At 53.8% G+C, this 57,671-nt stretch carries 38 protein-coding genes (2 of these 38 cut by a window edge); 7 read left to right on the forward strand and 31 right to left on the reverse strand.

From position 1 onward, the window contains the following. From J4772_RS03880 to J4772_RS03990, 23 genes are all read right to left on the reverse strand, one after another. Positions 1-94 carry the start of a LacI family DNA-binding transcriptional regulator gene (locus J4772_RS03880; protein WP_209074208.1) on the reverse strand. It extends 941 nt beyond the left edge of the window, so only the first 94 of its 1,035 coding nucleotides appear in the window; its start codon is at positions 92-94; its stop codon lies off the left edge, out of view. Between the two features lie 248 nt (positions 95-342). After that, entirely contained in the window at positions 343-1,809 is a 1,467-nt protein-coding gene (locus J4772_RS03885) for a glycoside hydrolase family protein (protein ID WP_209074209.1), read from the reverse strand. Positions 1,810-2,011: 202 nt separating this feature from the next. Then, positions 2,012-3,406, reverse strand: a complete 1,395-nt coding sequence (locus J4772_RS03890; RefSeq protein ID WP_209074210.1) for an MDR family MFS transporter — start codon at positions 3,404-3,406, stop codon at positions 2,012-2,014. A gap of 335 nt (positions 3,407-3,741) precedes the next feature. After that, on the reverse strand, positions 3,742-6,066 hold the full coding sequence (locus J4772_RS03895) for an AraC family transcriptional regulator (RefSeq protein ID WP_209074211.1): 2,325 nt from the start codon (positions 6,064-6,066) through the stop codon (positions 3,742-3,744). Between the two features lie 21 nt (positions 6,067-6,087). Beyond that, positions 6,088-6,966: a carbohydrate ABC transporter permease gene (locus tag J4772_RS03900; RefSeq protein ID WP_116060254.1), complete on the reverse strand. Its 879-nt coding sequence runs from the start codon at positions 6,964-6,966 to the stop codon at positions 6,088-6,090. Between the two features lie 14 nt (positions 6,967-6,980). Beyond that, the gene (locus J4772_RS03905; protein ID WP_116060297.1) at positions 6,981-7,886 is read right to left on the reverse strand and encodes an ABC transporter permease; all 906 of its coding nucleotides are present in this window, start codon (positions 7,884-7,886) and stop codon (positions 6,981-6,983) included. Between the two features lie 326 nt (positions 7,887-8,212). After that, positions 8,213-13,786, reverse strand: a complete 5,574-nt coding sequence (locus J4772_RS03910) for a polysaccharide lyase family 8 super-sandwich domain-containing protein (protein ID WP_209074212.1) — start codon at positions 13,784-13,786, stop codon at positions 8,213-8,215. A gap of 271 nt (positions 13,787-14,057) precedes the next feature. Next, positions 14,058-15,701, reverse strand: a complete 1,644-nt coding sequence (locus tag J4772_RS03915; protein WP_209074213.1) for a type 2 periplasmic-binding domain-containing protein — start codon at positions 15,699-15,701, stop codon at positions 14,058-14,060. Between the two features lie 321 nt (positions 15,702-16,022). Continuing rightward, positions 16,023-16,307, reverse strand: coding sequence for a late competence development ComFB family protein (locus J4772_RS03920; RefSeq protein ID WP_116060251.1), 285 nt, complete (start codon positions 16,305-16,307; stop codon positions 16,023-16,025). 698 nt (positions 16,308-17,005) lie between these two features. Beyond that, a complete protein-coding gene (locus tag J4772_RS03925) occupies positions 17,006-21,964 on the reverse strand; it encodes a DUF4838 domain-containing protein (protein ID WP_209074214.1) in 4,959 nt (1,652 codons plus the stop codon). A 369-nt stretch (positions 21,965-22,333) separates the two neighbouring features. Beyond that, entirely contained in the window at positions 22,334-24,373 is a 2,040-nt protein-coding gene (locus tag J4772_RS03930) for a hypothetical protein (protein ID WP_209074215.1), read from the reverse strand. Between the two features lie 27 nt (positions 24,374-24,400). Then, positions 24,401-25,285 (reverse strand): carbohydrate ABC transporter permease, encoded by an 885-nt coding sequence (locus tag J4772_RS03935; RefSeq protein WP_209074216.1) that lies wholly within the window; start codon positions 25,283-25,285, stop codon positions 24,401-24,403. Positions 25,286-25,302: 17 nt separating this feature from the next. Then, positions 25,303-26,202: an ABC transporter permease gene (locus J4772_RS03940; protein ID WP_209074217.1), complete on the reverse strand. Its 900-nt coding sequence runs from the start codon at positions 26,200-26,202 to the stop codon at positions 25,303-25,305. Positions 26,203-26,215: 13 nt separating this feature from the next. Then, complete coding sequence (locus tag J4772_RS03945; RefSeq protein WP_116060241.1) at positions 26,216-26,593, reverse strand: sensory rhodopsin transducer; 378 nt, start codon at positions 26,591-26,593, stop codon at positions 26,216-26,218. Positions 26,594-26,605: 12 nt separating this feature from the next. Beyond that, positions 26,606-27,802 carry a M24 family metallopeptidase gene (locus J4772_RS03950; protein WP_209074218.1) on the reverse strand — a complete coding sequence of 399 codons (1,197 nt, stop codon included), beginning with the start codon at positions 27,800-27,802 and terminating at the stop codon, positions 26,606-26,608. A 34-nt stretch (positions 27,803-27,836) separates the two neighbouring features. Next, positions 27,837-28,883: a phosphotriesterase family protein gene (locus tag J4772_RS03955; protein ID WP_209074219.1), complete on the reverse strand. Its 1,047-nt coding sequence runs from the start codon at positions 28,881-28,883 to the stop codon at positions 27,837-27,839. A 102-nt stretch (positions 28,884-28,985) separates the two neighbouring features. Beyond that, positions 28,986-30,674: an extracellular solute-binding protein gene (locus J4772_RS03960; protein ID WP_209074220.1), complete on the reverse strand. Its 1,689-nt coding sequence runs from the start codon at positions 30,672-30,674 to the stop codon at positions 28,986-28,988. A 103-nt stretch (positions 30,675-30,777) separates the two neighbouring features. Then, positions 30,778-32,469 (reverse strand): response regulator, encoded by a 1,692-nt coding sequence (locus tag J4772_RS03965; protein WP_209074221.1) that lies wholly within the window; start codon positions 32,467-32,469, stop codon positions 30,778-30,780. Next, positions 32,466-34,214, reverse strand: a complete 1,749-nt coding sequence (locus J4772_RS03970; protein ID WP_209074222.1) for a sensor histidine kinase — start codon at positions 34,212-34,214, stop codon at positions 32,466-32,468. The genes J4772_RS03965 and J4772_RS03970 overlap by 4 nt, the downstream gene beginning before the upstream one ends. A 110-nt stretch (positions 34,215-34,324) precedes the next feature. Continuing rightward, positions 34,325-34,651 (reverse strand): cysteine-rich CWC family protein, encoded by a 327-nt coding sequence (locus J4772_RS03975; protein ID WP_371822817.1) that lies wholly within the window; start codon positions 34,649-34,651, stop codon positions 34,325-34,327. Positions 34,652-34,801: 150 nt separating this feature from the next. Continuing rightward, positions 34,802-35,686: a sugar phosphate isomerase/epimerase family protein gene (locus J4772_RS03980; RefSeq protein ID WP_209074223.1), complete on the reverse strand. Its 885-nt coding sequence runs from the start codon at positions 35,684-35,686 to the stop codon at positions 34,802-34,804. 16 nt (positions 35,687-35,702) lie between these two features. Then, positions 35,703-36,563, reverse strand: a complete 861-nt coding sequence (locus tag J4772_RS03985; RefSeq protein WP_209074224.1) for a sugar phosphate isomerase/epimerase family protein — start codon at positions 36,561-36,563, stop codon at positions 35,703-35,705. Next, positions 36,560-37,621 (reverse strand): Gfo/Idh/MocA family protein, encoded by a 1,062-nt coding sequence (locus J4772_RS03990; protein ID WP_209074225.1) that lies wholly within the window; start codon positions 37,619-37,621, stop codon positions 36,560-36,562. Before J4772_RS03990 ends, J4772_RS03985 begins: the two co-directional genes overlap by 4 nt. Positions 37,622-37,742: 121 nt before the next feature. Between J4772_RS03990 and J4772_RS03995 the strand changes: the two genes are divergently transcribed. Further along, on the forward strand, positions 37,743-38,621 hold the full coding sequence (locus J4772_RS03995; RefSeq protein WP_116060231.1) for an AraC family transcriptional regulator: 879 nt from the start codon (positions 37,743-37,745) through the stop codon (positions 38,619-38,621). 57 nt (positions 38,622-38,678) lie between these two features. On the opposite strand, the gene J4772_RS04000 is transcribed toward J4772_RS03995, so the two are convergent. Continuing rightward, positions 38,679-39,791, reverse strand: coding sequence for a response regulator (locus tag J4772_RS04000; RefSeq protein ID WP_209074226.1), 1,113 nt, complete (start codon positions 39,789-39,791; stop codon positions 38,679-38,681). Next, positions 39,763-42,831, reverse strand: coding sequence for an ATP-binding protein (locus tag J4772_RS04005; protein ID WP_209074227.1), 3,069 nt, complete (start codon positions 42,829-42,831; stop codon positions 39,763-39,765). Before J4772_RS04005 ends, J4772_RS04000 begins: the two co-directional genes overlap by 29 nt. Positions 42,832-42,978: 147 nt before the next feature. Here J4772_RS04005 and J4772_RS04010 point away from each other — a divergent pair, with 147 nt between their 5' ends. Together J4772_RS04010 and J4772_RS04015 are read left to right on the forward strand one after the other, a co-directional pair. After that, a complete protein-coding gene (locus J4772_RS04010; RefSeq protein ID WP_209074228.1) occupies positions 42,979-43,635 on the forward strand; it encodes a futalosine hydrolase in 657 nt (218 codons plus the stop codon). Further along, on the forward strand, positions 43,632-44,486 hold the full coding sequence (locus tag J4772_RS04015) for a 1,4-dihydroxy-6-naphtoate synthase (RefSeq protein ID WP_209074229.1): 855 nt from the start codon (positions 43,632-43,634) through the stop codon (positions 44,484-44,486). Before J4772_RS04010 ends, J4772_RS04015 begins: the two co-directional genes overlap by 4 nt. Positions 44,487-44,748: 262 nt before the next feature. Here the strand turns inward: J4772_RS04015 and fliD are convergent, their stop codons facing one another. Beyond that, on the reverse strand, positions 44,749-45,981 hold the full coding sequence (fliD, locus tag J4772_RS04020) for a flagellar filament capping protein FliD (protein WP_209074230.1): 1,233 nt from the start codon (positions 45,979-45,981) through the stop codon (positions 44,749-44,751). Between the two features lie 286 nt (positions 45,982-46,267). On the opposite strand from fliD, the gene J4772_RS04025 reads away from it, so the two are divergent. Together J4772_RS04025 and odhB are read left to right on the forward strand one after the other, a co-directional pair. Further along, positions 46,268-49,162: a 2-oxoglutarate dehydrogenase E1 component gene (locus tag J4772_RS04025; protein ID WP_209074231.1), complete on the forward strand. Its 2,895-nt coding sequence runs from the start codon at positions 46,268-46,270 to the stop codon at positions 49,160-49,162. Between the two features lie 5 nt (positions 49,163-49,167). After that, complete coding sequence (gene odhB, locus J4772_RS04030) at positions 49,168-50,418, forward strand: 2-oxoglutarate dehydrogenase complex dihydrolipoyllysine-residue succinyltransferase (protein WP_209074232.1); 1,251 nt, start codon at positions 49,168-49,170, stop codon at positions 50,416-50,418. 308 nt (positions 50,419-50,726) lie between these two features. On the opposite strand, the gene J4772_RS36880 is transcribed toward odhB, so the two are convergent. The 4 genes from J4772_RS36880 to J4772_RS04050 all read right to left on the reverse strand — a co-directional run bounded on the left by J4772_RS36880 (position 50,727) and on the right by J4772_RS04050 (position 53,932). Next, positions 50,727-50,993, reverse strand: a complete 267-nt coding sequence (locus J4772_RS36880; protein ID WP_371822818.1) for a hypothetical protein — start codon at positions 50,991-50,993, stop codon at positions 50,727-50,729. A gap of 166 nt (positions 50,994-51,159) precedes the next feature. Then, positions 51,160-52,365 (reverse strand): twin-arginine translocation signal domain-containing protein, encoded by a 1,206-nt coding sequence (locus tag J4772_RS04040; RefSeq protein WP_209074234.1) that lies wholly within the window; start codon positions 52,363-52,365, stop codon positions 51,160-51,162. Further along, on the reverse strand, positions 52,362-52,955 hold the full coding sequence (locus tag J4772_RS04045; RefSeq protein WP_116060222.1) for a TetR/AcrR family transcriptional regulator: 594 nt from the start codon (positions 52,953-52,955) through the stop codon (positions 52,362-52,364). Before J4772_RS04045 ends, J4772_RS04040 begins: the two co-directional genes overlap by 4 nt. Positions 52,956-53,047: 92 nt before the next feature. Beyond that, the gene (locus J4772_RS04050; RefSeq protein WP_209074235.1) at positions 53,048-53,932 is read right to left on the reverse strand and encodes an AraC family transcriptional regulator; all 885 of its coding nucleotides are present in this window, start codon (positions 53,930-53,932) and stop codon (positions 53,048-53,050) included. A 206-nt stretch (positions 53,933-54,138) separates the two neighbouring features. On the opposite strand from J4772_RS04050, the gene J4772_RS04055 reads away from it, so the two are divergent. Both J4772_RS04055 and fdhD read left to right on the forward strand, forming a co-directional pair. Then, complete coding sequence (locus J4772_RS04055) at positions 54,139-56,502, forward strand: FdhF/YdeP family oxidoreductase (RefSeq protein WP_209074236.1); 2,364 nt, start codon at positions 54,139-54,141, stop codon at positions 56,500-56,502. Then, positions 56,499-57,341, forward strand: coding sequence for a formate dehydrogenase accessory sulfurtransferase FdhD (gene fdhD / locus J4772_RS04060; protein WP_209074237.1), 843 nt, complete (start codon positions 56,499-56,501; stop codon positions 57,339-57,341). The genes J4772_RS04055 and fdhD overlap by 4 nt, the downstream gene beginning before the upstream one ends. Positions 57,342-57,540: 199 nt before the next feature. On the opposite strand, the gene J4772_RS04065 is transcribed toward fdhD, so the two are convergent. Continuing rightward, positions 57,541-57,671, reverse strand: the end of a protein-coding gene (locus tag J4772_RS04065) for a zinc-dependent alcohol dehydrogenase (RefSeq protein ID WP_209074238.1). 859 nt of this gene lie beyond the right edge of the window; the window shows 131 of its 990 coding nt (coding positions 860-990); the start codon falls outside the window, past its right edge — the gene reads right to left on this strand; it ends in the stop codon at positions 57,541-57,543.

Here is a 57,671-nt window from a genome sequence, read left to right on the forward strand (position 1 = left end):
GAATCGTTAACGTCTTGTCGTCGTTGATGACGCGCGAGACTAACGTTTTCGATACGCCGGCGGCTTTGGCGACGTCCGCCATCGTCACTCTCATGTGCGTCCCCTCCGTCTGTTTCCTCGGCAGCCGCTTGCGACGCAGTCGCGGCAGTAGCCGCGTTTACTTGCGTTTACCGGCGTCCTAAGGCCATTATATAAGCGTCGAAAGCGTAAATACTATCACTTTTTAGTGAACCGTTTTACCGAAATCGACGCTCAAATAAAATCTGAGTCGTGAACCTAAGAACAGGGGATGACCTAGTCAGCTTTTATGACTTGGGTCATCCCCTGTGACGTTAACTAGCGCTACGGCCGAGTACCTCCGTACGGCAGAGAAGCCTCGACACGGTCGTATTCTTCGTCGGTCAGCGTGAAATAAGCGCTACCGTCATTGTTGTTATAGGCCAGGAAGCTTGCCCAGCTCGTATACCCGTAACGGGTAAACCCGTTCACCCATTCAATGCCGGAGGAGCCTGGCCGCTTGATATTCAAGCCCTCCAGATAGTACTTGTATCCGGGAACCGGGTCCAGCAAATTCGCGGGAACTGTGACATAATCCCCCGCTCTGCTGCCGTTGATCGCTTCGTACGTCCCCCAGTTCACATAGGCGCACTTTTGCGTTCCGCACATCCGGTAGAGGCTGCCGCTGGAAGAGGTTTTAACGTTCATGCCTTCCATGAAGGCAAGCGTTCCCGGCAAATCGGCGATGTGAGCCGAGCGGACTCTCAGATCCCAGGTCGAAGCCGTATTCTTGAAATCCTCGGACGGCAGATGGATTTGACCTTCCATATAGTAGATGTGGAACGTATCGCCTGGAATGTTTCCTTGTCCGTCCGTCAGGAAGTTGGCGAACGTGCGAGTAGCGCGCGGCGCTCCGACCGTGATCGAATTGGAGGCGGACGCCGCGTCCCACATCGTCGCCGGTTGGCTGCCGGTCCACGACACGCCGTCGTCCGAGGTGAGGAGATGCACGTCGTAGGTAAAAGCGGAATCCGGCGGCGGATTCGTTCGACCGACCTGATTGTTCAGCGTATAGACCATCACGTACTTATTCAGCAGAGGGCTGAATTTGACATCGGCGCCTCCGCCTTTGAGCACCTTGGCATGGTTTTCGGAGGCTCCCCAGTTGATGCCGTCGCTGGATACGGCGCGGGCAACGTCATTGCGTCCGAGCGAATCGGGGTGCGCCACGAACGTATAATACATCTCGAACTGTCCGTTCCGATAGAGCACCTGCGGCTGTCCTACGCCGTATACGCCCGAGCAGTAGGTCGAGACCGGCTGGCGGACGACGGGCTGCGGATCGCTATTGCTCGGATATTTGTTCCATGTCTTGCCGTCGGTCGAGGTCGCCATAAAGATGGCGTTGTCGTAGCCTTCCGGCGTACAGGTCTGATACGGGCTGCGCGGCGCTTCGTAGAACATGTAGTAGGTGCCGCCTACGATGACGACCGAAGGATCCGCCACGTGGATGCTTTCCCAGGCGTTCTCGGCCGGCATCAGCACCCTTTGCAGGTCGTACCAATGCAGCCCGTCCAAGCTTTCCGCGTAATAGACCGAATCGTGGGGATCCTGCCGCGTCCACCACATTTGATACTTGTCTCCGTTGCGAATAACGGCCGCGCCCCAGTCGTATTTGTCGTCGTTGACAATTCCGGAGAGCGCGACATCTCCATAATCGTAAGTTTGATTCGCCGACAACGCGAATGCGGGCGATGCCGCTCCCCATAAACAGGCCAAACCGAGCAAAATACTTGCGATTTTCTTCTTCATGCTCATCCTCCCTGAAGTCAAAGTAGCCAAGCTTAGATGTAAGCGCTTTATCACCTACATGCTTAATCATAAAGGACCGCAGAGGAGAATTTCACCGTTAATTTAGTAAACCGGTACACTTAAGCAGTAAAAAAAGCCATCCGGAAGGACGGCTTAACAGTTTGAACCGAGTATTTGCGGCGATCAGGGACAAAGGACGGCTCTAGACGGCCTCTGCCGCCTTGACCTTGCTCGCTTTGGGCAGCAGGCCCGCGATGAAGATTTTGACCAACGCGATCGCTACCAGCAGAATGAAAATCGCGTGCATGCCGGCCGCCATCTGCGATGGAACCTCCTCGACCACGATTCGGTTGAACAGCATGCCGAATACGGCTACCGCCACCGTCTGGCCAAGCGTCCCCATGAAGGAGTTGGTGGATGTGGCGACTCCGCGCATGTTGTCGGCGGCGGAATTTTGAATCGTCACGATTGCCGGAGTATTAATACAGCCCATCCCGAAGCCGATCAGTACTAGCAAACCGATGACGTTCCAATAGGACGAGCCCTCGTGCAGCGTAAACAGCCACAATGCCCCGCACGCAACCATAATCGTTCCGAGCAGCATAAATCTCCGCGCCCCGAACCGGAACATGTACCTGCCCGAGAGATTCGACGCGAACGGCCAGGCGAGCGACATCGGCATCAGCATAAGTCCCGACAACGTGGCGCTTAGCCCCATGACATTCTGAATCCACAACGGAATGTAGATCGTAACTCCCGCGACGATACAAAATCCGAAGAACCCGAGCACATACGGAATCGTTAACCGCCGCTCTCGGAACAGCGACAGAGGGAGCATCGGCTCCTTTGCGAACGTTTCAATGTACAGGAAGATGACTAAGAAGACGGCCGCTACAGCGAAAAGCACAACGATCGCGACGGAATCCCAGGCATACGTCTCCCCGCCCGTCAGCAAAGCAAGCAGCAAACTGGAGATGCTGATCGTAAACGTCAGCGCCCCGAGATAGTCGATGCTGCTCCTGGACACTTTCTTGAATTTCTCGTGCATGAAGCCGAGCACTAAGACAAACGAAATGATGCTGATCGGAATATTCATGTAGAAAATCCAGCGCCACGAAATCGTATCCACGAAATAGCCGCCTACGAACGGACCGACCAGTCCGGCGATCGACCACATCGAGGACAATACGCCCTGCACCTTGCCTCGCTGTTCTCCCGTGTACATATCTCCGATAATCGTAAAAATAACCGGGGTCAGCGCGCCCGCTCCGATTCCCTGAATCGCCCTGAACCAGATCAGTTGCGTCATCGTCTCCGCCGCTCCGCACAGCACGGAGCCGATCAGGAACAATGACAATCCGATCGTAAAAATCGACTTTCTGCCGAACAGATCGGCCAGCTTGCCGAAGATCGGCGTCGTGACGCAGGTCGTCAGCGTATAGATGGAAAAAATCCAACCGATCAAGCTCAGCCCTTGCAAATCTTTAACGATGCTTGTAGTCGCAGTCGTCACGACCGTCGAGTCCAATGCTCCGATAAACAGCGCGGACAGCAGTCCGATCGTAACGACGGTTCGGTTCGTTTGTTTCTGAGACATCTAGCTTATCCTTCTCTCTCTCTAAAAAATGCTTGCTTCGATATTCTACGATCATAGGCTTGCGTCCATTCTTTGTCAACGCCAAGAGGCTGTCCCATAAGCAGGTCAAGTTGCTCTTACAGATGATCCATACTAAAAAGGGGTATGTATCTCCTTCCGATGCAATACGCTCCTGAAACCCGAACGGGTAAACCCGTTAATCGATGGTTTCAGGAGCGTATGAGGCATCTACAGGAGACACATCCCCCTTACTTTTATTTATCGGTCATCTTGAGCAACGCTGCTTATGGGACAGCCTCTTCCGGCGCAAGGCCCGGCCAGATCGAGCCGTCACGTCAGCCTCGGCTCTGCCGGTATTGCCCCGGCGTGATGCCTTCGTACTTCTTGAATACGCGCAGCAGCGATTGGCTGCTGGCGAAGCCGCACTGCTCGGCGATATTCTGAATCGCATCGTCCGTAGACGTAAGCTGGTCTTTCACTTTATCGATTCGCCGCTTGTTGACGAAATCGATCAGATTTTCCCCCGTCTGCTCCTTGAAGAACCGGGACAGATAGGTCGGATTGATGTCGAACGCAAGGGCGATGCTGGTCAGGCTCAGGTTCATATCGCTCAGGTTGTCCAACACATGCTCCACGATCTGGCTCTTCAAGTCGGTGTTGTGACTCTTCTTCTTCTGTTGCAAATAGTCGCATACCGTTTTCAGGAACGTCAAAATTTCGACTTCCATCTCGGCGAACGTCTCGCATTGCGTAATCTGCTTGATCAGATCCGTTTTCTCGACCATAATCTCCGTCGTGCCGAGCTGGAACTGCTCCACCGCTTTCAGCATCGTGCCCGCCAACTCGAACATGAGCAGCTTGCCCATCTGCGGCGACAGCGTCCCGTCCGAGAAGTTCGCCATCAGAATGCGCTGCAGCACCTCCGCCGCCTGCTCGTAATCGCCCGCAGCCATCTGATTGATGAGCTGGCGTTCCTTATCCAGCGGATAGTACAGCTCGTGCTTGGGCCGCTTGACGGATTCGTACGCGATAATCTGATTGGAGCCGAGCACCAGCTTGTATTCGAGCGATTCCTCGGCCTCCTCGAAGCACTTCGGAATCGAAGACCAGAACGTATGCACATCGCTGACCCCGATCGAGAAGCGGACGAAAAACCGTTCCTGGATAAAGCTTTTGGCTTCCGCGGCAATCTGCAGCAGTTCCTTCTTCGCTTCCTTCTCTTTGCCGGGCAGGTTGACCAGGCAGGCGATCTTCCCATTCGTCTCGGTAAAATAAGCGCGATAACCGGACGACAGCATTTCCCCGAAGATGTTCGTCACGATCAAATAGACGAACTGCGTTTTCTTCTCCAGGTCAAGCTTCTCATTGTCCCTAAACAGCGGCGCATAATCCTCGACCTGCATAAGCAGCACAGCGAAGCGGTCCGTCTCGAAGCGCAAATCGTGCGACTCAATCGCTTGCGACAGCGCGGATTCCGTGTCCACACGGCCACTCAGCAGACGATTCAAAAATTGATTGCGCAGCACAAGCCGTTGCTCCAGCATGCGCTTGTTCGCTTCGTCCTGAATCGCCGCGCTTTCGGTCATGAACGATTGCAGCACGGCGAATTCGTTCGGCATGCTTTTCATATTCGTCTTAACCTTGCTCGACACGAAATCCATCATATTCTGAATCGGGGCGTAATTCCTTCTCGTCAGCCAGAAAGCCGTCAGACCGCCCAGGACGACGCACAGCAGCATCGCGAGGTAAATCAGATTTTTCAACAGCGTGACTTTGGCCAGGTACACCTTCTCCGGCAGTACCGAAATGTAGGTCCAGTTCGTCTCGTTGGAGCGGACGTAGGAAATTGCCGCGTTGCTGCCCTCTATATGCTCAACCATAAAACCGCGAGTATCGGCCATTCGCGCCAAAGGAAGCTCCCTTAGCTCGCTCTCCGTTCCGGTCGTCATGATCGGGCGCCCCTCGCTGTCGAGCACGTACACAGACCCTTGACTCGCCAGCTCGATGTGAGAGACGGCCTCTTTGATCCTGCTCTGGTTAAGCAGGACGACAAGCGTAGCCCGGGATTGATGCAGCTCCTGCAGCGGCAGCGACTGCACGTAGACGAGCGAGTTCGTTCCCGGCTGCATATTTTCGTTCAGCGCCATGAATGTGCCGGGCTGTTCCTCTTTCACCCACGCCAGCCAATTCTCGTAACTAATTCCCGACGATTTGTGCAGCACGGAGAACAAATCGTCGGCAGGCATATAGGTCGTCGTCGTAATTCCGGAGTTATGATTTTTAAGAAAAATATAGAAATCGGTCATATCGCCGTTAGTGGTATACGGCTTGAGGTTCGCGATGATGTCCATCGTGCTGAACCTGGCCTCCGTCGTATCCAGCGTATCCCGGTTCAAATAGGCCGCGATTTTCGGATCGAACGACAGCTGCGTTCCGAAGCGGCGAATGTCGGCGGTCTGATTGTCGATAAACTGCCGCACCTGATCCAGAAGCGCATCGTTGGACTTGCGCACTTCCGTTACCAGCATATCCTGCGAACGCAGCAGCACGACCAAGGTTATGAGTATTGGAATAAATAAAACAAACAGATACGAATACAGCCAAAACTTATAAACCTTGCGCTTCATAGCCGTCTTCACCGCCGAAATAGAAAATTTCATCCGCATCCGCGACCTCGCCGCTTACTCCTTCACAGCTCCGATCATGACGCCTTTGGCGAAAAATCGCTGCAGAAACGGGTAAATCAGCAAAATCGGAACCGTAGCCACCATAATTGTAGCATATTTGATACTTTCTCTTACGCCCTCTTGGTCGGCCATCGCATCGCCAAGCTGCATCGAATTCGTATCGTTCAGGACAAGGATTTCGCGCAAAATGAGCTGCAGCGGGAACAAATCCCGACTGCGGAGGAACAGCATGGCGTTAAACCACGAGTTCCAGTGCGCGACGCCGTAGTACAATATCATAACCGCTACGACGGGCATGGACAACGGAATGACGATCCGGAACAAAATGCCGAACTCTCCCGAGCCGTCGATCTTCGCCGATTCAATGAGACTTTCCGGAAGCGCCTCGAAGGACGTTCGCATGATGATCAGATTCCACGTGCTGATGGCGACGGGGACAATAAGCGCTAGCAAGCTGTTGCCCATGTGCAGCCAATTATTGACCAGCAAGTAAGTCGGAATGAGGCCGCCGCTGAAATACATCGTGAAGATGATCGCGATCATGATCGGCTTGCGCAGCAGGAAATTCCGCGATAGACCGTATGCGCCCAGCGCCGTGAAGAAGAGATTGGCAAGCGTGCCGAAAATCAGAATAATGAACGTATTGCGGTATCCGCTAAAAATGTTCGGATTGTCGAGCACCCGCTCGTAAGCGGCCAAGCTGAAGCCGAACGGCTTAAGCAGCAAGCCTTGGTGCGCAAGCAGCCGGTTCGAGTCGCTAAAGGATGCCATGATGACATGGTAAAAAGGGTACAGCGTAAGCACGACGAGCAGCAGCATAAGTATCCCGTTGACCAGGTTGAACACGCGATCGGATACGGTCAGTTTCATCATCTATCGAACCCTCCTTACCATAGCCGGTTCCCGGAAATACGGCGGGAAAACCAGTTGGCGCTGATGAGCAATACAAAGTTGATAATCGCCTGGAACAAGCCGACGGCGGAAGTGAAGCTGTAGTTCTGTCCCTCGGCGATCCCTTTCCGGTAAACGAAGGAGGAGATAATATCAGCAGTCTCATAGGTGTTCGGGTTATAGAGCAGGATGACTTTCTCGAAGCCGATATCCATCAAGCCCCCGATACGCAATATGAGCAAAATCATAATAATCGGAATAAGGCTCGGCAGCGTAATGCTCCACATTTGCCGGAAACGCCCCGCTCCGTCCACTCTGGCCGCTTCGTACAAGTCGGGGTTGATTCCGCTGATCGCCGCCAGGAAGATGATCGACGACCATCCCAGCTCCTGCCAGATGCCGGATGCGACATAGATGCTGCGGAAATTGGCGGCGTCGCCGAGCAGCGTAGTGCGCTCGCCTCCGAAAAACTCGATAATCGTGCTAATGAAGCCGTCGCGGTTCGTAAAGTCGAGAATCAAGCCGCAAATCACGACAAGCGACACGAAGTGCGGCAAATACGTGACCGTCTGAACGACGCTCTTGAACAGCTTCCTGCGAATTTCGTTTAGTAGAATCGCCAGCAGAATCGGCGCCGGAAATCCGAAGACAAGCTGGTAGACGCTAAGCAGCAGCGTATTGCGCAGCACCCGCCAGAAATAGACGCTATCGAAGAAATCCGCGAAATTTTTGAAGCCGATCCATGGACTGCCCAGGATTCCTTTCGGAATGCTGTAGTCCTTAAAAGCGATGATCGACCCGTACATGGGCAAATACTTGAAAATGAAATAGTACAGCACGACCGGCAGCACCATCAGATAAATGGCTTTGTTTTGCACCAGGTCCTTTTTGAGCTTCTGCATCATAGGCGCTCTCCCGCCTCCCGAAAAATCATAAATTTAACTTCCTTTCGCTTGCTTGGTGAAGGGTCGATGCCGGCCATCGACCTAATCCTGTGCTCCATACTAGCGGGACGGGGAACGCGTGTATATTGCGAACTCTTTAGGACGTATTCAAATCTAGACAAATCCCGATAAATCGCGGATTGCAATTTTTTACGCGATTCATTTTTCTTTGGAATGGACCGAAAAAGCCTTGCTGGGCGGGCATTGTGCCGAGTCCGGCAGAGAATGCTCTATGCGAAAAATAGCGACCCCCGGCCGAAGCCGGAAGCCGCTATTGCCTCTGGTCAGTCGTTGGAATTGTCCAGCGACAGCATTAATCTGTAGATGAGCATGGCGCCTTCCGCGCGCGTGCCGTTGTCGAGCGGGCGGAATTGCGTCGGCGTCCGTCCCTCTCCGAGCCCGAGCCGATTAGCTTTGAGGATTGCTTCCTGCGCCCAAGCCGGAGCCGAGCCGATGTCGGCAAACTGTGCCGAAGACGCATCGTCCAACGAGGATTTGCCTGCTTTGTACTCGTAAGCGCGAACGACCATCGCCGCCATCTCCTGACGGGTAATCGCAGCGTTCGGCGCAAACTTCGAGCCGGCCCCCTGGACGATTTCGGCCTGAATCGCCAACGCAACGTCATGCGCGTACCATGCGTTCGGACTCACATCCGAGAAGCCGATCGCTCCCGCTTCCTGAAGACCAAGCAGACGAACGAGCAGCGCCGTAAATTCGGACCGCGTAATCGATCTGTTCGGCTGGAACGAATCGAGCGATACGCCGGTAATCAATTGTCTGGCTGCGAGCTGTTTGACTTGCTCGGCAGCCCAGTGCGCGTCCGGCAAATCCGCGAACTTTTTCTCGTAAGCGAGAACCGCGTACCGGCCCGGCTCGCGCACAGCGACCGCAAGCTTGCCTTCGCTGTGTACGGCGCCGACATAGCGAAGCTTGCCGTCGTCTTCGATCCGATAAATTCCGATCAAGCTTCCGTCGACATTTGCAGGCAGCAAGAGAGAGATCGGCTCGTCAAATTCGTTCACTGCGACCGTTCCGCCGCCTGCTCGCATCACATTCACCGAGAAGCCGAGCGTCCCTCCCGTCGTCTGAATAGAGGCACCTGTACGCTTTCGTTCTGCCGCGAGCAGCGTATTCAGTTCGCTGTCCGGCAGCGCTCCCGAGCGCAATACAATGCTGCCTCCCTGCGCAGAACCGTCTCCCGCCAGTTTCTGCCACGATTTGAGCAGTTCCGCCGGAACAACGATGCCGATACCGTTCGCAGCTATCGCCAGATCGTTGTCTGCGAGCAGCTCGCCGGCATCGCCAGGCAAGACGAGCTCAGCGATCGGCTTGTCGAAGCTTAGTTTCACTTGTCCGTTAACCGCATTTTGGCTTTGCAGCTGATTGCCGGTAATTTCTACTCGTGCAGGCGACGGGTTGTTGCCGTTTCCATTGCCGTTTCCATTACCATTTCCGCTGCCATTGCCATTACCATTGCTGTTGCCGTTTCCGTTTCCATTGCCATTGCTGTTGCCGTTTCCGTTTCCATTGCCATTTCCGTTGCCGTTTCCATTGCCGTTGCCATTGCCATTGCCGTTGCCGTTTCCATTGCCGTTGCCATTTCCGTTCCCCGGCTCTTGTTCTTTCTTCTTGACCGTTAGCGTATACGAAGCCGTCTTGCCCGCGTACGTCGCCGAAATGAGCGCCGTTCCCTTAGCCAAGGCTTGGATTGCTCCGTCCGCTTCTATCGATGCGATTGTTTCGTCGCCGCTCGCGTATTGGATGCCTTCCGTCAGCACAACCTCGGAGTTATCGTCGAACAGAGCCTTCGCCACCGCTTGGCCGGTCTCTCCCTCTACGAGCTCAGTCGGGCCGTTCAGACTTATGCCGATCAACTCCGCCTCGGGCACGACAACCTCCAGCGTGAACGTCTTCTCCTTGCCTTGATAAGAAACCGTAATCGCCGTCTCGCCTTTGCGATGAGCGCGAATCGTGCCGTCCGCATCGACGGTGGCGACCGCTTCGTCGCTGCTCGTATATTGAACGCCTTCCGTTACAAGCAGACGGGTCTGATCGCTGTACAGCGTCTCGGTGCGGATCGTCCCCGAAGCTCCCGCCAGCAGCGACTCGGGAGCCGCGACGTCAAGGCTCTCCAGCGTCGGCGCCTGCGGCTTTAAGGCAATTTCCAAGTAGGACTTGTAGATGCCGTTCTCGCTCTCTTTGCTTCTAATAATTCCGGACAAATCCGTCGTCACCTGTTTCACCAATACGCTGACGACACGATCCGGCTCTGATGAAGATTCGATCAGTTCCGTCACATCGAACGATCTCCACTGAAGCTGATCCGAGAACAAGACCTTATCGAGCCTCGCTCCCTCTGCCGGTTTCGTATTCCACGTAACTGCATTCTCCGTCCAGCCGTTCCCTACCCGGAAAACGCCGATTTCCGACGTTCCCTTGCGGCTATCGTTAACGTTGCCGTATACGAACAGCTTAGCTGACGCAATCTCCTCGTCCGCTTCCCATTCGCTCAGATTGAATTTCAGCAATATTTCGCGTAAGTAGTTGCCGCTTCCATTTTTAAACTGCAGACTTTGAACCGATCCGTAATTCACTGCAGCGTTCGACCCGGCATTCACATAGGCGTCCTCAATTACCGGAATGACGATCGGCTGCTCGAACTCGGCCTTGCGATTCGGATCGAAGCGCAATTTAATCGTATGGGTTTGTCCCATGGCGCCCTGTGTATTAACCTCCAAACGCAGATAAGGCATCGTCTGCAGCACCCGAACGCTCGCATCTGCCTTCATCGTCTCCCCGGCGACTTTGTCCAGATCGACAATGATTTTGCCGGCCTTCCAGGTCGGATCGGATACCGCCACAGTCAGTTCCGTCCCCTGCTCGCGCATTTGGATGGAAGCCGGACGATCCGTTCTCACTCCCCCAGCCGTCGCTCCTTCCCAGAAGTTGTAGGAGGTAATGCCAAGCTTCTTCTCCTTGACGACATGCGCCTGGTTGGTCTGACTGACGATCTCGATGTCGGGATTCATACTGTAGCTCTCCGTCGTCGCCGCGTCTTGATTGGGCAGCAGCACGTAAGCATAGGAGCCGTTTTGCGGCGCCGTACCGTGCCCGAAAGCCAGACTCAAGTAGTTTCTTGTTACCGGATCGGCGCTTTCGCCCGAGTTGATCGCCTGCCATGTGCCCGTTCTTGCTTCCCGCAAAGTGGAAATCGACGGACTGTACGGGAAATAGTAGCCGATTCGCTCACCAGGCACGTTGCCTTCCAGATTTGCCCAACGAACATCGTTCAGCGTCGTCTGCCAGCCAAGCTGATTCGGCTGCGCCTCGCCGTTGACGATCAGCGCATTGCTGCCGGCCTCGTTGATTTGGCGATTTTCCACAATCGTCTCCACGTTCCGCGAGTCCGGGCTTGTAATTCCCGAACCTAGCGCTACGATCTCGTCGTCGAACATGAACCACGATTTCTTCGCGGTCAGATTGCTGCCGGTGCTTTTGCTCAGAGCCATATCCATGCCTGCAGAGCCGTACAGACCGTCCAAAGAAGAACCTCCTACCCAATCCCGGCCGTTGTAGTAGGACGTCCAAGCGGTTGGAGACTTGGCGTAGCCGTCCGTCGTCGTACCCGGCAAGCGGAAGCTGTTCACCGTCGGCCAATACTCATTGCTGTATTGTTTCAGATCGTCGGTATACAGGCTCGTCATTCCAATGCCCGTGTACCACCCCTTCGCATTTTCGCCGTTGCCGAATTCAAAAGCCGAGACGCGATCGGAGAACAGGCTGATGCCGAAGCCGTAGCCGTCTCGCAGATGCACGATTCGATCCATGGCGGAAAATTGATGATGCTTCACCAGAGGTCCTCTTGCCGTTACCGCAGGATCGTTCACGATGCTCTTGAGCACGTTAATATCGTACAGCGACAACCCTTTGTAATAGGACTCGAAGCTGGTGTCCGCGAGTATCCATTCTTTGATCTTGCTCTTCATGCTGGCGGCGTAAGCGTCGGGCGCGCCCTGCGTCAGCCTTCCGATCGTGCGAATGATGCCCCGGCCGGACAGATGGTCGGAATCGCGCGAACGCGAAATGCTCCGTCCTTTGACCGAATCCATAATCGCGCCTTTATAGATCAAAGGCTCGAATACCTCCTCCGCCCACCGATACGCATTGTCCGCATTCGGGTCTGTGATCTCCCACGGCGAGCGGCTGTACAAGTAAAACAGATCGGATATACGACCCAATAGAACGGAGCCGTAGCCACCGGTATAGGCGAGATCGCTATGCTGGATCAAGGAACCGTCGCGATAGATTCCGTCTCCCGATACGGCATATTGGAACTCGCCCGTGATGGAGCTTCTGGCCAAGTCGATTTTGCCGGCATTTTCCCCCAACACCCCGGACAGCGTGACGACCAACGCCTTGTCCAGCAAGTTGGCGCCGGTCTCGGTAACGCCGTTCAGCCGCTTGCGAGGGTCGGGCACAAAACGATCGATCGACTGCAAGTATTGCTTGAATCTATCCTCGGGCAGTTCGTCATATAACAGCACCAAAATGTTGGCGAGCGCCTGCGGAGCGCCAATCTCCCAATCCCACCAGTTGTCGCTGACCGACTTGCCCGGATTGTATTGGTACTTATGCATCCAATCCAGCGCTTTGAACGCATCGTTCAGCAGCTCGGCATTGCCGTAGAACGCCGAATGAGGGTTCTTGTAAGCCGAAGCCATGTCGACAATTCGGCCGTAAGCGCTTGAGATATTGGCGGACTTCGTATTCGTCTTTGTAATAACGCCCGTGAACAAGGAAGTCGGATCGGCCTCCTTGCTTAGCAGGTCCCAGCTCCCCGTCTGCTCGGCATTGGCGACTTTGGCATTGAGCAGTTCGATGGCCAATTGGATGTCGGGATCTTCAACGAGCACCTGCTGCCCGCCCAGCAGCAGATCGCGCCATTTCGCGCGTAAAGCGGCGTATCCGTCCAATAGCTCGGGCGATTCGATCGACACCGTGCTTTGCGCCGCGAGCAGGCCGTCCGTAGTTGCGACGCGGATAACGGCCGTTCCCGTCTCATGCGCCGTAACCGTGCCCTGCTGGTCCACGGAGGCTACGCCTGGATTTAAAGAGCTCCACGTCAGCTCGTAGCCCGTGCTGTCTTCAGGCAGCACGCGGGGGGTCAGCGTGTAGCTCTCGTCCTTGCGCAGCTTGAACGTCGCCGGCTCCAAGCTCAGACCGGTGATGCCCTCCCACTCCTGAAGCGTAACATCGTCGAACCAGACCGTCCCGGTTCCCGTCTCGAAGAACGGCTCCAAGCGGATATATCGGGTCGACGGCGGAGCGTTCAGAACGATCTCTCGATAGGTCCAGTCATTTGTTCCCGTCAGCTTTTCCAGACTGGGGCCGTCCCCTAGCTTTACATTCGAGCCGTCCTTGGATGTCAGCTTCTCGTAATACTGCGTGCGGATAAACGCGCCGAGATTAGCCGTTACATTTTCCGTCTTGATCCAGGCTCCCAGCTTATACGCTTTTCCTCCAGCCTGCACTTTGTCTACCGTCACATCTTCGCTCACGCCGGTTCTCGCCGAAGCCGGATGCTTGATCTCCAGCGAACGGTTGCCGGAGTAATATACGGCGTCCGTCACCGATACAAGTCCGCCTGGCGAAGCGTTCCACACTCCCCATCCGCTCGCTCCTATTCCGTTCACCCAGCCCGTTTGCCCCGCACTCATTGCTTCGAAGCCGCCGTTGTCCGCCACATTTACAGCTGCGGCCCGTACGTTTGACTGTCCTGCCGGAGCGGCCACGCCGATCAGTTGAACGACCATGGTAAGCGCTAACATCTTATCCCATAATTTTGAATGCGTTTTCAAAATTGATCACCTCGGAAGAAATGAAGTTAATTTCGGATAAAGAAAGGGGTTGTCCTATAAGCAGAGTTGCTTGAGATGATCGAGATATAAAGAAAGGGGGATGTGCCTCCCGGAGACTGCCTCATACGCTTCTGAAATCACCTCATCACGGGTTTACCCATTCAGATTTCAGAAAGCGTATAGCATCGGAGGGAGGCACATACCCCTTGCACCTTTATCATCGATTATCTTTTACAGCAACTGGTTGACTTATGAGACGGCCCCATCGAGATTAACGCTGCTGGAAGCGGTCGTACGCAACTTGTTGCAGCTCGAGTGCGCGATCGATGCCCATCTTCTTGAATTGCTCGAGAGCTTTATCAAAGCTGTCGACCTGCGCGGAACCCATAATGATTTTGGTTACGACTTCATCGCGGTACGTGTTCACGTCGGTCATGATTTTGGCAAATTCGGAAGCTTCCTCCGGCGTCAACGAAATCGGCGGAATCAGAACGGAAGCCGCGTTGTTCGAATACTGAGCGTACACCTTAACCGCATCTTTCTGAGCGTCAAGCGCATAGTATTGGTCGTTGTAACGGTCGTCGTCCAAGCCAGGGAACGGATAGTTCGCGATAAAATATTTCGCCATCGCTTGGCCGATCGGAAGTTTGTCCGGGTTGTTCAGAATCAGATCGGTATATTTCGGCTGGCCGTCTACGGACGTATAGGTTTTGCCTTCGACTCCGAAGTTTTTGAGTACGGCGCCCTCGTCGCTGAACAGGTAATCCAACGCTTTGATCGTCTCGGCCGGATTTTTATTCGAGCTGGTAATAAGCGCGCCTACATTGCTGTATTCCCAACCCGTTTCGGTGAACTTAGGCTCGTCGCCTTTGTTCATTACAGGATACTGCACAGCCGCCAGCATCGCGTTAGGAACGGTTTCCTGAAGGGCCGGTAGCCACTGTCCCATGCTGCCTCCGATATATCCGAAGGATGCGGCCGCTTTGCCCGAAGCCATCTTCGCCGTTTTGGCGTTGCCGTCGTTGGAGGCGTAATCGGGATCGATCAGCCCGTCTTTGTACCATTGCTGCATACGCGCCAAGTAATCTTTGAATGCAGGCTGCATCGGCCCGTATTGTACCTTGCCGCTATCCAGGTAAAACTCCTTGCCGATGCCGTACGCTCCCATGAAATCGGACGAATTGCGAGAGCCGAGCAGCAAATCTTTTTCAGCCGTATAAGGGAAGATCCCCTTCTTCTCTTTGATCGTGCGCAGTACGTTTTCCCACTCGTCGATCGTTTCCGGCGATTGCAGTCCGAGCTCGTCGAGCCAATCTTTGCGGATCATTTGGCCGGCGAACGTTTTGTATTTCCCGTACTCGCCATATTTCAGGTTAGGGAAAACGTAGAGATCCCCGTTATCCGCTTTGATCTGCTTCGCCACCTGCGGATTCTCGTCCAGAATTCTCTTCAGGTTCGGAGCGTATTGGTCGATCAGCTCGTTCAGCTTAATGATAGTGCCGTCCTGGTACAGCTTGGCCGGACCGCCTTGGAAATTGGTCATGTTCCACACGATCAGATCGGGCAGATCGCCCGAAGCGACCATAACGCCGAATTGCTGCTGAGCGTCGGCGCCAGTGCCGGTCGGATGCTCGAATTTGAATTTAACGTTCGTTTTTTTCTCCCACTCCTGAACCATCTCTACGTCGCTCAGGCTCTGCACGACCGCTTGGGCGTTAGGGTTAAGCGGATGCCATAGCTTCAGCGTTACCGGTCCGGCGGACGATTCGCTCGAGGACGAGCTGGATGCTTGGCTGGATGGCGCGGCGCTGCTGCTTGCGCCGCCGTTCGAACTGTCTTTGGAGCAAGCCGTGGCGATTGCGCCGGTCGTTAATGCGATAGAAAGCAGAAGCGCAAATTTGGAGACTTTCTTCATCTGTTACTCCCCTTTAGGATTGAGTTTGATGTTTACCGCATGTCCGCACAGCCGCTTTTATTAGTAAGTCTGTTTATGACTGCAAGACTGCCGTGCCGGCTCGGTTCATCACATCCCCATCGTACAGGGACATCCCGGAATGTGTATATTCGCAACTCTTGAAGACGTATTCAAATCTAGACAAATCTCGAGTAACAATTTTTGACGGGGTTCATTTATCTTTGGAATGCCCCTATTTTCATATAAGTTTCCCCTAAATAGCCAAGCTCGCTACAGGCAAAAAAAATAAAACGCCACCCTATACGGATGACGCTCTGCCGGCTAATGGCGGGGGCTGTCCCGAATGACCTGCACCGCTTTCGTCAGCTCGCGCAAAATGTCGGACTGAAGCTGCGGCTCCTGATAAATCGCTTTAATATAAGCTTCACCGGCTTGGCCGGACGTATAGCGCGGAGGCAAATGATTCAACGCCAGCAGCACGATGTCCATCTGACATTGGTTGCAGCTGCATTCCAAAATTCCCGATTTCACGTAATGCTCCTCGAATAAACCGCTGACGATCGGTTCCATCGCATTAAATACGGATAGCTCGCGAGAAAAGAACATATTTGACACTCTCCATCTGAATCGGTAATGCAGATCTCCCTTCCTATATCGGCAGGCAAGACCCCGATCGATAGAGGGGCGCGGCAGAGTTGGTTCGTTTGTCCCGGTGCCCGATCTCTTCCTAAGCCTAACGTAATAAAAAGATCGTTCGAATCTCCCTTTGTACTGCGAATGCGAGTTGCCCCTACGTTCCCATCCTCTCCATAGTCTATCACTTGCGCGCTTGCGTATGATAACATTTGGTATGGCCGATTCCCCAAAGCGCTCGAAAAGTTCGGCGATGCGAAGGAGGACTAAAGATGGCGCACCATTTTTCCGTGCATACGGGCAACGGATACATGCGTATGCTCGAACAGTATAAAGCCATTCACGGACAGCTCGGAACCGTCCGCTTCCTGCCGAAACGACTAATAGAGTTCCGTCACTTGTTGAACCCGAGGTTGAGGCCGATACCGTGTGATAAGGATTAAAAAAAGCCAGCAGCAAAGTAACCGAGAAGAGAAGAGAAGAGAAGAGAAGAGAAGAGAAGAGAAGAGAAGAGAAGAGAAGAGAAGAGAAGCGATTTTATACTTATTCTTCATCGTAAATCACTCCTTTTTCGTAGAAGCATTAGAAACCAATAGCGCACTCCCCCTGTGCAATGGAGAGGAGGAGCGCGCTATCGGAAGATTCTACAAGCTTACGGAACGATGCCGATCTTAATGATTGCCTCCGTCGAGATGAATCGGATAAAATTCGGACGGATTCCACACCATTCCGCCGCCCCAAGTAATGAAACGTTCTTTGCCATGGAAATTGCGGAAGAAGAATCCGTACAACGTATCCGTCGTGCTCGGATCGACGCCGATGCTCGCGAACGGAATCGCCTGAATCGTATTCCAGCGGTCCGTCCCCACCTCCGCGCTGACTTGCCAGATCCCATTATAGGTCGGGTCCTGGAACGACTTGTATTCGAACTTTACTTCCCGAGGATTAGAGAAAAATCCGTAATAGGTTCCGGTCTTGTCGCCCGTCACGTAGGTTTCGACCGAGTCGTCCGCCCCGCTTCTCCACCACTCCCCGGGAGCGTCCTCGCTTACGACCATGCCATCCAGATCGTTATCGAGATTTTCATAACCTACATATAGGTTTTCGTCGTCCCACAAGAGATACACTTTCGTTTCCTCCTGCACTTCATTGCGGGTACCCATCTCGCGGAACTCGGTCACGGGCTGTATACCGGCCCAAGGCCCCGCTCCGAAGTCCAGCGCATTCATAATCTGCTCTTTGCCGTAGGTCGTTTTGGACGCCGTTGCCGACAGATTAGGAAGCTCGCCCACGAGATAAACCATCGTTTCGAATGTCGTCTTGATCGGCTCGATCCTCTTCTTCGCTTGCGCGTCAGCCAGCTGCCAAGCTTCATCCAAAGCGGATTGGGCGGCATCTTTAATGCCGGCTTGAATAACGTAATGGCCGATCAACTGGCTTGCCCTGGAATAGACGCCGACCGCTTGTTGATCATAGTTCCAGCCCTGCTCGATCAGCTCGTAATAAGTTCTCATCGACTCCGCAGCGGCTCCGTACGCCTTCTCCAAAAATTCGGTTTTGAGCGCCTCCAGGTCCGCATCCGGATTCCAGAACAATTGATTAATAAGCCAATATTGCAGCGCGTTGACGCCCCAGACGACCCCGTTATCCAATTGTCCTTCCGGCAGCACGCCCAATATGCCAAGATCGCGATAATATTGCACGTCCGCCTGCACCTTCTCGGCTATCGGCCTTTCATAGATGTCCGTGGCGCAGCAACCGTAGTAATTGTACATAAGAATGTTGTGCGTTTTCTGTACCCAGCTTTCGAGCTTAAGCTTATAGGAATAATTCGAATTGTTCTGATCGCTTGTATTGAAAGGAACTCTGACGTCTTCGGCAGCCGGCGCCATTACGATAATGATATTGTCCTCTAGCTCAACTTTCGGAGGAGTATCCGTAAAAAAGTAAGCAAAAGTCGTAATTTTGACGTTCGGATGGGTTGTTTTAATATCGGCTGCTATTTTATTAAGAAAAGTGAAGAAAACCGTCGACTTGTAAGCCGGATCTTCAGGTTGAACGACAAGTCCGTCAGGCGTTGTGAACGGCTGCCTGCTTAATTGCCCCTGGTCGAAAACCTGGTTATCCATAATTCCGACTCCAAGGTAATCCATGTCCTGAACAGAAAGCAGCTGCCTCATTTCATTCGCGATCACCCCGGGAACGTCCGGATGATAGAAGTTGATTTGAGAATGCTCCAGCGATACGGGAACGTATTCTCCGTTGATTTCATTGTAGTAATCGGGATGATCGGCAAAATATTTCTCGTTCGGAAGCCAGAAATCAAGGTTATGACCGAGTAGAACCGGATTTAGACCCAGAGCATATTGCCGCTCCCAGTAATCGATATTTCCGATCTCGGCCAGCTTGGCGTTTAATTTGTTCCTAGCCAGCATGGACTCGCTGTCCGCGTCCGCATGAAACTCTCCCGCTTTTCCGGAACCGGTCGTATGCCATCCTCGCAGCTTAAACGGGGACTTTTCCCGATAATCGATTTTGTTCGCAACAAGGGTAGGTTGGTTCTCGTAAAGCGTTCCGAAGTCCGTCGACCTCGTCCACAGCACTCCTGCATTATCTGTAAGGAAGTCATAAACGCCGTTTAAAGCGCCTCTGGCATTCTCCCCGAAAATATAAATCCGATTCCCTGATGTTCGAATGGCAAATCCGTCCGTTCCTTGCAAATAAGCGAGATCTTCCGGAAACATCCCGGAAAGCTGCGCGTTCGTATCCGGAGTTGCCAGAATGATCCGGACGCGGTCGTCATCGCTCGCGCTTTCATTGGCGTTATCACTTCTGTCATCGTTTTCAGGTTCGGCATCGTTTCCGATTTCCGTTAACGTGACGTCGTCGATCCACAACGATTCCGTCCCCGACATGAATATATAGATCCAATTATAATCGTATACGGCGCTGGCATCGGGCGCATATTCCAACTCAATCTGCTGCCACTGATCGGTTACGTCAACAGCCGTCCTTGCTGTAACCGGGTTATTGCCGCCGCCTGCCAGTAATTCGTGAATCTCCATGTTGACGGAACCTGCCGAGGCTCCCTTCACCCATGCGCTCAGCTTATATCGCTTTCCCGGTATAAGATCCAGATCTTGCAAAGCCCTCGTAAACATATAATCCGAGCCTTGTAATTCCAGTCTTAAAGAGCGTCCTCCGTTCTTCCGTTCTTGATCGTCCCAAGTTGCCGTCGGCGAATACCAGCCATCCGGGAAGGTGCCGTTCGAATTCCCGATTTCGAATCCGGAGTTGTATAGAAGATCAAGTGAAGGTTCTTCAACGATCTCGGTTAAGATGACGTCATCCACCCACATCGATTCCGTACCGGACATGAAGAAGAAAATCCGATGATAATCGTATTGCGCATTCGCATCCGGAGAATATGGCAATTCCACGAGCTGCCACTGATCGCTTAAAGAGGCGATCGCCCTAGCGGTGACAGGATTATTGCCCCCGTTTGCCTGCATCTCGTGAATTTCCATATTCATTTCTCCGTTACCGGTTGCCTTAACCCAAGCGCTTAATTTATAGCGTTTTCCCTGCTCCAGCTTGAGATTTTGGTCCGTGCGCGCAAACATGTAGGCAGAGCTCCCTAAATCCAGCCTTAACGAGTAGTTGCCGTCGTGCCGAACGACATTGTCTCTGCCTCCTGAAGGCGAATACCAGCCAGTCGGGCTGGTTCCGTTCGAATTAGACAATTCGAATCCGGAATTCGCGAGAAGGTTGGGATCGTAATGCACGCTTAAGGTCACCGGGCCCAACGGCGTTTCGCCTACGCTTGCCTGAATCGTAACGACATGTGCTCCGACCGGCGTTGCGCTCGCCACATACACAGCGCCGACAACGGATTTGTTCTCGTACCCGGCCAATTCCACTCCTTCAGGGAAGCTTGCCGTAATAGGGCCGACAAAGCTTTGCGTCAAGTCGACGTGTACCGGCGTTTCCTCGTTATTGACGAGATCGAGCCGGATCGGATATGTCCCGCTTTTCTTGACGTTTAGTTCGCTGACCGATAACGCCGCGCTAACGGATGATTCGGGGTTCCACTTATAAATCGGAAGCTCGGCGCCGCTAACTAGCTTTAACGTATCCTGAAGCTCCTTCGCAGCAAGCGCCATCATCTCGTTCGCCGAGGAACTCACGAAAATATCCGCTTTGGCTATACCGGATTCAACGATTGTTGCGGACGACGTTGGTTCTGGAGTTGACGTTGGTTCCGGAGAGGGCGACGGTTCCGGCGTTGACGTCGACGGAGGGGAGCCGCCGCCGCTGCCGCCCGAATTTGTAGTTGCATTCCGATTGTCCGCCGTCACAAGCTCCTTCCCGATCGTAGCCGACACATTCGTTGAAAAATTCACCTTGTTGGGCCACTTGTCGAACTTAACGCCGCTTACGTTAAGCTTAGCCGTCTCAATGACACCTTCGCCGGTAACGTTGGCTGCCGCATTAAAGATCATGAGTACAACTTTGGCGATACGACTTAGTTCGAAGCTTACCGTTCCGGTCATATGTCTAATTTCATCGAATTCTCCATCCAGAACGATTCTAGCCTCGATTTGATCGTTCGGAACGAGAATAATGATGTTCACAAATCCCTTTCCTTGCAACTTTCCTTCTTGCAAAATTCCTCCGGAAAGCATTTGAACCTCTTGAATCTCCGTTGTTCCTTCTACCACGATGCGAATCCGCGAATTCCATTTGTCAACGATCACTGGACCCGACAGCCGGGAATTGCGAATAAGGATACTGTTTTCTCCGCCGCCCAGAACGTAAGTGGCTCCCTTGACCGTTACGCCGTCCAGCAAAATCTCTCCTTCTCCCGCACCTTGGGTAATGAATAGGTCGCCGGATACGATCATATTTTTCAGTGAGACGCCGTCTGTTTTCACGACGAGATTTCCTTCAATGTCGGTATTGAAATCGCCCTTTTCTTTGATCAAAGTTCCTATAACGTTATCTATCAGTTGTACGACCTCGGAGCGCGTCATATTTGCCTTGGGATTGAATTGATGATTTCCATTCCCTTTTAAGTACCCCTTGGCTCTTAATGCCGACACGTCCGAGACGGCGTAGGAAGAGATGGATGCTGCATCCGTAAAGCCTTCGTTAGATGCTTTAACGTCCGCCTTCACCCTGAACGCTCGAGCAACGATGACCGCGGCGTCTTGACGGGTAATCGGTTTGTTAGGCTCGAACCGACTCCCGCCCGCTCCCTTGATAATGCCGGCAGCGTGAAGTCTGAAGACGTCCTGTGCGTACCAGACCTGTTCGCCGACATCCGAGAATGGATTCGCGCCGGAGCGAACGGCCGGCAAGCCGATAACCCGATTAATCAAAGCCGCAAACTCGGACCGGGTGACCGGATTATCCGGCCGATAGTCACGATCCTCGTATCCCTTGAGTAAGCCGAGTCCTATCCATTTATCCAAGACCCCCTGCGCCCAATGTTTCGAGACATTCGCAGCTCCTTGCTCGGTATTGGCCTTTTCGTTTACCGCCATAGCTTGAGTCGGCATCCAGACCGATACGATCATGCTCGCGATCAACACGAGCGATAGTAAACGCTTAGAACGTAACCTTCCCACAACATCAACCCCTCTTAAATAGATTAACGAGCATACCAAAGAAGCCATAGCCGTCCATCGTTCCGCTTCTCGTCGAATCGAGGACTTGCTTATGGTTCGAGCTATTCCAAACGGCCCCCCTATAGACACAAATATAAAACGCTTACAAAACAACTATAAATCACATGAATTTGCTGCGCTATTTGCCAATCTTGCTTTCCTTGACATCTGTTGCGGTGTTCTACTATCGCCGTCGAGCCGACTTCTCAATAAGCGGTTCCATACGAAAAAAACAAAAGCCTCATGGGCTTCCCCTTAGAGGCTGTCACTTATTGATTGGTTAACTTCAATACTCGTATTGCTCGCTGCTCTCCCAATACCGAACGCAATCTACTCATCCCCGCTAGCCTGCAACTCGAGCTCAATCATGACGATTCCCCTACCGGGTACATATAAGCTGAATTCCGAGCCTCGCGGATGGACCGGAACTCCGGGGAAATCGGTTAAGAGGGTGATCTTGTCGATGGGACGACCCGCATCAAAATGCGCCGACTTGTAATTCATGTGCAGATTGGAAATGAGGATTCGCCAGCGATGGGGAACCGTCTCCAGTACGGCAGCGCGAATGAATGCCTCGTTCTTCAACGACTTGGGTACGTTCGTCCGATCGATAATTCCCTCGACGCACTTGCTCAAGAACGCTTCGCTGACCGGACTGAAATAGAGGCTGTTGAGCCAGGACATTCCCTCCTTGAACCCGGAACGCTGGCGCTCCTCTTGTCGTTCGAAATCGGTGCTATGCTCCATCGCAAAAGCTTCTACCGCTTCACCGCTGCAATCCCTTGTTACGCAGAATAACCCGTTAATCTCGCAATCTATTCGCCAATTGGCGATTGTCTGGATCCGGGATATACGCTCTGTCATCCTGCCGATCAGAACGGACGAACCGTTCCGATAAGCAAGAACGCTTTGCAATTCCTCGTCGGGCAATAGATGCAGCAGAGTAACGAGAATCGGTCCATCGGTTTCGGGAATATCCTTCACGTTAACGATCGTATGCAGAGGAGCGCCTCGGGAGATCAATTCCGTCATATATTTATGAACCGGCCAATGACGGGTTTCGGAATAATCCTCCAAAGATCGGTGAAGCAGCCGATCGGACCACACCATGCGGACACCGGCAGTCCGAAGGGGCTCTCCGTCGAACGCTCCATCCCACCGTTTGGCTATCCAATTCCATCCATCCCGGCTAATCCCATCCCCGAGACAAGCCATAAAACCTCCGGAACAGCGGCTTATCCCCGACGAATTTTGCAAATACAGGTTAGCCAAAGAGTAAATATCCCGTTCCAGCACGGTCGGCGCATGGCTCAAAGCATCCCATTGCTCGTTCGTATCTTGGATCGCATTTAAGCAGACCAGCTTCTGCTTCGGCACATAAGCTTTAATAGATAACAGCATCGCCGCAAATTCGGCACCCGGCTCGTATTCCGTTTCTCCCGCTCCGGAGGAGAGCGATGCTCCGACGGTTTCGACGACAAACCCATCGATCCCCGAATCCGAAAGCCTGCGATAATCGACGCCGTAGCGATATATCGCTTCAAAAGGATCCCTGGTCCAAGCCGTGTTCAGATAGGCCTTCTTCCCTTCCTTGCGAATGGCGGACATGATTTTGTCCCATAATCGACCCCATCGTTCGCAATGAAATCGAATCCATTCCAGACGTTTATTATTCCAAATCCAATCGGCACGCTGTTCCATATCGAGCGGATTTCCGTCGCAACGAGCTGCTAATCCTGTATGAATGTCGACTCCGGTAGCCGCGATGAACTGCTCGACCATATCATCCGAGTAATCCGTCTCCGCCAAGCTAAGCCGCGGACTGGTGTATCCGTCGGCGCCATGATAACCGTCAAAACCATAATCCGACATTACTTTCATTAGATCTTGAACGAACAAGTCTTCATACCAGCTTCCATCCTTTAAACGCTTAAGCGGATTGATTGCCGGGAAGGCTTCTCCCGACTTCCTCATCTCGTAGAGCTCCGGATGAGCGGCGCACCATTCGCCTGCGCGCAGCGTATCTCCGACATGAAATTGATAAATATCGAAGAAGCTGCAGTAGACGTCGATTCCATGCTTCTGTAATTCCGTTACCAGACTGCGCAACTGAAAGTTGGTCCACTCTTGTCTATCGTGCAGCTTGCCGTAAGGGCGCGCACCGTAAGAGCAAGCCTCCATCGGCAAATGCCACTCCGTGTTCATGCCTTTATGCGCATGCACGAAGTCGGGCGTGTATAAGAGAAGGAAGATACTTTTCGGTATGAACCCTACCGTATCTAAATAAGCGGCAACTCCATAATCGCTTTCCCGATTATCGAATCCGATTAATTCGATCCAGATCCATTTATCATAACTCGCGGCTTTCATCTCGCACCTCTTAATTATGGGATTCGGTTATCCCTTGACGCTTCCGAGCACGATCCCTTTCACGAAAAACTTCTGCAGAAAAGGATAGACGATAAGAATCGGAAGCGCGCCCAAAAAGATTTGCGCCGCCCTCGTCGTACGTTCGGAAATTTCAAGAATGCCCGCTAAATTTTTCGGATCCATTTTCATGGGATTGCTATTGATGACCAACAACTGCAAATAAGTCGAGAGCGGATAATTTTTCGGGAAATTCATATAGATCAGTCCGTCGAACCAAGCGTTCCAATGATAGACCATCGTAAACAAGGAAACGGTGGCCAGGACGGGATAAGACATAGGCACGTACATCTTCCACAAAACGAGCCAATGCCCCGCCCCATCCATGAAGGCCGACTCCTCTATCTCTTTGGGTAATCCGCGAAAAAAATTAAGCAGCAGAATAACATTGAATACGGAAACCGCGCTCGGAATGACGAGTGCCCAGATCGTATCGATCAAACCTGTCATGCTGACTACCATATACGTTGGAATAAGGCCGCCGCTGAACAATATCGTGAATACGAAAAACCAGGCATAATAGCTGCGAATCCTTAAATCCTTGCGTTCTTTGGAAAGCGGATAAGCGCATAGAAGCGATAAGCTCATATTGATGCTAAAACCAAGAACAAGCCGCTGGAACGTGATACCGAAAGAACTAATGAATTCTTGCTTCTGCAAAATATACTTATAAGAAGAAAAGGTCAGATCGACGGGAAGCAGTTTCACCAACCCCGCCGATGCCGCCGCGCTGGAACTAAACGAGATCGACAGCACCTGAACCAAGGGGAGCAGGCAAAGCAAGGAAAGCGCAACGAGAAAAGCGTAGTTTCCCGCGACGAACACTTTTCGGCCAACGGACACCCGATGTTGCATTGGAAACCTTCCTCTCGTCAGAAAATGCGATAGTTGACCAAACGATACGCCAAGAAATACGATATCGTGATGAGCACGAACGAAACGAACGATTTGAATAAGCCGATCGCAGTCGCAACGCCGAACTGCGCATCGAGCAAACCGATACGGTAGATTAGAGTGTCCAGAATATCCCCGCTTTGATATACGCTCGGACTGTACAGGTTAAATACCTGATCGAAACCGGCATTCAGAACGTTGCCTAAGCTTAATGTAGCCATCAGAACGATGACCGGCACCATTCCCGGCAGCGTAATATGCCACGCCTGTCTCGTATAATTCGCACCGTCCACAATAGCCGCTTCGTATAAAGACGGGTTGATACCCGTAATAGCGGCCAGAAATACGATCGTGCTAAACCCGAATTCCTTCCAGACGTCGGAGAAAATAAGCACGGCCGGAAACCATTTGTTGCTGCCCAGGAAAAAGATCGAATCCAAGCCGACCGCATTCAGAAGCTGATTAATGATTCCTTCGGAAGGCGATAAAATATCGACGAGCACGCCGCCGAGAATTACCCACGATAGAAAATGCGGCAAATAGATAAGCGTCTGAACTCCCCGTTTAATGAGCACGTGCTTCAATTCGTTTAATAAGACGGCAACTAGAATAGGTACCGCTAAGCCCAAGAGAATCTTCATAGAAGCGATGAACACGGTATTGCCGAGCACTTGCCATATATCCGGCATTTGCAGCACATAGCGAAAGTTTCCCAAACCGATCCAATCGGAGCCGAACAAGCCGTTGATGGGAATAAATTTCTGAAAGGCGATAACGAAACCGACCATCGGATAATAGCAATAGATTAATAGGATGAGCACTCCGGGTACGAGCATCAGATGCAGCGGCAGCTCGCGTTTCGTTTTCTTCATATTCATCTTGTTCATTCCTTTATTCCGAGTATCCCATCATCCCGATATAAGCTAGATTGGATTGGGCAATGTCCATCCTGCCATACTGGATAACGACTTCGATATTGCTTCTGAACCGCAGCGAATACTGGCGTTGTCTATCGAGCCGAATTCCTCCGATTTCTTCCGGGTGGTCCATTCGAATGCATTTGACCCGTTTGGCCGGCGAAGCAATTTTAATATTTTCGTCAGGATCGCGATCCTCATAATAAATATCCATGAAGATTTCCGCATCTTCATCGTGGCAATTCAAAATCATGATCGCTTCATGGCCTTCGAAAATGTCATCGTCGACTTTGCCCTTATAAGGCAAATACCCATCGACGACGTACCAGTTTTTGGCTCCCTCTTTGCTCATGTCCAATTCTCCTTAGCAAACCGAAATCGTCGCCGATTCCTTCCAGGTTTTACTTAAATGCCTGACCAGCTTCGACATCGACTCGTATCCGGCTTCGGTTACGAGCAGACTTTCTTCGATCCGGTTGGAACCGTGCGGATGTCCGAAGAGACTCACGTCCATATTTACAGTCATTCCCGCAGCGAAAATCGCTTCGGAGTTCTCGTCCGGGTAAGGAGATTCGGCTTCCGCCAACCCGCAGCCGTGCAGAGGCGGGTACAGGTCGTATTCGGTGACGTTCTTCTCTTTGAAGTGCGCTTTAACCGCCCGCACGACTTCGCTCTGATTAGCTCCCGCTTTTATCCGACTTAACGCGGCATCCTCGGCTTCGACCAAAATATCGATAAATTCCTTTTGTTCCTTGCTCATCTCGCCGGCAACGAAAGGGAAATTCATCGTAGCCACGTACCCCTCGACCTGAACCGCTATAGCGGCCATAATCATATCCCCGTCTTCGATTACTTTGCCCGAGGCTCTTCCGATGATCGTATTGACCCGCTTTCCGCTTGTTAAGAGACAGAACGGAATATTCTCCGCTCCTTGCTTGGTGCATTCCCCGTAAGCGAGCGATGCCAGTTCAAGCTCCGTCATGCCCGGCTTCACCCGATCGATCATGAGTTTGTAGCCCGCATCGGCAATCCTTGCCGCTTCTTGCAAACAAGCGACTTCGCTCGCCGTCTTGGTCATTCTGAGCTTGAACAACAGATCGTTCGCATCGGCGATTTCAATGCCCGCGAAGCTGTCCGCGATGACCTTCATTAAAGGCTCCGGCATCGCATCGATGCCGACGATGCCTAATCGCATTAACGTTTCGTTCTCTTGTATCTGCCGGCGAATCTCGGTCAAGCTCGTATAGTGCGCTTGCGGATATTCGATCTTATCGGGCACGGTCACGCACGCGAATTCCGGAAGAAGCCGGACATCCGACCAGGCGCTCATCTCGCGGCAGAACATTTCGCCTTCGGGCGCGGCGATCACGAAAGGCTCGCCTGTTAGAGTAATCATGACGGCCCCTCTTTCGAACAAAGGCCAATAATTGCTCATGTAACGCAAATTTTCCTTCCTGTACTCATCGCCGTAGATCAAACAGGCCTGTATCCCGCGCTCTTTCATCAGAGCTTTTAATTTATCGACTCTTGCAGCGAATTCTTCCTTAGGAATTTTGAACATATAACGACTCCTCCTCGGGTTTACCTCTTTGACTTCAAACTTTGCCGTCATCCAGGAACTCGGCCGGATTACGGCACATTAAGATCTTAATCTGCTCGGATGTAATCCCTTCGTCTTCCATCATGGGAACAATGTTCGTAAGGACGTGGTCATACCCCCAACCGCCATACCGGTGCAAACAGGTTTTCAGGCAAACATCGTTGGAGATTAATATTTTTGATAGAAAACCGGCGTCAATGAGTTGCTTAATCGCTCTAACTCTCTCAATGTCTCTGGCGAAGAGTCCCCTTAAGACGCTTCTGTCCCTCTTGTCCGCGTAAAATTCCTTGCCGAAATTATCGAACTCCACGTAGACTCCTAGATTAAGAAGGTCCTTTATATAATCCATCTTGATATCAACGTCAATGTGATTGATGCATATCTTTTCAGCCGCAGCGCCATGTTCGGTAAGAATGTTCACGACTTCGTAACCGTTCGTAGCATACAGGTCCGTATGCACGTGCAATCCAAGACCGGTTTCCTTCTGAACGATCGCCGATGCGATCAGAGTCTTCTTTTCATTCGGATAGACGATCTCGCTTGTTCCGATCTCGCCTATAACGCCTGCTTTAATATCCGTTCCGTCCATTCCGTATCTGATTTCCGACAATAGCTCTTCGGCGATTCCCTCCACGGTCTTCCCGTCCATGTCGCCGGGATGGGATTTGTTAATATAGTAGCCGCAGCCGGCTACGATCTTGATATCCAATTCCCTTGATAATCCGACGAGCAAAGCGGGATCTCTGCCAATATCGCGAAGCGTAAGATCTACGAAAGTCGTTCCGCCCGCTTTCTTAAACTTCAACAACTCGTCCCTTACGACGCCTTCATCGTCAATCACCGCGTTGTCCAGCACCGCGTAGGGATTACGCATTAATTTTCCGATATTCGTGAGATCGACTTGCTCCTGCGCCAATTTCCTACGTGAGATTTCACTAGCTGCCGGTACCAGTCTTCGCAAATCGATAAAAGCATGCTCATGCGGCAGTACCCATCCCAAGCTATCCGCTCGAACGCTTCCCGTTACGGTCATAATGGACATTCCTTTTCGCCTCCTGCTTACTCGTGTTTCATACGTCCCGGGAAGCTTCTCCTCTTAAATTTCAATCGCTACGCAAGGAGGACTCCCCGGGAAATGAATACGTTATCTGCTAGCTTTCCACTTAGCTACTTCATCCGTAATGGTATCCCCGCCAAGTTTCTTCCAATTCGCCACGAATTCGTCGAAAGCATCGATCGAAGACTCCCCCATTACAATTTTTGTAAACGTCTCCAGCTCCATTTTCAGCAGTGTCGCTTGTTTCTCGACCATCGTCGGCGTAGGACCGGAAATAAATTCGGTCATATGGAATCCATCATTCTTGTGGTAGTCGTAGAGTAATTCTATCGCGTCGTAGAATCGGGTATATCCCCATCCGGACTGATCGCCGTTGTTGAAATCGTTAAGCGCTTTATAGAAATTCGCTTGACCGGGATTGCTCTCCACATTCAGAAGAGATTCGTCCTGCTTCTCTAGCGCGTTCTTCACGTCCTCGTACAACTCGACGTTCTGAATGGGATTGGCCGCTTGCACCAATGCATACTGCCATTTGGCGACATCCCCATTTTGGTTCATATCGGTGAGAGGATACTTCGTTCTATCCCATTGATAGCTGGCTGCGTTAAGCATTTTTACCGCGGCCTCCGGGTGCTCCATCCCTTTGCGAACGACGTAATATTGATTTACATTGTAAGGGGTTTGCGGCTTAGCTTTCTGATCATCGATCGATGGCAGCGCGAACGGCTTCCATTCCATTTTTTCATCCAGCGCTTTTCCATCCAAGAACAGCAGCGGCGACCAGTCGGCGCCATAGAACATTCCCAACTTGCCTGAATTTACATTTTGGATGAATTTCTCTTTATCTTTGACTCCGAACTCGCGATCAATGTACCCGTCTTTATACAGCTGCTGCAGCTTTTCTAACGCTTGCTTCATTTCAGGCTGAATGCTTCCGTATACAAGATTGCCCGATGCATCCGCAACCCAGCTTTTCGGATAGGCGTGATAACCGTTGAAGAATCCGTCCAGACCCGGTTCTAAGCCGTAGAATTCTTTAGTGGCTCCCAATCCCTGTGTATCCTTCTTATTGTTTCCGTCCGGGTCCTGATTGACAAAAGCTTCCGCGATTTTGAATACATCCTCCATCGTTTTCGGCTCGGGCAGATTAAGCTTCTCCAGCCAATCCGTACGGATCCAAAGCAGGGAAGCGAAATCGAATGAGCCCGGGTTCACCGGCAATCCCAACAGTTTGCCGTTAAACGTAGCCGATTCAAGACCAACTCCGCCATCCTTCTTTAACATCTCTTTTGCAAGAGGAGTACCGTACTTTTCGAGCGCCTCAGTTAGATCGGCTAATTGATCGGCTTCAACCAATTGATTAAATTGAATGCCATTGACGGGCATAATATCCGCCAATTGACCGGAAGCCATGGCAATGTTGAATTTCTGCTCATATTGCGTCGGATCGGAAACCCATAAATATTTCAGCTTGATTCCGAATTCGTTCTCGTATAATTTCGTCCAAGCGTTATTCTCGATCGTTTCTCCGTTTTCAAACTTCGTCGTTGAATCCAACGTTCTTATCGCCGTCACCTCGATAGGCGGATCGATCTTGCCCATCGGTTCAACCGCGGTTTCTCCTCCGCTATTCGCGGCGCTTTCTTTCGAGCCGACATCCTGTGTACCCGTTGGTTGCGCGTTATTTCCTTCGTTTTGCTTCGTGCAAGCCGAAGCAAGAACAAGCATGCACGCCAGTGCGGTCATCGCGATCCATTTTACGGACTTCCTCTTCATGTCGTATCCCCCTACTTATTTTTGCCTGCTCCGTAAGTATAGAAGATGGCAAATAGCGTAGCTATTTGCCATTGTTGCTTTCCTTGACATTTGTTGCGCTGATCTATTCGTCGTTAATCCGGTAACTCAGATCTCTGTACTCCTGCGGCGTCATTTTGAACGTTTTCTTGAACGAACGGTTGAATTGAGGGGCGGCTTCGTAGCCGACTCGAGTCGCGATCTCTTGAATCTTAAGATCGGATTGCGCCAGTAAATCCCTCGCTTTGTTCATCCGCTCTTCGGTGATGTAATCCGACAGCATTCTTCCGGTCATTCGCTTGTAGATACGGGATAAATAAGTCGGACTATGGTGAACGACCATAGATAACCGAGTCAGAGAGAGGTCTCCGCCGAGATGGGCCTGAACATAGTTATGAATAGTCGCGATCAGCCGTTCGCTTTGTTCTTCGGGCGCGGGTTCGCGATAGTCCAGAAGATAGTCAGCTACCGCGGCTAAGTAAGCAACGGCCTCTTCCCAACATTCGTGCGCGTCGTATTGCGTCGTTTTGCCAAGATCCATTTTCATGAACAGCTCATGGAACAGTCCTACCCGAATCGCATAAGAAATCAGATTCAGCGATAAGATATGGAAGGTTTCCAGCCGATAAGGGTATTCGGGCAAAGCGACTTGATTGGCGATTTCTCCGTAAAGCCGGTGAAAGCTGTCTCGTTTCCCGCCTGCCAAATACTGCTCCAAAAGCTCGAATTGCTTTTTATTGTGTTGAGATTCCGAGAAGGGAATGTCTCGGTCGGACGCCGAACGAAGCCCAAGCTGATTCGAATCCTGGATTAATAGCTCTTGCCCGTTATACGAGCTCTGTCCGAGCAAGGCTTTCAGAAAATAAAATTGCGCGCCTGCCTGGCTCCATTCGGAAGGCTCTCGCGCCATAACGAAAGAGATTGATAGCTTCAGCAGCTGTTTGCACGTCTGTTGAACGGCTTCCAAAATGCCGTATACTCTTGTTTTCATGTGCTCGTAGGCCCAACGCTCTTCTTCCCCAACCTCATCAAATTCACCCTTCCCCGCATAGGATTTGGGCTGCATAAACCATGCAAGCTTGCCGGATTCGAAGGTTACGGATACGCTCTCGACCGTTGGAGCCAAATATTCCTCCGCTATGTTCTGGCAAGCGCCGAGAAAGAGCGTACGATCCGCTTCGCTTGCGCCTTCCATCCATTCGTCCACTCTTCCCAAAACCAGAAATACCTTTTTGTCCGGGTTTAACAGAATCTCGGACTCTTCGAATCTTTTCTCGACTTCTTTCGAGGAGGATGACGGATCGCGCATCAAGTCGAAGAGCGTATTTCTTTGCAAAGCCGGAAGCGCAAGCTGCAATTTCTTTCTTGCCCTCAGCATATGGACGGCACCGTCTTCCGCTTTCTCCATCTCCGCGAACGCCTTTTCCAAGGCGGATACAATTGCGTGATCGTCTTCGTTCTTCAAAACGTAATCCACGACCCCGCCAGTCCTTATCGCATGACGCGCGTACTCGAATTCATTGTAGCCCGTCAGAAAAATCACTTTGCAGCGCGGCCAGCTCTCGATGATTTGCTTATGCAGTTCGATTCCGCTCATTCCCGGCATGCGAATGTCCGAAATGACAACGTCGATACGGGTTTGCTTGAGGTGATCCAGCGCCTCGTAAACGTTGTAAGCGCGATAAGCCTCCAGATCCAGATGCGAGGTTTCCTCCAGCATACGAAAAATGCTGTTGACGATGATGGGCTCGTCGTCGACGATGAGTATTCGTTTCATATTTGCTCTCCTTTGTCGCTAGGGATATAAATTCGAACTCTTGCGCCTCCCATGGAACCCCGCCCGATCTCCACCCCGCCGCGTTCGCCGTACTTCAGCTTCAAGCGACGGTGGATATTGATCAGCCCCGTGGTTTCTCCTTCATCGGACCGGTGCAGCGCCCCGTTCAATTCGGCCAGTCGTTCTTGCGTCAACCCGGCGCCGTTATCTTCGACCGAGAAGATGAGTTTATCCGCCTCCACAGCGAACCGAATCGACAATCTCCCCTCTCGCACCACTTCTCCGAGCCCATGTTCATAAGCGTTCTCCACGAGCGGCTGCAAGATCAAACGCGGAATTAATATCCCATGGAAACTTGGCGGAAGCGGATCGAAATCTACAACAATTCGGCTTGAAAACCGCACGTTCTGAATTTCCACATACGAACGGACGTGGTTGACTTCATGCTCTAACGGAACCTCTTCCAGCCCGTTCCTCGTAATATAGTGAAAATAGTCGCCAAGATTTTTGGATACCAGTTCGGCCGTCTCGTTCTCGTCGTTCTTGATCAATCGATGTAAAATAAAAAAGCTGTTGTAGAGAAAATGAGGAGTAATTTGCATCTGCAGCTGCTTGAGTTCGGATTGTTGGAGACGGATCTTCTGCACGTAAAGCTCGTCGATCAGCGTCTTCAGATTCAGTACCGTCCTCTCGAACCGATTAAAGATATATCCGAACTCATCCTCCCGGGACGAGGAAAGCACGGCGCTGAAATCGCCCGCCTCCACGCTTCGAAAACGTCTGACCAAATTTTGAAGAGGACGGTGGATCAACAGATAGATTCCGTAGGAGAACAGAACCACAATGATAAACGAACTGGCCACAAGCAGCCAAAACCAGACGCCATACGTTTTTAATTGCCCTACGACCACATTTTCCGGAAAGTAGAACAGGAGCGAAGCATCCAGAAACGTCGATTTCTCATATACGGCCATATACGGTTGCTTGCCGATGTCCACCTGCATCGTAAACGCCGTCGACTCCCTCATACGCTCCGTCAATGCTTCCCTGATTTCCGCTTGCGGCGAGGTGTACTTATCGTTGGCAATTTGCCACTTATCGTTAAACAGGAGAGCCCCGCCTTCCTGTGGAAACGAATTCAAAGCGCCTGTTAGCGCTTCCATAGATAGTTCGATATTTTGAATGAACTGAGGCTCCTTCTCTGTTTTCGATAAGTTAAGCGGGTAAGTTAAATTCAGAAACAAGCGGTCTTGCCACACGGTAATCGGAATTCCGCTCGTATAGGTGGCCTTGGCGATCGCCTCCGCTTCCTCGCCGTTGCCGGACACTTCTTCCAAGCTTGAGGTCGAAACGGTGCCGTTAAGCGAGCGGATATAAACGCTAATATTTTTAATATAAATGCTGGACTCCTTCAGAGCCGTAAGTTTAAGCTTCAAGTCGTTGATCGTCTTCGTACGCTGATAATCAGATAAAATCGTCAAGGAATTGCTAAGCTGTATTAAATCCTCGTCATTAATGAATCCTTGCTGGTTCCGAATAATTCGCTCCAATTCTTTCTCGAGCGTCGTGAAATAATAGTGAATGTTCATCGTAATCGAGCTGGAGATTTGGTTTTTGACCTCTTGCTTGCCCAGATCGTTCAGTACGAGGCTGAGCGTGAACAGCGGCAGGGTGATGATCAGAAAAGTAAGCACAAGCTTCGGAAATATCGGTATGTTATCGATTCTTCGCTTTATCGCTATCAAGACGAGCCCTCCTTTTTTTCTCCACAGTATACGACGCTCGCTATTTTTATCCAAGACAAAAAAACCGTCCCCGCTAACGATGGGCCGGTCGAATTTGCATTTTCAAACAGTCAGAGCTTCTTGAAGCGTGCCAAACAATTCGCGCAGATACAGGCTTTGTTTCGCGATTCAGCAGGAATCGCATCGAATATTTCGGGCGGAAACTCCGCTTTTGCGCACCAGCAGGAACCATGCGGCCTGTCCGCAAGCTGTCCGCACGAATTGCTTTGGCCGCACAGCGGGCATTTGCCCGGGTCGATGGTTAACGCATCGTTTCCTGTCATCGCCGTCCGTCCCCCTGATAAAATGACAAAAAAAGGAGCTGTGCCATAAGCCGGGTTGCCTGAAATAATCGATATGTAAAGTAAGGTGTATATATCTCCCGGAGACTGCCTCATACGCTCCTGAAATTACCCTATAACGGGTTTACCCATTCAGATTTCGGGAGCGTATCGCATCGGAGGGAGATATATACACCTTGCACCTTTATTGTCGATTATCTTTTACAGCAACTTGGTTGGCTTATGAGACAGCCTTCTTCACAACGACTAGATTCTCGCTTTCAGGAACTTCACCGCAGCGGAGATGTCCGCTTCCGGATTCGTGCCGACCTCGCGCTCGATCGTCAGGTAGCCGCCGTAGCCAATGTCGCGAAGCGCCTTCAGGTAAGCGTCCCAATCGACGCCGCCTTCGCCGAGCGGAACTTCGCGGAATGCGTCTCCCGACTCCGCATCGTGAGCGATCTTCTCGTGGTCAAGCGGCTCGAAGCCCAGCGCGCCGTAAATCAGACGCGGATCGACTTCGCGCAGACGGATACCGTCTTTGGCATGCGTGTGCACGATATAGTCGCGCAGGTTGTAGACGCCTTGCGCCGGATCGTCTCCGGTGACCATGACCATATTCGCCGGGTCGAAGTTGACGGAGACGCCTCTGGAGCTGAGTCCGTCAAGGAAGCTCTTCAGATGCGCCGAAGTTTCCGGTCCGGTCTCGATCGCGAAGAAGGCGTTCATGCTCGTCGCGTAACGGCTTAATTCGTCGCACGCCAGATGCATCGCTTCGTACACTTCGCTGTTCTTGTCGTCCGGCACGATACCGATATGCGTCGTAACGACGTTCGTGCCGAGCTCTACCGCCAAATCGAGAATACGCTTGGACTTCTCGATTTTCGCCGGATTCGCCTGCTTGTCATGGAAGCCATGGCCGCCCAGATCGCCGACAAGTGCGGAAATTTCCAATCCGAGCGATTCGATGTACGACTTCCACTCTTTACGTGCAGCGGGCGACAGGTTCGCCGGGTCCATCTCGCCGGTAACGGCATAGATTTGCACGCCGTCGGCTCCCACGTTTTTCGCTTTCACCAAACCTTCGCGTACGCCGACTCTGAAGCTGTCGACGATGACTCCGATTTTCCAAGGGGTTACGATACCGGACATTTCCTTCACTCCTTAATTAAATTTCATTCCAAATCCGTCTGGCGTTGTCGAGAGCGATTTTCGTCGCTTGAATGCATGGCTCCATGCCTTCGAACTCGATGGACAGATAACCGTCGAAGCCCGACTCCTTCACAATGCGCAGCGCGCCGCGAGTGTCGAGGTCTCCTTGACCGGCAATCGCGCCTCTCAGGTAGGCACCGTTCGCCGACTTGAACCAGCCGTCGCCGGGGTTGTTCTCGGCCGGCCGGATGTAGAAGTCTTTCACGTGAACGATGGACGCAATCTTGGCGTTGTTGCGCACGCCCGCTAGCGGGTTCTCGTCGACGCAGACGAAGTTGCCGATGTCCAGCGTCGTACGGAAGTTGTCCCGCGCGACCTCGTTCACGATCGCCTGAACCCGGTCGCTCGCTTGTACGTAGTAGCCATGGTTTTCGATGCTGGTCGTGATGCCGTATTGCGCCGCATAGTCGGCGATCTGACGGCAAGCCTCCACCAGCTTGGGAAGGTCCTTCATAAATTGAGCGATGGACCGATCCTCGGAGTTCGCCACGTCATGGCGCATCAGCTTCGCGCCCAGCGCTGCCGCGACGTCCACCTCGCGCTTGACGCGCACGATTTCACGTTCGAACGCTTCGTCGTCCAAGCCTGCGAAGTTCGCGCCGATCGCATAGTTGGAAATGTCGATGCCCACTTCGGCCGCCTTGCTGCGAATCGCCTCGACCAATGCAGGATCTGCCGTCAGATTCACCTCGCCCAGCGGCACGATCTCGACATGCTCGCCGCCCAGCTCCGCTACCTTGGCGACAACGCCGACGTAGTCCAGCTCTCCTTTTTCTACCGCTTGCCACAAGCTGTAAGAACTGACCCCGAGCTTCATAGACGAACCTCCTCGCCTTTCGCCGCGGATTCGTAGATGCCGCACAAAATTTTCATAATCTCAACGCCGTCCTCGACCGGGCTAATCTGCTCCGTGCCGTTCAGGATGCAGTCGACAAAGTGATCGACTTCGTTCTGGAACGCCGCATCGCCGGAGAAACCGGCCGTGCTGTCGGTCTGAGGCTGGATATTCAAAATCGTGTCATGCTTCTCGGTCACGATCACAACCTCGGGATCGATCTCGAAGCTTCCCTTTTCCCCGTACACCCGAACCATGCCTTCGTCCTTCTTCGCATGCAGCGAGTAGCTGACGTCGACCATGATGGATGCTCCGTTCTCGAAGCGGATAATCGCACTTGCCAGATCTTCGACCGTGTTCTTCGATGCGTCGTAATCGGCCGCTTTATAGAAAGAGAGATGCTTGACGTTGGAACGGTTGCCCAGCTTCTGATACGTGTTCGCGCTGACCGCGACCGCCTTCGGCTTGCCCATTAAATACCAGCACAAGTCGATGACGTGAACGCCGATATCGATAAGCGGACCGCCTCCGGAGCGCTCGACGTCCGCGAACCATCCGCCCGGATTGCCCAGCCGGCGCAGCGTCGACGCCTTGGCGTAGTACAGTTCGCCGAATTCTCCCTGATCCGCGAATTCGCGCAGCATCTTCACGTTCGGATCGTATCTGCGCACATAACCGACTTGAAGCAGCTTGCCGGAGGAGCGTACCGCCGCCTCAACCTCATGAGCCTCTTCCATCGTCCGGCACAGCGGTTTCTCTACGAGCACATGCTTGCCGGCCTTCAGAGCGGCAATGCTGATCGGAGCGTGCGTATTGTTCCAAGTACAAATGCTGATCGCATCCACGTCCGCATCGGCGAGCAGCTCGCGGTAATCGGTGTACACCTTGTCCGCTCCGTACTTGTCCGCCACTTGACGCGCTCTGGCCTCGTTAACGTCGCAAATCGCGACGATCTGCGCGTCCGGATTGCGCGCGTACGAACCCAAATGCATTTCCGAAATCGATCCTGTACCGACGACACCAATTCGAACTTTTTGCACCTGCCCAACACTCCCTATGCTCACATTTGTTTTCAATTTGTATTATAATGTGATAAAGTGCCGATACCATGTAAAAGCATGCTCTTTATTTGCACAATCGTGCTGTGTTGGAGGATGACAGATGGAAAAACACGCGGATTACAAAGAACCGATGCCGATGCCCAATCCGTCCTTCCCAATTAAAGTAAACCCTCCGTTTTCACATAAGTTCGTCAGCGGTCAGACCTTGTTCGTCCACCATTGGCACGAGCATATGGAATTTCTATTTTTCACCTCGGGCAGTGCGGTGATTGAATGCGGTTCTACGCCAATCGCTTGCCGCAGCGGAGATTTGTGCGTCGTGAACAGCAACGAGCTTCACTACGGCTTCAGCACTTCGGAGAATTTATCCTATTATGCGATGATCGTGGACATCTCCCTGCTGCACAGCCATGCGATGGACGCGGTGGAGACGAAGTTTATTACCCCCATTGCCCGCAACCAGATTTTGTTTCAGAACCTCGTCTCGGGTGACGAAGAGATCAACCGCTGCATGCAAACGCTCATCCATGAGCTTCATCAGCAGGAGCTAGGCTACGAGTTGTCCGTCAAATCCCAGCTTTACGGCCTGCTTTCCCTGCTCGTGCGTAAATATGTAGCCGCGACGTCCAAGCTGGACGCGTACCGCCACCGGCTGAAGGGACTGGAACGGCTCGCGCCGGTATTCGCCTATATCGACGATCATTATAAGGAAAAGCTATCCGTCGAGCAGCTTGCGAGCATCGCCGGGCTGAGCCGTTACCACTTCAGCCGGCTGTTTAAGCAGCTCACGGACAAGTCGTTGATCGAATACGTCAATCTGATCCGGATCAACAAAGCCGAGAACATGCTTCGCGGCAAAAGCATGAACATATCGGAGATCGCCATGGCGACGGGATTCAGCGATATTTACTATTTCAGCCGAACGTTTAAGAAGCTGAAGAAGATGTCGCCGACGGAGTGGAGAAACGGGGACCTTTAGATTTAGATCCATCGACGAGCAGTCCCATCCTATTGGGGCTGCAGCGGATGTCCCCGTTCAACCGGTATAGCTCCCGTCGGCCAGCTCTCCGTCCAACTGCCGCTTCCAGCCTTCCAGCTTCCGAATGGAGGCCGCGTCTCCGACCTCGAGCTGATGCCTGAGCAAACGTTCATAAACGCCGCTCCGATAAGGATCGAGCTCGAGCAGTTTCCACAGCAGCCGCCCCAGAACTGGGCCGGAGCCGTCCGCCTCTTCGGCGAGTCGGTCCAGATGGCGAACGTACGTCGCCCGCAGTTCGCCTCTTCTGCTGTTCGCCCAATCATAATGCTCGGTGTCCAAGTAGTCTCCCCGATACAGCGCCAGCAGCTCGTCCGCATCCTCTAAGTTCCCGCGCCGCATCAGAACGTCAAGTCGTTCGGTATCGCTGCTGACGCGGTCAGTATGCATCCAATAACGCTCATCCCCGAACGCTACCATATCCGCAAAGCCTTCCGCTCTCAGCATGTTGCGCACATTGTACAGTGTCGTATGAAACAACGCTTTGGCTCGTTCGGAATCGACCTCGGGCCAGAGATGATCGAGAATATGGTAGCGATAGACCGGCTCTCCCCCATGGTTCCACAAATAGGCGAACAGCTCTTTGGTTTTCCGCGTCCGCCACGTGACAAGACGCCCTTCTCCGTCGTACAGTTCCAGGCTTCCCATCGCCTTCAAATTCAGCTTATGCGGCGACACCGACTGAGGCGGCTGATCGCTCGCTCTTAGCTCTGCTTGGTCCAATGGCGCCGCCGCTCTTCTCGCCGCTTTCTTCCGAAGCGTTTCGTACCGCTCAATCGTTTTGCGCAGCCGGTCTTTCGCAACAGGCTTCAGCAAATAGCCGATCGCATTTTTGTCGAATGCCTCAAGCGCATATTGGTGGTACGCGGTCACGAAGACGATCTCGGCTTCGGGGCAGCGCCCGCTCAGCAGCTCTCCCGCTGCGAGCCCGTTCATTCCGGGCATCTCGATATCCAGAAAAATCAAATCCGGCTTTAGCGACTCCGCCTGATCCACCGCTTCAAACACTTTGCCGAATTTTCCGACGACCTCGACGCCCCCGATCTCTCGGAGCAATATTTCCAGAACGTCGAGGGCAATCTCTTCATCGTCTATCAACAGCGCTCTTAGCATAGATTCCCTCCGGTATATGAAGCTTGACCTGCGTGCCGCGCCCGGCCAGACTGCGATACTCCAATTTTCCTCCGTACAGCATCTGCAGCCGCCTGTTCACGTTGCGAATGCCGACGCCGCCCGCTTGTCCATTATCCAACGCATCCAGCGTCTGCTCGTCCATACCGACGCCGTCGTCTTCCACCAGAATTTGTACGGAGTTCTCGTTACGGCTAACGATAATATTCAGAATGCCTCCCTCGGGCTTAGGCCCGATGCCGTGGCGGACGGCATTCTCTACGATCGGCTGCAGCGTAAGGGGAGGCAGCATGCAACTGCTCCCTTCTTCAATCTGATAGCAGACCCGCAGCCGTTCGCCGAAACGAAGCTGCTCGATGGCAAGATAAGCTTTGACTAATTCCAGCTCTCGCTCCAATTCCACTCGTTGTCCCTGAAAAACGAAGGTGAACTTCGCCCGCAAATATGTCGTCAGGTGATGAATCGTCTCCCTGAGCTTGTCAACGTCCTTATAGCTAAGTCCAACTAGCGCATTCATGCTGTTATAGAGAAAATGGGGCGTGATCTGAGCCTGGAGAAAATCCATCTCCCTTCGTACCGCTTGCTCGGATGAATTCTTCATCGCAAGCAAGGACTGGGCCCTCGCCTTCAGCTCAGCCAGCTCGAACGGCTTCTGCAAAATATCGTTCGCCCCCGCGGCAAACGAAGCCATCGTATCGCCGGTCTGCCCTGATGCGGTGAGCATTAGCACAGGAAGCTCCGCCAAGCCGTGCAGCGTTCGAATCTCCCGGCATACGTCGAGCCCGGAAAGCCCCGGCATCATGAGATCGAGCAGCACCAGATCGGGTTTCGGATGACGCAGCAGCGCCGCAAGCGCCTCCTCCCCGCCGCCGACCGCCGTGTATCCATAGTCCATGGCCGACGCCGCATGGATCAAAACTTTCAGATTGGAGGGCTCGTCGTCTACGATCAAAATATGAAATTGCTGCCCCGGTTCGTGATGCGTCATCCCGGAGAGGCCGGAGAACGCGGGCATATCCGGCTCGGCAGTTGCAGCTGCAGCCTCCTCCGCTCCGGCATCGATAGGCAACGTAAACGTAAACTTCGAGCCGACTCCAACCTCTGATTCAATCTCGAGCCTTCCTCCCTGCAGCTCCGTCAGTTGCTTGGAGATGCTTAGTCCAAGACCTAACCCCGACTCAAGAGCTTTGCCCTGCCCTTCCTTGTATTGAAAGAACGGCTCGAACAGCCCGGGCAAAATTTCCCGGGGAATGCCGTTCCCCGTATCGGTCACCGAGATCGCCAGCTCTCCGCCGCGCCGTTCCGCCGTCACCCGCACAGTGCCCTTTTCCGTATATTTCAGGCCGTTCTCCATTAAATTGTGCAAGATCTGTCTAAGCCGGTTTTCGTCCGCCCTCACCAGCGGAAGAGTCGACGGGAGCGCATTGACCAGCTTGACGTCCCGGTTGGTCGAAGCAATGGAGAGCGTCTCGATGACGAAACGCACCGACATCGCCACGTCAACCAAAGTCGGTTGGATAACGAGCTGGCCATGACGTATCCGGTTCAAATCGAGAATATCGTGCACCAGACCCGAGAGCCGGCGTCCCAGAAGATGCAGCATTCGTATGTTCTCGCGCTGCTCCTCCTGCAACGGCGCGTCCCGATCGTCAAGCAGCGCTTGCGATAAATTCACGATGCCGTGAAGCGGCGTTCGCAGCTCGTGCGACGTTTTCGCCAAAAACTCGTCCTTCTGGCGATCGTACTGGAGCAGCTGCCCTGTTAAGCGCTCGCTCTTCCGGATGGCCGTCTGCAGCCGGTCAGACATAAGAAAGGCTTGCGAGAATACGAGCAGCAGCGGGGTCACAATCATGTAATACGGGTTGTCCAACGCCAAATGATACCGGGTTTGCCCGTAAATCCAGGTGACGATCAGGAAAAAGCTGCCCAACAGCATATAATAGCTGTCATGCGGACTACGACGATGATTGCGGAAAATCGCATAAATGATCAATCCGAGAGCGACGATCTGCAGCGCGAACGCAGTTGGCCAGAAGATGACCAAATAACGGCTGGGAAAGACCGTAAACAGCGCCACGTAGACAAAGCCGAACTTGCACAGCCATAAATAGAGGGAGTTGTTCTTCTCGCCCAGATAGCGATAGACATACAGCCCGAAGAACACGAACGTCAAATAGGTGAACAAGAAGATCAGCTTCTGCAGCAAAGGGAAGGAAAGGCCCGGAACGAGCGCGGTAGCCAAAATTTCGTTATCGATTGAAAAAAACAGCCCCGTCGACAGGCAGAACAAACAAAAATGCATCAGGTGCCGCTCTTGGCGCCATTGTTTAAACATTCCGACGTAATACAACCCGAAGACAAACATCGTCGTCACGAGAATCATGTCTGCCAGACGGGAATGATCGCGGCGGTTCATCACGTCTCCGGTCAGGCCGAACTCCGGCGCTTGCACCAGCCCGCCTTCAATAAACTGAAAGCTTGCGACCTGAATGACGATCTCCACCGTTCCGTCCCTTGCCGCGGCCGTCCCGAAAAAAGGAAGGTTGCTCGGAACGAATTGCTCCTCGTTCAGAGCCGGACGGCCGTTGCCCCCTAAATCCTCTCCGTTCATAAACACTTGGCTGGACAAGCGGATTTTCTTCGCCCGCAAACTAAACGATTCCGACTCGCCCACATATACGAGCAGACGGTATGTACCTGCGCCGTAGCCGTCTTGGCCTTTCGATCCGACCATTCCCTTCCAATTCCCCGGAACTTCTGCGATCTTCCTTTGCCCCTTCAGGCGAGCCGCGCCATCTCCGCGAAAGTCTTCCGGCCGCAGCAGCATTCCTTCATAGAACTCCCATTCCCCGCTCAATGGAATAATCCCGCGTTCGCCATAGTTCCAGCCGGAAGAGTCCAGCACTCCGTCTTTCGCCTCGGGATACTCTGCCAGCGGATTAAGCCAAGTAAACATATTAATGCCCGTAACGAAGACGAACAGGAAAATAGTCCCCAGCAATATCGTCAATGATTTGTTCATACCTCCATCATATAACAATCGAGGAGCGGATTCGATCCTCTTTTTGCGACTCGCGCGAACGATTTACTCTGCAGGAGAGGAGGACTATACTTAATCAGGCAGGCAAGTTCGGTGTTGTCTTGGTTCAGAAAGGAGAGGGTAGCCGATATGTCTCGAAAAATATTGGTGTTAACTGCCGTTGAGGCGGAAAAAGATGCAGTGCTAAGGGGACTGCGCGGAAACTCGAATGTCGAGGTGACGGTTGCCGGCGTCGGGCCGGCCGCCGCGGCAGCGAGCACTGCGCTGGCGCTCGCCGGGAAGGACGCGGATTACGGACTCGTCGTCAGCGCCGGAATCGCGGGCGGCTTTGCGAACGTCGCGCCAATCGGGTCGATCGTCGTCGCCAGCGAATCGGTCGCAGCCGATCTTGGAGCCGAAACCCCGGAAGGCTTCGCTGGAGTGGACAAGCTGGGCTTCGGCACAAATCGGGTGGTTGCGGCCGCCGCGCTCGCCTCGCGGCTTACGAATTCGCTTCGCAGCTCGGGAATTCCGACGCATTGCGGTCCCGTCTTGACGCTGTCGACGGTGACGGGAACAGCCGAGACGGCGGAGCTGTTGGCAGCGAGAGTTCCGGGAGCGGCCGCCGAAGCGATGGAAGGCTACGGCGTTGCCGAGGCGGCGAGCCGCTTCGGCATTCCCTTCATGGAAATACGGGCCATCTCCAACGCGGTCGGACCGCGCGACAGAGCCGCATGGCGCATCGGCGAAGCCCTTGCTGCGCTGGAATCGGCCAGCACACATCTCGAGGAGGTACTATCGTTATGAAAATCGCTTATTCGCCATGTCCCAACGACACGTTCGTTTTCCACGCGCTTGTTCACGGCCTTGTACCGGGAGCGCCGAAATTCGAAGTCACTTATGCCGACATCGACATTACGAACGGTCTTGCCGCAAGCTCGGACGAGCTCGACATTCTGAAAATTTCTTACGCCGCTTTGCCGTGGGCGCTGCCTGAATACAGACTGGTGCCATGCGGCGGAGCGCTGGGCAGAGGCTGCGGACCGCTCGTGCTCAGAGCCGGAGCGAACGACTCGTCCCCATCGGCGGAAGCTGACGGCGCGGCGCTGTCCGGAAAACGGGTAGCCGTCCCGAGCGAGCGCTCCACGGCATACTTGCTGTTCAGGCTATGGGCGGCTCGGCACGTACCGGGAGGCGTAGGCGAAATCGTCGTCATGCCGTTCCACGAAATCATGCCTGCCGTTCGCGACGGTCGGATCGATGCCGGGCTGGTCATTCATGAAGCTCGCTTTACTTACCAGGAATACGGCCTGTCGCAAATCGTCGACTTGGGCAGCTGGTGGGAGAGCGATACCGGTCTGCCGATCCCGCTCGGCGCGATCATTGCCCGGCGCTCCCTGGACCTGCAGCAGATTCGCGATTGGATACAAGCATCCGTCGCTTATGCTTGGCGGCATCCTGAAGCTTCCCGAGATTACGTCATGGAGCATGCGCAGGAGATGGATCCGCAGGTAGCCAAATCGCACATCGACCTGTACGTCAACGAATTTACAGCCGATCTGGGGGACGACGGCCTGGCTGCCGTAACTACGCTGCTGCAACGGGCCATGGAGGAAGACCTCGTGCCGAAGATGGATCTAGATCAGTTGAACCAATGAAATGGATGGCCCATTGCATTCCGAAAGGGATGGTTTTGCCGACTTCAGACAGGTTGTTTTGGGCTGCTCGGATCGATAAGGACGATAGAGGTAAGCACCCCAAAGCCAAAACTCGCGGCAAAACCATTCCCTTTCTCCATTCCATTGGGTTATCTCTTCGAAGTATCTTTGGTTCAACTTATATAGACAAGCTTCGTTTCTAACAAAAATAAGTCGCGCTGCTTCCCTGAACTTGTCGTTCGGGAGACGCGCGACTTTTTTATTAAAAGAAGCTGTTGACCAGAAGGCCTGTCGTCGGAATTTGCAGATAGGATTGCATCGTCGACTGATAGGAGGCGAATTGCTGCAAGGCCATCATATTCTTGTTCAGCAGACCGCTGGCCGGCACGTCCTGGAACCGCGCGGCTTCCTTCTCCAGCCCTCTGGCGATTCCGCCTAGCGCCCGCGCCGCTCGCTGGGGATCCGCGCTCAAGCTTGCCTGAAGCGCCTTCTCGTCCAGCCGCAGCGTGCCGTCGCTGTTTTTGCGAATGCCGATCGCTCCGTATTCAGACCCGCTTACCGCCCCGTCAAAGCTTTTGCGGATGAGCGGATTCACGTAGCCCGCAGCGTCCTTCAGCCGATTTATCGTTTCATTATAATTGTCGATCAGCTTATTCGCCTGCTCCAATGCTTTCTTACTATCGACTCGCACATCTATCGTAGCGGCCGATTCCGTCGTTTGGAGCAGCGTGGCGGTCGCTTTGCCTTTTTCAAGATCGATCGCGTTCGATTGGGACGACTGGGCCGCGGCGCCATTCACCGAATACGAGGCGTTCTCCGCCTGCTCCTTCACTGCGGAAATTCCCGACCATGCGGCGGCGTTGCCCGTCTCGTCCGTCACCGTAAAAGAATTGTCCGTACCCGTTCGATCGCCGGAAAGCTCCAATCTGGTCGTGCCGCTCTGCTGATCCGTTACAAGCTTGGCGGTGACGCCCGTCTTGGCTCCGTTGATCGCGTCGCGAAGCTTGCTTAGCGCCTGCTCGTTCGTATCCGTGTCCGCAATGTTCGCCGACACCGTCTTCTCCCGGCCGCCGATCGACAGCTTCAGGCTCTGTACGCCGCTCTGCAGCCCTGTCGCCTGATCACTGCGCGCCATCTCCGTTCCGGCGTTCTTCTGCGCGGATGCAAGAGAATAAACCTGTACGCGATACGACTGTGCCGAAGCGCCGTCCTTCGCTTGGACCGAAATTGCCGAGGGGTTCGAAGATGTCGTCTCTCTTGCCTGAAAGGGCAAGTCCGTCTTACGGCTTAGCCCTTGCGCCGATTGCTGAAGCTTGCCCGCCGACTCCAGAAAATCGGCAATGCCCGCGGCCGCCTTCTTGACGTATTCCTGAAAAGGCGTAGCTTGAGCCCACATTCCGGTCGATTGACGGTATCCGGCTTGCTGAAATGGAGAATACATATAAGGGGAAACCGGTTTTAAAGCTTGGACGGAGTTCATTGCCGAGTAGATCATCTCAATTCTCTCCCTTCATTAGTTATATCCGTTCAATACCCATCTATTGCTAACTATAACACCCTCCTCGAATTTGCACAATTATCCAGTTGACAAAGTATAGAAGCAGATCATGCGCGGGAACCTAATCTTTATGAGGTCAAACGAGGATCGATCTATTTTATAGATCATTCCTATGCACAATAATGACTATTTCCGAACATAAAAATGCATTAGAATGGTATCAGGTGCGCACATAGCGTCATGGCACCCGTGTATGACTAACATGAATGCAGAGGGATGCACAATGTCAGTAGACAATGGAAATTTGCAAGAATTATGGAAGCAGTTTTTTGGCCCCAATCTCGGTTACGTCCAAGAGCAGTACGACATCTATCTTCAAAACCCGGAAGCGGTAAGTCCCCAGTACCGCGAGCTATTCGCCCAATACGGCGCTCCGTCTCGCTTAGACGATCCCGCAGCCTCCCCGGCCAACGCGCCGCAGACTGCCGGCGGATCGATCGCACTCGACGCCAATTTGCTTAAAAAAGCTATCGCAGCCGGTCAACTGGCTTGGAATATACGTTCGTTCGGCCATCTGGCCGCCGACATCGACCCGCTGGGACTCAGTCCGAAAGCCAATACGGAAATGATTGAGCCCGCTACTTACGGCCTTACCGAGGCCGATCTGAAGCAGCTCCCGCCCGATTGCATATGGGAAGACGCTCCTTATCCTCTGAACAACGCCTGGGAGGCCGTGCAAAAGCTGCTGCAGGTATACACCGGCCCGATCGCTTTCGATTTCGGCCACGTCCACGTCGAAGAGGAACGGAAGTGGCTCAGCCAACGAGCCGAGTACGTTATCCCGTCCACGAAGCTGCTCGCGTCCGAACGCGAATCGCTGCTTAGAAAGCTGTTTGAAGCGGAGCAGTTCGAAGATTTCCTTCAGCGCACTTTTGTCGGTCAGAAGCGTTTTTCCGCCGAAGGTATCGAATCGCTCGTTCCGTTAACCGACGAGATTGTACATGAGCTTACCAATGACGGCGCCCGCCATATCGCCATGGGAATGGCGCATCGCGGTCGTCTTAACGTGCTTGCTCACGTTTTGGGCAAGCCTTACAGCGCCATCTTCGCGGAGTTCCATCATGCGCCGAACAAAAATCTCAATCCGGCGGAAGGCTCGCTCAGCATCAACTACGGCTGGACCGGAGACGTGAAGTATCATCTCGGAGCCAATCGTTCGATTACTTCCGGGGAAACCGCGGAAACCCGCATTATTCTCGCCAACAACCCGAGCCACCTGGAATACGTCAACCCGGTTGTAGGCGGCTTCGCCCGCGCGGCTCAAGAAGACCGCTCCGCTCCGGGTTATCCTGTATTGAAGCTCGAACAAGCGGCGTCTATTCTTATTCATGGCGATGCCGCGTTTATCGGCGAAGGCATCGTCGCGGAAACGCTGAACTTCAACAATATTAAAGGCTATACATGCGGCGGAACGATCCATATTATCGCCAACAACCGGATCGGATTTACGACCGAAAGCCAAGACTCCCGTTCGACGCATTATGCGAGCGACTTGGCCAAAGGCTTCGAAATCCCGATTATCCACGTGAATGCCGACGAGCCGGATGCGGTTATCGCAGCGGCGCGAATGGCCAGCGAATACCGGACGCTGTTCAAGAAGGATTTCGTTATCGATCTGATCGGCTACCGTCGCTACGGCCACAACGAGACGGACGATCCGGAAACGACCCAGCCTCTTATTTATAAGAAGGTCAGAGCTCACGCCAACGTCGCCCGCTTGTACGGAGAGAAATTGGCTCGCGAAGGCGTTCTGTCCGAGGAAGCTGTCGAGCAAATCAAGCGCGACGTGCAGAACAGGCTGAAGGACGCCTATGAGCAAATGAAGGGCAAGGAAGGCGGCTCCCCGGTGCGCGCTTCGCATCCTCCGGAATTCTCGCTCGACGCGCCGAAGCCCGTAACCGCCGTGCCGATGGATAAGCTGCGCAGCATCAACACAGGTTTGCTGCAATTCCCGGAAACGTTCACCGTATATGGCAAGCTCAAGCGGATTCTCGAACGCCGCGCAGACGCGCTGAACGAGGGCGAGAAGGTCGATTGGAGCCATGCCGAGACGCTTGCTTTCGCTTCGATTCTCGCCGACGGTACGCCTATTCGTCTTAGCGGACAGGATGCGGAGAGAGCGACGTTCGCTCACCGCAACCTTGTGCTGCACGATACGGAAACCGGAGATACGTTCTGCCCGCTGCACGCGATTCCCGAGGCGAAGGCTTCGTTCGCCATCCATAACAGCCCGTTGTCGGAAGCCGGCGTACTTGGATTGGAATACGGCTATAATGTGTTCGCCCCGGAAACGATGGTGATCTGGGAAGCGCAGTTCGGCGACTTCGCCAACTCGGCGCAAGTGCTGATCGATCAGTTTATATCGGCAGGCCAATCGAAATGGACGCAGCGTTCCGGCTTAACGATGCTGCTTCCTCACGGCTATGAAGGCCAAGGGCCGGAGCACTCCAGCGCAAGGCTTGAGCGCTTCCTGCAGCTGTCGGGCGAAGAAAACTGGACGGTCGCTTACTTGTCGAGCGCGGCCCAATACTTCCATCTGCTGCGCCGGCAAGCCTCGATCCTCAATACGGATCAAGCTCGTCCGCTCGTGCTGATGGCTCCAAAAAGCATGATTCGTAATCCTTACGTCGCTTCGTCTGCGGCAGAGCTGAGCGAAGGAACGTTCCAGACCGTGCTCGAGCAGCCCGGACTGGGCAGCCAACCGGATAAAGTGGAGCGTCTCGTGCTTTGCACGGGCAAGGTCGCCATCGACTTGGCCGAAGAGCTTTCCAAGACGCCGGATACGAATCGCGACTGGCTGCACATTGTTCGCGTAGAGCAGTTGTACCCGTTCCCGAAACAAGAGCTTAAGGCGATCATCAGCCGCTTCCCGAACTTGTCCGAAATGCTCTGGGTTCAGGAAGAGCCGAAAAATATGGGCGCGTGGGGCTACATCGAGCCTCGTCTGCGCGAGCTTGTCGACAACGTCAAAGTATCCGTTACTTATAACGGTCGTCCGAAGCGCTCGAGCCCGGCAAGCGGCTATCAACAAATCCATACGTTCGAACAACAGTTCATTATCAACCAAACTTTGGTCCAGAAGAAAAAAACGAAATCCGCAGTTAAATCCGGGAGGTAACTTCAATGCATGACATTCTTGTACCGGCGATGGGCGAATCCATTACGGAAGGAACGATCTCGAAATGGCTCGTTAAAGTTGGAGACAGCGTCAAACAAGGCGACCTCCTGCTTGAGCTGGAAACCGACAAAGTCAACCTGGAAATCAGCGCTGAACAGGACGGCGTAATTTCCGAGATTTTGGCCAACGAAGGCGACACTGTCAAAATCGGCGATCCGGTTGGCAGAATCGGCGCAGCAGGCGCCGCGCCGGCTGCTGCAGCTCCGGCAGCAGCTCCAGCGCAAGAGCAAGCGGCTGCGCCTGTTGCAGCTCCTGCTTCTGCCCCTGCAGCCGTCCCTTCTTCGAACGAAGGCAGCAGCGCAACTCTGGCTACGCCGGCGGCGCGCAAGCTGGCTCGCGAGAAGGGCATCGACCTGAACGCGGTACCTGCTCGCGATCCGATCGGCCGTATTCACGCCAGCGACGTCGCTTCGGCAGGAACTGCTCCTGCTGCCGCTCTGCAAGCCGCGCCGGCCGCTCCAGCAGCGATCGACAAGCCGACTTCCAACGCAAACAAGCCGGAAGAACGCAAGCGCATGTCCCGTCGTCGCATGACTATCGCCAAGCGTCTGGTCGAAGCGCAGCATACGGCAGCTATGCTGACGACATTTAACGAAGTCGACATGAGCGCGATTATGGAAATTCGCAAGCGTCGTAAAGACTCTTTCAAGGAGAAGCACGAGGTCGGCCTCGGCTTCATGTCCTTCTTCACGAAGGCTGTCGTTGGCGCGCTTAAGGCGTTCCCTCACCTGAACGCGGAAATCAGCGGCGACGACATCATCGTCAAGAAATATTACGATATCGGCATCGCCGTGTCGGCGAAAGAAGGCTTGGTCGTTCCGGTCGTTCGGGATGCCGACCGTCTCGGCTTCGCGGAAATCGAGCGCTCGATCGTGCAACTGGCTGGCAAGGCCCGCAACAATACGCTGGAATTGTCCGAGCTGCAAGGCGGCACGTTCACCATTACGAACGGCGGCACCTTCGGGTCCTTGCTGTCGACGCCGATTTTGAACGCACCGCAAGTCGGCATTCTCGGCATGCACAAAATCCAGCTTCGCCCTGTCGCGATCGACGCAGAGCGCATGGAGAACCGTCCGATGATGTACATCGCACTCTCCTACGACCACAGAATCGTCGACGGCGCAGAGGCTGTTCAATTCCTGGTCAAAATCAAAGAAATGCTTGAAGATCCGGAAACGCTGCTGCTTGAAGGCTAATTCGCAGATCTCCGCATAAATAACAAAAACGGCTGCTTCTCGCGCTGCTCATCCCTTCAGGGACGGCTTCGGCGATAGCGGCCGTTTTCTTATTGTGCTCCCTTAGTGGGCGTCGGATTGGCGGGAGTGTTCGAGTACCTCGGGGTCCCTCGAACAATTGAGCTTGCATAGGTTCAGATTTGAGATGTATTGCGCATATACCGGCGGGTTATAAAGAGGACTGATCTAAGAAACCTTCATCTTGCAGACTGTACAAACTTACTCTCATTTCGCGCGCTTGAGCCGATCGATCTCCAGCTCCGTCCTGCCTACTCGCCCTGCCAAATATTCGACATCTTCTTTCGTAGCGAGCGTCTCAAGCTTTCCATTGATGGTTTCGAGCAGGGCAACGATGTCATCGTTGGATTCGGCTTCAATTCGATCCAACTGACTCTTAATTTCGCCCAGTTTGCCGTCCATTTCGTTAAACCTGTTGTCAACTTCGTTAAACCTGTTGTCAACTTCGTTAAACCTGTTGTCAACTTCGTTAAACCTGTTGTCAATCCCGTCAAATCGCTGGTTGACTTCTTTCGCAAACGTTACCTGATTTTCCTTCACGGATTTCAGTTCGCCTTGAATCGACTCCAGTATCGCTTTCAGCTCTTGATCCACGGTAGCTTTCCCTCCTTTCCTGATCGATAGGTCCATTGTATCAAATCCGCGGAAGGTTGGCATCTCGTTTTTCGGACAAGCCGCTCAGGCTTACGGAGAAGGCGAAGGAGTCGGAGTCGAGGCGCCTAAAAGCACCTCTTCCGCGGAGCGACGGGGACTAGGGAGCCCTCGGCTGATGGGATAACCTAGACGGAAGGTGAACACTCCCTCGTATCCGGGCTTGTTTACAAGACGAGCCAGCTCCCGGCCGAATACCGGTTCAATGCCAAGCTGCAGCTCGCGATCCCGTCGCTCATGCGGCTGGTTTAGCGGCTGTGCGGCCAGACCGTTTGCGGCCGTCCACAGATGTATTCTCTGCCACAGTCTGCCCGCCTGCATCAATTGCACGCGATCCGTCTGATCCTTGATCGCGATCGTACCGAAGGCTGACGCCGTAGCGACATAAGTATTTTTCGTCGCCTTCACCCAATAATCGTTGGACGTCTTCTCGGATACGGGGAACAGCTTGCCGATAAAGCGCGTAAAGGACGAATTGCCCGTTGCGTCCATGGTAGGGCCATCCTTGTGCCTCTGAATTTCGCCCCAGTCGTTCCGAAACCATCGATGACTGTCCGCAGACTGATTCCGATCGCTTGCGACCGCTTCCGTAGCGCCGACGATCAGCTTGCCCATTTCCCTTCTGCCGGCATCGTCGGCAAACCAGACGATACGAGCGTCATCCTGCACATCGGTCAGCTTTTCCAGCTCGCGCATAACCGAATCCTCTACCGGCTTCTCCGAGTCGTACGCAGCGCGATTCGTGTGACGATTGCCGATCGCCCGGTACAGCTCGGAAGGCTCTTCCAGCCCTTCCTCAAGCGATATTCCCGCGACATGAATCCGCTCCAATCCGCCGGAATACAGCTTAATACTCGGCCGATATCCGTATGCCCTGGCAGCCAATGCGGCATTCTCGACGGCGCAGCCCAGACTGATATACATTTCCCTCAACCAAGGATCGATCGTTCCGATGTTGCGGGAGACGTCCGCAAACAAATCGATCGAGCGGTCTCCGATGCGATACAGCCAAGGCTGCGTGTTGTGCGCATTCGCGGCCAGCACCGCCGCCCGGACGATGCGAAGCAGCGGCAAGTCTCCTTCCTCCACCTTCTCCCACGTATGCCAAGGCTCGTACGCCGGCCCGCTTCCCGTAGAGAACGCCCCCTGCTTCACGGCATGCGTTACACCCCCTACCGATACCAATGCTGCGACTGCGGCTGCCCCCTTCAGAAAGCTTCTACGCGACATCATCGTCATTTCCCCGTCTCCCCCTCCGCCAAATAAGGTCCTAGAATCGTCCAGATCAGCTCTAGTCCCTCTCCGAAACTCCGAGCGTCTACAGCCTCCCCGTTCATCTCCAGAAAGGCCAGCCAGTTGTTCGCCACGATCCAACACGCTGTAACCAGCTTGCGCACGTCTGCGAAACCTTCCGGAAACCGCAAGACGCCGTCAACGACGAACCGGTGTGCGAACCGCTCCTGTTCCGCCATCCGACTTTCCGTCATGCGGATATGCTTCTGCTTAAGCCGCTCGTCCGCCTGCAGCAGCGCGACCGCTTCCCGATAGAAGAAGCGGTATTGCCACAAAATTTCGAAGTTTCGCAGCAGCCGATCATGCAGCGTTTGTCTCGTGACGGGTTCGTCCGGCAGCTCCCATACGGGGTTCCACTCCGCATACATCCGGTCGAGGATGGCTTCGATGATTTCCTCTTTATTTTTGTAGTGATAATACAGGTTTCCCGGGCTCATATGGGCCGCGGCGGCGATATGATTCGTCGAAACTTTGCCCGTCCCTTGCTCGTTGAATAAAACCGCCGCCGCTTGCACGATGCGTTCCTTGGCGTTCAAACCTTCCCACCGCCCACAATTAGAGTATTTACTCTAATTTAAGCGAAAATAAGACGGTTTGTCAATTGTTACCGAATTTATAACGACAAGCTCTACTCCATCCTCTCCCTTAGCCTAACCGGAATCCAAATCTCGCTCCGGTAAGTCGGCGAGGAAGTATCCGGGCTTTCGTTCCAGAGCACCTCCGGGCCGACAGCCAGCTCATAGCTGGACGACGGGAACCATTCGGAATAGATTCGGCCCCATACGTTCTGCAGCGCAGCGGGAAATGGCCCGACCGCCTCGAACACGGCCCACGTGGCAGCCGCCACCTCCAACTGCGCCCAGTGCTCCCGGCAAGCCTCCGTCGTCGCCACTCCGATATAATGGTCGAGCTCGCCCCGCTCTTCCATTCTCCCTTCGGAAAAATTGGCCGAAGCGCTGATCATCCCGCGCGGTTCCACGTTCGAGAGCTGCTTAAGCTCCGCAATCCCTTCCCCATCCAAACTCTGCGCCAACGCCGCAATATCCGGGTTAACCCCCTGAAAAACGATGGGAACCCGCTTCATAACGCCGACAAGACGAAAAGCTTCCTTTTCCACGATCCGATAATGCATGGCATCTCCTCCTCCTACAGTTAGCTGGAAGGTAAGGCGGGGATACGCTGTGAGCGTCCGGCTGCCGCTGCGGGCTTCCGACGGCGTCATGCCGTGAACCGTCTGGAACGCTCTGGCGAACGCGTCTGCGGAGCTGTAGCCGTACTTTACCGCGACATCCAATACCCTCTCTCCGCTCCCGATCAGCTCAAGTCCGGCAAGCGTCAGCCGTCTGCGGCGAATGTATTCCGACAGCGACACTCCGGCCAAGGACGAGAACATGCGCTTAAAATGATATTCCGAGCAATAAGCCCGCCTGGCAACTTCCTGATAATCGATCTCCTCCGCCAGCCGATCCTCGATGTAGCCGAGCGCCGCGTTCATGCCCTCCAGAAAATTCATATCCAACGCCTCCTTCCTAAATATAGCCTATCAAAAGCCGCAGCCGCCCATCCGACTTTTTGTGCCCCGTTTTGCAGGTTCTCTCTCGTGAAGCCTGCCGCGAGCAAACTCCCAATTGCTGCTGTATGCGTTTTCTTGTTAAGATAAGTCTATCAACGCCCCTGCCATCGGCAGACGGATGCGACGCGGAGACGAGGGATGACCAAGTGGGAACGACCAAACATACCGGAAGAATTAAGCTGCCCGGCAGACCCGATCCGAAGCTGTGGGTCAGCAAAGTGCCGTTCGGACTAGGAAAAATAAAGCCTAAGCATATTCGCGACACGGTGAAGGTGATGTGGGACAATCGCGACAACCTCCCCTACGCGTATCGGATTTTGACCCGGGGCGTGTGCGACGGGTGCGCATTGGGAGTGGCGGGCCTGTACGATCAAACGTTAACCGGCCCGCATCTGTGCACGACACGGCTTAACGTGCTGCGGCTGAACACAATGCCCGCGATGAAGCCCGAGACGCTGCACGCCGACATCGACGAGCTGCGGAAGCTCGACAGCGCCCAGCTTCGCAAGCTGGGCCGCATCCCGTACCCGCTCGTTCGGCGCAACGGAGAACGAGCTTTCCGCCGCGCCACATGGGAAGAAGCCATGGAGCGAATCGCAGGCAAAATTCGCTCCATCGACCCGAAACAGCTCGCCTTCTACCTTACCGCGCGCGGCATTACGAACGAGTCTTACTATGCAGCGGCGAAGGCGGCTCGATACATCGGCACGAACAATATCGACAACGCCTCGCGGATTTGCCACTCTCCCTCGAAGACGGCGCTGAAGCGATCGCTCGGCATCGGCGCTTCAAGCTGCAATTACAAGGACTGGATCGGCACCGACGTGCTCGTCTTCTGGGGCAGCGTCGCGGCGAACAACCAGCCGGTATCGACCAAATACATGTATGCGGCCAAGCGCAAAGGAACCAGAATCATCGTCATCAATCCTTACCGCGAGCCGGCGATGGAAGGCTACTGGATCCCTTCGATCGCGGAATCCGCCCTGTTCGGAACGAGGCTGGCCGACGACTTCTACCAGGTCAATATCGGCGGAGACATCGCTTTTATGAACGGCGTGATGAAGACGTGGTTCGAGATGGAGGCGGAGAAACCGGGCTCGGCGATCGATCACGCATTCGTCCGCGAGCATGCGTCAGGCTACGAGGAGCTACAAGCGCACGTAGACAAACAAGACTGGGAGACGCTAGTCCGCTCCTCCGGCTTATCGCGCGAGCGAATCGGCCAGTTCGCCCGGCTGCTGGCGGCCTCGCGTTCCGGCATCTTCGTCTGGAGCATGGGGCTGACGCAGCATCGCTTCGGCACCGACAACGTCTCGCAGGTCGCCAATCTGGCGCTGCTGCGCGGCTTCCTCGGACGCGAGCATTGCGGCGTCATGCCGATTCGCGGCCATAGCGGCGTGCAAGGCTCCGGCGAGATGGGCGCGGACCCGTTCAGCCTGCCCGGCGGCGAGTTTGCCGGCAAGGATATCGAGCGAATCGAGAAGCTGTGGGGCTTCGAGCTGCCCAAGTGGCAGGGCGACATCGTCGGCGTCTCGCTGGAGAATGCGCTGCTGCCGGACGATCATGAGCGCAGACTGAAGCTGTTCTACACGTCCGGCGGCAACTTCCTCGAAACAATGCCCGAGCCGGACTTCGTCAGAAGCTGCCTCGAGAACGTCGACGTCCGCGTTCACCAGGACATCGTATTCAATACCTCCACGCTGGCCGACGCGCGCGAGGAAGTGTGGGTGCTGCCCGCGATGACGCGCTACGAGCAGCCGGGCGGCGGAACGTCGACGTCTACGGAGCGCATGGTTTATTTCTCGCCGGAGATTCCCGGTCCGCGAATGCCGGAAGCCCGGCCGGAGTGGTCGATCTATGGCGAACTGGCTTTGCGGGTCAAGCCGGCAACGGAAGGCCAAGCCGCAGGAGCCGCGTTTAAGGACGCGGCAAGCATTCGTGCGGAGATTGCGCTGGCCGCGCCGAACTACGCCGGGATCGAACGGCTGGAGAAGCAGGGAGACGTGTTCCAATGGGGCAACGCCTGGCTGTGCGAAGGCGGCGTCTGTCCGACGGAGGACGGCCGGGGACGGCTGCTGCCGATCGAGCTGCCGGAGCTGCGCAAACCGGAGGGACGGTTCTATGCGACGACAAGACGCGGCAAGCAGTTTAATTCGATGGTGTACGGGGAGATCGATCCGTTTAACGGAGCGGATCGCTACGATGTGCTCATGAACGCCGAAGACGCCGCGCAGCTTCATCTTCGCACGGGCGACGCGATTGTCGCCTACAATCGGTACGGCGTTTTTCACGGGCGGGCCAAGTCCGCCGACATTGCTCCCGGCAACATCGAGCTGTACTGGCCGGAAGGGAACGTGCTGCTGCCCAAAGGCGTTTACGAGCCTTATGCCGGCATTCCGGAATACAACGCGGCCGTTATCGTCGAGAAGGCGGACACGTATCATGCGCTGAAGGATACTCGTTACGTCGAACGAAGAATTGCCGAATTGGAGCTTGAGGTGCCGGAATGAGCGAACATCGCGAGGAGACAAGAGAGGAAACAAAACCGGAAGCGGAAAACCGCTCCAGCATCGCATGGCGAACGCTCAGACTGAGCGGAGGGGATATCGAGGAAAAGGAGGACGAGATCGCGGCGGAGTTCCCGCTGACGATCCGGCTGGACGGAGAGGAGTTTGCGACATTGGTCTGCTCGCCGGACGACTTGGCGGATCTCGTCTTCGGCTTTCTAGCCTCCGAAGGCGTTATCCGCGAGGCAGACGATATCCGCAACTGGTCTCTCGACGAGCAGCGCGGCTTCGCCTACGTCGAGCTGCAGCGGCCGCAATCCACGGCCAAGGAACTGCATTCCAAACGAATTATCGGCTCCTGCTGCGGCAAGAGTCGACAGTTTTATTTTCACAACGATGCCCGTACAGCCAGAACGATAACCGGAGGAGCCGCAATCCCGGCCGAGCGCTGCTTTGAGCTGATGAGCAGACTCCAAGCCAGCTCGGCGGGCTTCCATCTGACCGGCGGCATCCACCATGCGGCGCTGTGCGACGAGACAGGCGACGGCATCGTCGTGCGCGCCGACATCGGCCGCCACAACGCGCTCGACAAGCTGTTCGGCCACTGCCTGCGCCGCGGTCTGTCGACAAAGCGACGCATCATCGCCTTCAGCGGGCGGCTCTCCTCCGAGGTCGTGCTGAAGGCGGCGAAGATCGGCTGCCCGATTCTGCTGTCCAAGTCCGCGCCGACCGATCTCGCCCTGCGCCTCGCCGTCGATCTGGGCATCACCTGCGTCGGCTTCATCCGCGCGGACTCGTTAAACGTGTATACGCATCCGCAGCGGATCGTCATGCCTATGTAAAGTTGAACCAATGAAGGGGGGGCCCATTTGATTGCAAAAGGGATGGTTTTGCCGACTTCAGACAGGTTGTTTTGGGCTGCTTGGATCAATAAGTACGATAGAGGTAAGCAGCCCAAAGCCAAAACTCGCGGCAAAACCATTCCCTTTCTCCATTCCATTGGGTCCTTTCTTCGATGTATATTTGGTTCAACTTACGCAGCTAATAGCTTAACAGAGTCGCCAGCGCCCCGGGGCTTCCCGCATAAGCTTCGGGGGCTTGCGCCAACGGATATATGCCGGTGACAAGCGGCTTTGTCGTTATCCTTCCTTCGGAAAGAAGACGAATATACT

This window comes from Cohnella sp. LGH (assembly GCF_017671885.1).
Classification (GTDB): domain Bacteria; phylum Bacillota; class Bacilli; order Paenibacillales; family Paenibacillaceae; genus Cohnella; species Cohnella phaseoli.

Bases quoted from the DNA above. Each gene is read 5' to 3' on its own strand.
- J4772_RS03905 (WP_116060297.1), bottom strand. From the start codon at position 7,886: ATGCAGAAGCTCAAAAAGGACCTGGTGCAAAACAAAGCCATTTATCTG.
- J4772_RS03900 (WP_116060254.1), bottom strand. From the start codon at position 6,966: ATGATGAAACTGACCGTATCCGATCGCGTGTTCAACCTGGTCAACGGG.
- J4772_RS04050 (WP_209074235.1), bottom strand. From the start codon at position 53,932: ATGAATTTTCTGGAGGGCATGAACGCGGCGCTCGGCTACATCGAGGAT.
- fdhD (WP_209074237.1), top strand. From the start codon at position 56,499: ATGAGCGAACATCGCGAGGAGACAAGAGAGGAAACAAAACCGGAAGCG.
- J4772_RS03985 (WP_209074224.1), bottom strand. From the start codon at position 36,563: ATGAAGCTCGGGGTCAGTTCTTACAGCTTGTGGCAAGCGGTAGAAAAA.
- J4772_RS04015 (WP_209074229.1), top strand. From the start codon at position 43,632: ATGAAAATCGCTTATTCGCCATGTCCCAACGACACGTTCGTTTTCCAC.
- J4772_RS03950 (WP_209074218.1), bottom strand. From the start codon at position 27,802: ATGTTCAAAATTCCTAAGGAAGAATTCGCTGCAAGAGTCGATAAATTA.
- J4772_RS03965 (WP_209074221.1), bottom strand. From the start codon at position 32,469: ATGAAACGAATACTCATCGTCGACGACGAGCCCATCATCGTCAACAGC.
- J4772_RS03890 (WP_209074210.1), bottom strand. From the start codon at position 3,406: ATGTCTCAGAAACAAACGAACCGAACCGTCGTTACGATCGGACTGCTG.
- J4772_RS03960 (WP_209074220.1), bottom strand. From the start codon at position 30,674: ATGAAGAGGAAGTCCGTAAAATGGATCGCGATGACCGCACTGGCGTGC.
- J4772_RS03915 (WP_209074213.1), bottom strand. From the start codon at position 15,701: ATGAAGAAAGTCTCCAAATTTGCGCTTCTGCTTTCTATCGCATTAACG.
- J4772_RS03935 (WP_209074216.1), bottom strand. From the start codon at position 25,285: ATGCAACATCGGGTGTCCGTTGGCCGAAAAGTGTTCGTCGCGGGAAAC.
- J4772_RS04025 (WP_209074231.1), top strand. From the start codon at position 46,268: ATGTCAGTAGACAATGGAAATTTGCAAGAATTATGGAAGCAGTTTTTT.
- odhB (WP_209074232.1), top strand. From the start codon at position 49,168: ATGCATGACATTCTTGTACCGGCGATGGGCGAATCCATTACGGAAGGA.
- J4772_RS03980 (WP_209074223.1), bottom strand. From the start codon at position 35,686: ATGTCCGGTATCGTAACCCCTTGGAAAATCGGAGTCATCGTCGACAGC.
- J4772_RS04040 (WP_209074234.1), bottom strand. From the start codon at position 52,365: ATGACGATGATGTCGCGTAGAAGCTTTCTGAAGGGGGCAGCCGCAGTC.
- J4772_RS03895 (WP_209074211.1), bottom strand. From the start codon at position 6,066: ATGAAATTTTCTATTTCGGCGGTGAAGACGGCTATGAAGCGCAAGGTT.
- J4772_RS03930 (WP_209074215.1), bottom strand. From the start codon at position 24,373: ATGAAAGCCGCGAGTTATGATAAATGGATCTGGATCGAATTAATCGGA.
- J4772_RS03995 (WP_116060231.1), top strand. From the start codon at position 37,743: ATGGAAAAACACGCGGATTACAAAGAACCGATGCCGATGCCCAATCCG.
- J4772_RS03885 (WP_209074209.1), bottom strand. From the start codon at position 1,809: ATGAAGAAGAAAATCGCAAGTATTTTGCTCGGTTTGGCCTGTTTATGG.
- J4772_RS03945 (WP_116060241.1), bottom strand. From the start codon at position 26,593: ATGAGCAAAGAGGGAGCCAAAAACTGGTACGTCGTCGATGGGTATTTG.
- J4772_RS04010 (WP_209074228.1), top strand. From the start codon at position 42,979: ATGTCTCGAAAAATATTGGTGTTAACTGCCGTTGAGGCGGAAAAAGAT.
- J4772_RS03955 (WP_209074219.1), bottom strand. From the start codon at position 28,883: ATGTCCATTATGACCGTAACGGGAAGCGTTCGAGCGGATAGCTTGGGA.
- fliD (WP_209074230.1), bottom strand. From the start codon at position 45,981: ATGATCTACTCGGCAATGAACTCCGTCCAAGCTTTAAAACCGGTTTCC.
- J4772_RS03940 (WP_209074217.1), bottom strand. From the start codon at position 26,202: ATGAATATGAAGAAAACGAAACGCGAGCTGCCGCTGCATCTGATGCTC.
- J4772_RS03975 (WP_371822817.1), bottom strand. From the start codon at position 34,651: ATGAGGCAGTCTCCGGGAGATATATACACCTTACTTTACATATCGATT.
- J4772_RS03920 (WP_116060251.1), bottom strand. From the start codon at position 16,307: ATGTTCTTTTCTCGCGAGCTATCCGTATTTAATGCGATGGAACCGATC.
- J4772_RS04005 (WP_209074227.1), bottom strand. From the start codon at position 42,831: ATGAACAAATCATTGACGATATTGCTGGGGACTATTTTCCTGTTCGTC.
- J4772_RS04000 (WP_209074226.1), bottom strand. From the start codon at position 39,791: ATGCTAAGAGCGCTGTTGATAGACGATGAAGAGATTGCCCTCGACGTT.